This is a genomic window from Nocardia sichangensis, assembly GCF_047200615.1.
Classification (GTDB): domain Bacteria; phylum Actinomycetota; class Actinomycetes; order Mycobacteriales; family Mycobacteriaceae; genus Nocardia; species Nocardia sichangensis.
Window position 1 is genome coordinate 388,305 of the sequence record NZ_JBJZOK010000001.1, and the last position, 57,671, is coordinate 445,975.

48 protein-coding genes (2 of these 48 cut by a window edge) are annotated in these 57,671 nt (G+C 69.2%); 26 read left to right on the plus strand and 22 right to left on the minus strand.

The window, feature by feature from the left end; genetic code table 11:
• The 3 genes from ACL03I_RS02110 to ACL03I_RS02120 form a co-directional block, all read right to left on the minus strand.
• On the minus strand, positions 1-97 hold the beginning of the coding sequence (locus ACL03I_RS02110) for a hypothetical protein (RefSeq protein ID WP_063016531.1). Its footprint begins 128 nt before the window's first position; only the first 97 of its 225 coding nucleotides appear in the window; the start codon lies at positions 95-97; its stop codon lies beyond the left edge, outside the window.
• Positions 98-250: 153 nt separating this feature from the next.
• The gene (locus ACL03I_RS02115; protein WP_412805037.1) at positions 251-1,135 is read right to left on the minus strand and encodes an RNA polymerase sigma-70 factor; all 885 of its coding nucleotides are present in this window, start codon (positions 1,133-1,135) and stop codon (positions 251-253) included.
• A 47-nt stretch (positions 1,136-1,182) separates the two neighbouring features.
• Positions 1,183-1,566, minus strand: coding sequence for a DoxX family protein (locus ACL03I_RS02120; protein WP_355071393.1), 384 nt, complete (start codon positions 1,564-1,566; stop codon positions 1,183-1,185).
• Positions 1,567-1,769: 203 nt separating this feature from the next.
• On the opposite strand from ACL03I_RS02120, the gene ACL03I_RS02125 reads away from it, so the two are divergent.
• The gene (locus ACL03I_RS02125; protein WP_412805038.1) at positions 1,770-2,561 is read left to right on the plus strand and encodes an alpha/beta fold hydrolase; all 792 of its coding nucleotides are present in this window, start codon (positions 1,770-1,772) and stop codon (positions 2,559-2,561) included.
• Positions 2,562-2,573: 12 nt separating this feature from the next.
• Here the strand turns inward: ACL03I_RS02125 and ACL03I_RS02130 are convergent, their stop codons facing one another.
• From ACL03I_RS02130 to ACL03I_RS02140, 3 genes are read right to left on the minus strand one after another with little or no spacing between them, the layout of a single operon-like run.
• Entirely contained in the window at positions 2,574-3,236 is a 663-nt protein-coding gene (locus ACL03I_RS02130) for a TetR/AcrR family transcriptional regulator (RefSeq protein ID WP_412805039.1), read from the minus strand.
• On the minus strand, positions 3,221-3,985 hold the full coding sequence (locus tag ACL03I_RS02135; protein WP_356962945.1) for a crotonase/enoyl-CoA hydratase family protein: 765 nt from the start codon (positions 3,983-3,985) through the stop codon (positions 3,221-3,223). The genes ACL03I_RS02130 and ACL03I_RS02135 overlap by 16 nt, the downstream gene beginning before the upstream one ends.
• Positions 3,982-5,511: a thiolase C-terminal domain-containing protein gene (locus tag ACL03I_RS02140; protein WP_412805040.1), complete on the minus strand. Its 1,530-nt coding sequence runs from the start codon at positions 5,509-5,511 to the stop codon at positions 3,982-3,984. Before ACL03I_RS02140 ends, ACL03I_RS02135 begins: the two co-directional genes overlap by 4 nt.
• 117 nt (positions 5,512-5,628) lie before the next feature.
• Between ACL03I_RS02140 and ACL03I_RS02145 the strand changes: the two genes are divergently transcribed.
• The 4 genes from ACL03I_RS02145 (at position 5,629) to ACL03I_RS02160 (ending at position 9,696) form a co-directional block, all read left to right on the plus strand.
• Positions 5,629-6,384 carry a crotonase/enoyl-CoA hydratase family protein gene (locus tag ACL03I_RS02145; protein ID WP_412805041.1) on the plus strand — a complete coding sequence of 252 codons (756 nt, stop codon included), beginning with the start codon at positions 5,629-5,631 and terminating at the stop codon, positions 6,382-6,384.
• Positions 6,385-6,560: 176 nt separating this feature from the next.
• Positions 6,561-7,667 (plus strand): DUF4185 domain-containing protein, encoded by a 1,107-nt coding sequence (locus ACL03I_RS02150; RefSeq protein ID WP_379249290.1) that lies wholly within the window; start codon positions 6,561-6,563, stop codon positions 7,665-7,667.
• Positions 7,668-7,763: 96 nt separating this feature from the next.
• Positions 7,764-8,972, plus strand: a complete 1,209-nt coding sequence (locus tag ACL03I_RS02155) for an erythromycin esterase family protein (protein ID WP_412805042.1) — start codon at positions 7,764-7,766, stop codon at positions 8,970-8,972.
• Positions 8,973-9,021: 49 nt separating this feature from the next.
• Complete coding sequence (locus ACL03I_RS02160; protein WP_355071379.1) at positions 9,022-9,696, plus strand: class I SAM-dependent methyltransferase; 675 nt, start codon at positions 9,022-9,024, stop codon at positions 9,694-9,696.
• Positions 9,697-9,699: 3 nt separating this feature from the next.
• Here the strand turns inward: ACL03I_RS02160 and ACL03I_RS02165 are convergent, their stop codons facing one another.
• Positions 9,700-10,290 carry an alpha/beta hydrolase family protein gene (locus ACL03I_RS02165; RefSeq protein WP_355071377.1) on the minus strand — a complete coding sequence of 197 codons (591 nt, stop codon included), beginning with the start codon at positions 10,288-10,290 and terminating at the stop codon, positions 9,700-9,702.
• Positions 10,291-10,640: 350 nt separating this feature from the next.
• Between ACL03I_RS02165 and ACL03I_RS02170 the strand changes: the two genes are divergently transcribed.
• From ACL03I_RS02170 to ACL03I_RS02180, 3 genes are all read left to right on the plus strand, one after another.
• Positions 10,641-12,476, plus strand: coding sequence for an acyl-CoA dehydrogenase (locus ACL03I_RS02170; RefSeq protein WP_355071375.1), 1,836 nt, complete (start codon positions 10,641-10,643; stop codon positions 12,474-12,476).
• Positions 12,477-12,669: 193 nt separating this feature from the next.
• On the plus strand, positions 12,670-13,404 hold the full coding sequence (locus ACL03I_RS02175) for a helix-turn-helix domain-containing protein (protein WP_356962954.1): 735 nt from the start codon (positions 12,670-12,672) through the stop codon (positions 13,402-13,404).
• Between the two features lie 86 nt (positions 13,405-13,490).
• On the plus strand, positions 13,491-14,576 hold the full coding sequence (locus ACL03I_RS02180; RefSeq protein WP_412805043.1) for a DUF4185 domain-containing protein: 1,086 nt from the start codon (positions 13,491-13,493) through the stop codon (positions 14,574-14,576).
• A 69-nt stretch (positions 14,577-14,645) separates the two neighbouring features.
• Here the strand turns inward: ACL03I_RS02180 and ACL03I_RS02185 are convergent, their stop codons facing one another.
• On the minus strand, positions 14,646-16,301 hold the full coding sequence (locus tag ACL03I_RS02185) for a VanW family protein (protein ID WP_355071370.1): 1,656 nt from the start codon (positions 16,299-16,301) through the stop codon (positions 14,646-14,648).
• A 554-nt stretch (positions 16,302-16,855) separates the two neighbouring features.
• On the opposite strand from ACL03I_RS02185, the gene gnd reads away from it, so the two are divergent.
• A complete protein-coding gene (gene gnd / locus ACL03I_RS02190; RefSeq protein WP_355071369.1) occupies positions 16,856-17,884 on the plus strand; it encodes a phosphogluconate dehydrogenase (NAD(+)-dependent, decarboxylating) in 1,029 nt (342 codons plus the stop codon).
• Between the two features lie 55 nt (positions 17,885-17,939).
• Here gnd and ACL03I_RS02195 read toward each other — a convergent pair whose 3' ends face one another.
• Positions 17,940-19,262, minus strand: a complete 1,323-nt coding sequence (locus ACL03I_RS02195) for an acetyl-CoA C-acetyltransferase (RefSeq protein WP_355071367.1) — start codon at positions 19,260-19,262, stop codon at positions 17,940-17,942.
• Between the two features lie 212 nt (positions 19,263-19,474).
• Here ACL03I_RS02195 and ACL03I_RS02200 point away from each other — a divergent pair, with 212 nt between their 5' ends.
• Positions 19,475-20,833, plus strand: coding sequence for a 3-oxoacyl-ACP reductase (locus ACL03I_RS02200; protein WP_412805044.1), 1,359 nt, complete (start codon positions 19,475-19,477; stop codon positions 20,831-20,833).
• On the plus strand, positions 20,830-21,720 hold the full coding sequence (locus ACL03I_RS02205) for a MaoC family dehydratase (RefSeq protein WP_355071364.1): 891 nt from the start codon (positions 20,830-20,832) through the stop codon (positions 21,718-21,720). Before ACL03I_RS02200 ends, ACL03I_RS02205 begins: the two co-directional genes overlap by 4 nt.
• 115 nt (positions 21,721-21,835) lie before the next feature.
• Here ACL03I_RS02205 and ACL03I_RS02210 read toward each other — a convergent pair whose 3' ends face one another.
• From ACL03I_RS02210 to ACL03I_RS02220, 3 genes are all read right to left on the minus strand, one after another.
• On the minus strand, positions 21,836-23,077 hold the full coding sequence (locus ACL03I_RS02210; RefSeq protein WP_356962961.1) for a DUF5685 family protein: 1,242 nt from the start codon (positions 23,075-23,077) through the stop codon (positions 21,836-21,838).
• Positions 23,078-23,187: 110 nt separating this feature from the next.
• Complete coding sequence (locus ACL03I_RS02215) at positions 23,188-23,787, minus strand: TetR/AcrR family transcriptional regulator (RefSeq protein ID WP_040870930.1); 600 nt, start codon at positions 23,785-23,787, stop codon at positions 23,188-23,190.
• Positions 23,788-23,886: 99 nt separating this feature from the next.
• Entirely contained in the window at positions 23,887-25,050 is a 1,164-nt protein-coding gene (locus ACL03I_RS02220; protein WP_355071361.1) for a glycoside hydrolase family 3 N-terminal domain-containing protein, read from the minus strand.
• A 174-nt stretch (positions 25,051-25,224) separates the two neighbouring features.
• Here ACL03I_RS02220 and ACL03I_RS02225 point away from each other — a divergent pair, with 174 nt between their 5' ends.
• The 5 genes from ACL03I_RS02225 (at position 25,225) to ACL03I_RS02245 (ending at position 32,161) form a co-directional block, all read left to right on the plus strand.
• Positions 25,225-25,698, plus strand: coding sequence for a universal stress protein (locus tag ACL03I_RS02225; protein ID WP_364424870.1), 474 nt, complete (start codon positions 25,225-25,227; stop codon positions 25,696-25,698).
• Between the two features lie 67 nt (positions 25,699-25,765).
• A complete protein-coding gene (locus ACL03I_RS02230) occupies positions 25,766-26,860 on the plus strand; it encodes an isochorismate synthase (RefSeq protein WP_355071360.1) in 1,095 nt (364 codons plus the stop codon).
• 149 nt (positions 26,861-27,009) lie between these two features.
• The gene (locus tag ACL03I_RS02235; RefSeq protein ID WP_083880942.1) at positions 27,010-27,180 is read left to right on the plus strand and encodes a DUF2613 domain-containing protein; all 171 of its coding nucleotides are present in this window, start codon (positions 27,010-27,012) and stop codon (positions 27,178-27,180) included.
• Positions 27,161-31,543: an alpha-(1->3)-arabinofuranosyltransferase gene (locus ACL03I_RS02240; protein WP_412805045.1), complete on the plus strand. Its 4,383-nt coding sequence runs from the start codon at positions 27,161-27,163 to the stop codon at positions 31,541-31,543. Before ACL03I_RS02235 ends, ACL03I_RS02240 begins: the two co-directional genes overlap by 20 nt.
• A 117-nt stretch (positions 31,544-31,660) precedes the next feature.
• Positions 31,661-32,161 (plus strand): DinB family protein, encoded by a 501-nt coding sequence (locus ACL03I_RS02245; RefSeq protein ID WP_412805046.1) that lies wholly within the window; start codon positions 31,661-31,663, stop codon positions 32,159-32,161.
• A gap of 19 nt (positions 32,162-32,180) precedes the next feature.
• Here ACL03I_RS02245 and ACL03I_RS02250 read toward each other — a convergent pair whose 3' ends face one another.
• Complete coding sequence (locus ACL03I_RS02250; protein WP_356962966.1) at positions 32,181-33,365, minus strand: acyltransferase family protein; 1,185 nt, start codon at positions 33,363-33,365, stop codon at positions 32,181-32,183.
• 204 nt (positions 33,366-33,569) lie between these two features.
• Here ACL03I_RS02250 and ACL03I_RS02255 point away from each other — a divergent pair, with 204 nt between their 5' ends.
• Complete coding sequence (locus tag ACL03I_RS02255) at positions 33,570-34,730, plus strand: PorA family protein (protein WP_355071356.1); 1,161 nt, start codon at positions 33,570-33,572, stop codon at positions 34,728-34,730.
• A gap of 63 nt (positions 34,731-34,793) precedes the next feature.
• Here ACL03I_RS02255 and ACL03I_RS02260 read toward each other — a convergent pair whose 3' ends face one another.
• Positions 34,794-36,029, minus strand: a complete 1,236-nt coding sequence (locus tag ACL03I_RS02260) for a polysaccharide biosynthesis protein (RefSeq protein ID WP_412805047.1) — start codon at positions 36,027-36,029, stop codon at positions 34,794-34,796.
• 316 nt (positions 36,030-36,345) lie between these two features.
• Here ACL03I_RS02260 and ACL03I_RS02265 point away from each other — a divergent pair, with 316 nt between their 5' ends.
• Positions 36,346-38,583, plus strand: a complete 2,238-nt coding sequence (locus ACL03I_RS02265) for a hypothetical protein (protein ID WP_412805048.1) — start codon at positions 36,346-36,348, stop codon at positions 38,581-38,583.
• 9 nt (positions 38,584-38,592) lie between these two features.
• Here the strand turns inward: ACL03I_RS02265 and ACL03I_RS02270 are convergent, their stop codons facing one another.
• Positions 38,593-39,765 (minus strand): glycosyltransferase family 4 protein, encoded by a 1,173-nt coding sequence (locus ACL03I_RS02270; RefSeq protein WP_412805049.1) that lies wholly within the window; start codon positions 39,763-39,765, stop codon positions 38,593-38,595.
• 115 nt (positions 39,766-39,880) lie between these two features.
• Here ACL03I_RS02270 and ACL03I_RS02275 point away from each other — a divergent pair, with 115 nt between their 5' ends.
• Positions 39,881-40,666 (plus strand): class I SAM-dependent methyltransferase, encoded by a 786-nt coding sequence (locus ACL03I_RS02275; protein ID WP_412805050.1) that lies wholly within the window; start codon positions 39,881-39,883, stop codon positions 40,664-40,666.
• On the opposite strand, the gene ACL03I_RS02280 is transcribed toward ACL03I_RS02275, so the two are convergent.
• Positions 40,663-40,974, minus strand: coding sequence for a hypothetical protein (locus ACL03I_RS02280; RefSeq protein WP_355071348.1), 312 nt, complete (start codon positions 40,972-40,974; stop codon positions 40,663-40,665). The genes ACL03I_RS02275 and ACL03I_RS02280 overlap by 4 nt on opposite strands.
• A 209-nt stretch (positions 40,975-41,183) precedes the next feature.
• Between ACL03I_RS02280 and ACL03I_RS02285 the strand changes: the two genes are divergently transcribed.
• On the plus strand, positions 41,184-42,629 hold the full coding sequence (locus tag ACL03I_RS02285; RefSeq protein WP_412805051.1) for an aldehyde dehydrogenase: 1,446 nt from the start codon (positions 41,184-41,186) through the stop codon (positions 42,627-42,629).
• Here the strand turns inward: ACL03I_RS02285 and ACL03I_RS02290 are convergent, their stop codons facing one another.
• Positions 42,630-42,833, minus strand: a complete 204-nt coding sequence (locus ACL03I_RS02290) for a hypothetical protein (protein WP_356962979.1) — start codon at positions 42,831-42,833, stop codon at positions 42,630-42,632.
• A 344-nt stretch (positions 42,834-43,177) separates the two neighbouring features.
• Positions 43,178-44,134: a GlxA family transcriptional regulator gene (locus ACL03I_RS02295; protein ID WP_397276355.1), complete on the minus strand. Its 957-nt coding sequence runs from the start codon at positions 44,132-44,134 to the stop codon at positions 43,178-43,180.
• A gap of 103 nt (positions 44,135-44,237) precedes the next feature.
• Here ACL03I_RS02295 and ACL03I_RS02300 point away from each other — a divergent pair, with 103 nt between their 5' ends.
• Together ACL03I_RS02300 and ACL03I_RS02305 are read left to right on the plus strand one after the other, a co-directional pair.
• On the plus strand, positions 44,238-44,990 hold the full coding sequence (locus ACL03I_RS02300; RefSeq protein WP_356962981.1) for an HD domain-containing protein: 753 nt from the start codon (positions 44,238-44,240) through the stop codon (positions 44,988-44,990).
• A 39-nt stretch (positions 44,991-45,029) separates the two neighbouring features.
• Positions 45,030-45,794 (plus strand): hypothetical protein, encoded by a 765-nt coding sequence (locus ACL03I_RS02305; protein WP_355071340.1) that lies wholly within the window; start codon positions 45,030-45,032, stop codon positions 45,792-45,794.
• A gap of 252 nt (positions 45,795-46,046) precedes the next feature.
• Here the strand turns inward: ACL03I_RS02305 and ACL03I_RS02310 are convergent, their stop codons facing one another.
• The 4 genes from ACL03I_RS02310 to ACL03I_RS02325 form a co-directional block, all read right to left on the minus strand.
• The gene (locus ACL03I_RS02310; protein ID WP_355071338.1) at positions 46,047-47,879 is read right to left on the minus strand and encodes a phosphoenolpyruvate carboxykinase (GTP); all 1,833 of its coding nucleotides are present in this window, start codon (positions 47,877-47,879) and stop codon (positions 46,047-46,049) included.
• Between the two features lie 218 nt (positions 47,880-48,097).
• Positions 48,098-49,627, minus strand: a complete 1,530-nt coding sequence (locus tag ACL03I_RS02315) for a hypothetical protein (RefSeq protein ID WP_412805052.1) — start codon at positions 49,625-49,627, stop codon at positions 48,098-48,100.
• A gap of 37 nt (positions 49,628-49,664) precedes the next feature.
• A complete protein-coding gene (locus tag ACL03I_RS02320; protein ID WP_412805053.1) occupies positions 49,665-50,798 on the minus strand; it encodes a hypothetical protein in 1,134 nt (377 codons plus the stop codon).
• Positions 50,799-50,867: 69 nt separating this feature from the next.
• Positions 50,868-51,650 (minus strand): SDR family oxidoreductase, encoded by a 783-nt coding sequence (locus tag ACL03I_RS02325; RefSeq protein WP_355071333.1) that lies wholly within the window; start codon positions 51,648-51,650, stop codon positions 50,868-50,870.
• 151 nt (positions 51,651-51,801) lie between these two features.
• Here ACL03I_RS02325 and ACL03I_RS02330 point away from each other — a divergent pair, with 151 nt between their 5' ends.
• The 4 genes in view from ACL03I_RS02330 to ACL03I_RS02345 are tightly spaced (at most 59 nt apart) and all read left to right on the plus strand, a layout consistent with a single transcriptional unit that may run on beyond the window.
• Positions 51,802-53,148 (plus strand): lipase family protein, encoded by a 1,347-nt coding sequence (locus ACL03I_RS02330; RefSeq protein WP_355071331.1) that lies wholly within the window; start codon positions 51,802-51,804, stop codon positions 53,146-53,148.
• 59 nt (positions 53,149-53,207) lie between these two features.
• Positions 53,208-54,020, plus strand: a complete 813-nt coding sequence (gene trmB / locus ACL03I_RS02335; protein ID WP_355071330.1) for a tRNA (guanosine(46)-N7)-methyltransferase TrmB — start codon at positions 53,208-53,210, stop codon at positions 54,018-54,020.
• On the plus strand, positions 54,017-54,745 hold the full coding sequence (locus tag ACL03I_RS02340; RefSeq protein WP_195044044.1) for an NYN domain-containing protein: 729 nt from the start codon (positions 54,017-54,019) through the stop codon (positions 54,743-54,745). The genes trmB and ACL03I_RS02340 overlap by 4 nt, the downstream gene beginning before the upstream one ends.
• A protein-coding gene (locus tag ACL03I_RS02345) for an MMPL family transporter (RefSeq protein WP_412805054.1) crosses the window boundary here: on the plus strand, positions 54,745-57,671 show its 5' portion. 88 nt of this gene lie beyond the right edge of the window; 2,927 of the gene's 3,015 nt are visible here — the first part of the coding sequence; its start codon is at positions 54,745-54,747; its stop codon lies off the right edge, out of view. The genes ACL03I_RS02340 and ACL03I_RS02345 overlap by 1 nt, the downstream gene beginning before the upstream one ends.

Sequence of the window (57,671 nt, forward strand, 5' to 3'; positions counted from 1 at the left end):
TCCAAGCCGACGGCGACATTCCCGCGCGGGCGGCCGCCTGCTCGGCATACGACCAAGCGGCTTCGTCCAGCGAAAGGGTGACCTTACGCGTTGCCATACCAATTATCCTACCGATATTGCCGGGTCCGGCACCAGCCCTCGGCGACGACCGCGTCAGCGCGATCTGGGCGATTCCCAGCGCGCCACCGGAAGCGACCCGCACTGCTCGCTGCCGGTGAGCGTGTGGCGGCCGCCACGGCGCTGCTGATATTCAGCGCAACGCGAGCGGCGTCTCGGACTCGACGCGGGTCAGCTTTTCCGGGTTGCCGACGAAGTAGAGGCCGGTGATGTGGTCGTCCTCGACGTGGAAGGCCATGATGCCGTCGAGCACGCCGTCCAGGCGCAGCGCCAGTGCCGGGTGTCCGTTGATCAGAATGGTTTCGCAGCTGAGCTCGGCCTGGACCTTGCCGGTGCCGCCGGTGATGTAGCGGGCGACCTTCTCCGCACCGATGATGGGGTGCAGCGCGGCTCGCTTGATACCGCCGCCGTCGCTCATGAGGACGACATGCGGCGCGAGGACGTCGAGCAGGCCTTGTGGATCCCCTGATTCGAGCGCGCGCCCGAACGCCTCCACCGACGCGCGGGTCTGGCTGGGCGATACCACCGAACGCGGGCGGCGGGCCTCGACGTGGCGGCGGGCGCGGTGCGCGATCTGGCGGACGGTCGGCGGGTTCTTGCCGACCGCGGCCGCGATCTCCTCGTAGCCGAGGTCGAAGACCTCGCGCAACACGAAGACAGCACGTTCGGTGGGCGAGAGCGTCTCGAGGACGAGCATCATCGCCATCGAGATGTTCTCGGCGAGTTCGACATGCTCGGCGACGTCGGGTGCGGTGAGCATCGGCTCGGGCAGCCAGGGGCCGACGTATGCCTCTCTGCGGCGCTTCATCGTGCGTAGCCGGTTGAGCGACTGCCGGGTAGTGATCCGGACCAAATAGGCACGTTCGTCGTCCACCTGTTCGGTGTCGGCTTTCACCCAGCGCAGCCAGGTCTCCTGCAGCACGTCCTCGGCGTCGGCGGACGAGCCGAGCATCTCGTAGGCGACGGTGAACAACAGGTCGCGGTGGGCGACGAAAGCCTCGGTCGCGTGGTCGCTCATCTTCTCGACCCTTCTCCTCGGTGGTTGGCTGCGTTCGATCCGGGCCGTCAGCTCGTGAAAGGTTCGAGGGCGAACCGGCCCCACGCGATGAACACCGCGACCGCGAGATATACCGAGTTCAGCACGACGAACTTGGACTGCCCGAGCCGGCCGTGGGTGATCATCGCGCCGACCATGAGCCCGACCCAGCAGACCGCCGTGACCGGCACCAGCACCGGCGCGATGTCGAGCACGGCGGGCAGGATCAGACCGGCCGCCGCCAGGATCTGCAGGAGGCCCAGACCTTTGACGAAGCCGTCGCCGGCCGTCGCGGTCCATTCCCCGCCGGGTGACGCGGCGAGCTTCTCTCGCGGAACGAACGCCTTGGTGATGCCGCCGAAGAGGGCGAGCGCGGCCAACAGTGCCGTCGCGATCCACAGTGCGATGTTCATCGGGAACTCCTTCGTATCCAGCGTGTCGGCATCCAGACACCGCGCGAGCAAGCACTGTGACAGCCAGTGAGCTAGATCACTCCCCGGACGGGGACGGGCCGCGTCGATCCCGCACTGTCGGAAATAGCTGCGCCCCGCCACTCCAGTCGGCGGCTGCTGCGCGATACCAACTGATGACAGGTGACTGCTGTTAGGGTTGGCGCATGACGACGTTGCACCATCACCGCGTCGGCGCGGGCGAGCCGCTCGTGCTGGTACACGGGGTCGGGAGCCGGTGGCAGGTGTGGGAGCCGATCATCGACACACTGGCCGCGTCGTACGAAGTGATCGCCGTCGACCTGCCCGGCTTCGGCGGTTCGACGCACCCGCTCGCGCACAACACGGTGCCCAACCTCACCGACGCGCTCGCCGAATTCCTCGCCGCGCAGGGGATCGAACAACCGCATCTCGCGGGGAACTCGATGGGCGGGCTGATCACGCTGGAATTGGGCGCTCGCGGGCTGGCTCGCTCGGTGACCGCCTACTCCCCGATCGGCTTCTGGGACACCGCCGGTCGCGTGTGGTGTCAGCAGTCGCTGGGCAAGTCACGGGCGTTGGCGCGCAAACTGCGGCCCGCCCTGCCGTCCGTCCTCGGCACCGCCGCGTGCCGGACCGTCTTCCTCTCCCTGGTCTTCGGCAAACCCTGGGCGCTGGATGCGAAGGTGGCGCTGGACACGGCCATCGGCGCTGCGGACGCGGCCGGATTCGACGAGGCGATCGCCTCGTTCACCGATGTCCGGCTGCCCGAAATCGACTCCCTCGCCGACATTCCGGTGACCATCGCATGGGGCAGCCGCGACATCCTGCTCACCTACGCGACCCAGAGCCGCAAGGCGCGCAGCGTGCTGCCGGACGCCGAGCACGTCACGCTGCACGGCAGCGGGCACACGCCGTTCTTCGACGACCCGGCCGGATGCGCCCAGGTGCTGCTCGAGACGATCACCCGCCAGCGCTAGACGCCCGTCCGTTCAGCCCGCGGGCGGGTCGAGCAACGTATCAGCGGATGCCGTGCCGAGCAAGACGCGCACGGCATTACCCCACCGGTGCTGAAGAATCCGGTTGCGGGACACGTCCCCGGTGAGCAGCACCCGCAGGGCCGATCCGGTCATGATCTCGATGGTGAATTCGGTGATCGTAGGCACGCGGGGATCGTCGGGGAACTCGCGCCGGAAGCTGTCGCGAATGCTGGTGTGCATCAGTTCGAACAAGCGGACCTCGAGCGGCAGGAAGGCCGCCCGCAGTTCCGGGTCGGTCCGCGCGCCCACCCACATCTCCAGCGCCGCCCAGAACGACGGGCCGCTGAGCATCCGCGTGGTCAGTTCGACGGCCGTCTCCAGCCGGTCCGCGTCGTCCGGGATCGCTTCGAACTCGCTTGTCAGCTGGTCGAAACGGCGTCGCGCCACATGCTCGACGGCGCCGGCGAGCAGATCGGACCTGGTGGGGAAATAGTGCTGCAACGTTCCCCGCGGCACACCCGCCCGCTTCTGCACCTCGAGCGTGGTCGTGCCCGCGTAACCGACCTCGACCAGGCTCTCCACCGCCGCGTCCAGCAGCCGCGTGCGCATGCGCTCCCTGCGCTGCGCCTGCGGCTGCCGGACGTGTCCCGGCCCGCCCGTCAGCGACCCTGCCACTGGGGCTCGCGCTTCTGCGCGAACGCCAGCGCGCCTTCGGCGGCGTCCTTGGAAATCAACGCGGGCAGCGCGATTTCGCCCTGCTTCGCGAATCCCTCCGCGACCGGCCAATCCGGCGACTCGTCGATGATGCGCTTGCTCGCGGCCACCGCGAGTGGTGCGGCGGCGACGATCTCGGCCGCGAGTTCGAGCGCCACCGACAGCGCCGCACCCGGCTCGGTGACCCGGTTGACCAGGCCGAGCTGGTAGAGCCGCTCGGCGCCGATCCGGCCTCCGGTGAGCGCGAGTTCGGCGGCGGTGCTGCGCGGCAGCCGCTGGGTCAGGCGCAGCACGCCACCGCCCGCCGCCACCAGACCGCGCTTGACTTCGGGAATGCCGAACTGCGCGTCGCGCGCGGCGACGATGAGGTCGCCCGCGAGCGCCAGCTCGAAACCACCGGCCAGCGCGAAACCCTCGACGGCGGAGATCATCGGTTTCGCCGGGGGTTTCGCCGTGATGCCGAGCGGGCCACGGCGCTGCGTCATCGGCATCTCGCCTTTCGACGCGGCCACGAGATCCATTCCGGCGCTGAAGGTTCCGCCCGCACCGGTGAGCACGAGCACGCGCGCGGCGGAATCGGCTTCGAACTCGTCGACAGCGGCCTCGATGGCCTGCGCGGTGGCCAGGTTGATCGCGTTGCGCGCCTCGGGACGGTTGACCGTGAGCACGGTGATCGCGTCGCGCCGCTCGATCAGGACCGAGTCGTTCATCGGGCGCTCCTCTCGGTGAGCAGGGTGAACGTGTCCGCGGCGATCTCGGCGTCCGCGCCGAGCGGGTCGCCCGCGGTGAACGCCGCGAGGGTGTCGGCATCCGACGCCCGGACCAGTATGCGGGTCCCCGCCGGTGTCAGTGCGCTCACCACAACGGCTTCCGGCTCGTCGGCACGGTCGGGCGCCGGACCCTTGCGGTAGGCGACGGTGTACGCCTCGACCGTGGCCGGACCGGTGTACCCGGGCGCGGGTTCCCGCCGCGCCGCCGGCACATCCGCCTCGATGGCACGGAACAGCCGCTCGGGCGGCTTCGCCGAGTACACCCCGACGCCGTGCTTGGTGCTGTACCAACCGAGCGCCGTCGCCAGGCCGTATGCGCCGGGGTCCGCGCGGAGGACGCCGGACAGCGTCGCGATCGAATGCGTCGTGTAGTTGTTGCCAGGGCCGCCCGCGAAGGTGAGACCACCGGTGACCGACAGTGGCCGGGCCGGATCGTCGATCGGCAGGCCGAGTTCCTCGGCCGCGATCTGCACCGCCACCGGGAAGCAGGAGTACAGGTCGACGTGGGCGACATCGTCTATCGCGATTCCCGCGGCGCCGAGCGCCGCCTTCCCCGCCGCGGCGATCGCGGGCGATCGAGACATGTCCGCTCGTTCGGAGACGAACCATTCGTCGGTCGCGGTGGCGCCTGCATGCGGGAACACCCATCGGTCTCGCGGCACACCGGCGGCCTCGGCCGCCGCCGCGCTGCACAGGATGAGCCCGGCGCCCAGGTCCACGGTCAGGTTGGCGATCAGCAGCTTCGGATACGGCGTCGACACCATCCGGTTGGCGGGCGCCGGCGTCGCCAGGTCGGCGGCAGCCTGCGCGGCGGGCTGCCACGCGTACGGATTGCGTGCCGCGATCTCCGACAGCCGCGACCACAGTCCGCCGATCCGCTCGCGGTGCGCGGCTTCGCTCGACCCCAGCCTGCGGCGCAGGGCCGTCTCCATGAGCGCGTAGAAGTACACCGGTCCCCACAGCCCCGCGGCGGTTTCCATGTCCGAGTTCGGTCCACGATCGGAGCCGACGATCTCGTCCGGTGTTACGCCGTCCGGCTGTTCCGGCCAGTCCACCGCCGCGCCGGAGCGGGCGGCCGTGTTCCCGGAGTACACCGCTTCGGCTCCGGTGAGCAGGGCGACCTCCGAGCGTCCGTCGGCGATGGCCTGCGCGACGGCGTTGAGCAGCCGCTGCGGCGCGTCACCGCCGAAACGCACCGACTGCACGGTCCTCCTCGGGCTGACGCCCAGTTCAGCCGCGACGAGCGCGCCCAGGTCGCCGTAGGGGCGGCTGACCGGGGCGACGGCGGCGATCACATCGGCCGCACGCAGCAATCGGTCGCCGACGCCGCTATCGGCGCCCGCGCGGCGCAAGGATTCGGCGGCGAGTTCGACCGGGCCGGGCAGGCCAGGCGCACCCGGTCGGTGTACGACCTGCCCGGCGCCGACGAGCACCGGCGTCCTCGGGTCCATTCCGGCTGGCAGCATGCGACCTCCGCTCCATAACCGTCAACGTTGACGGTAACTCGAGTCCGATTAGAACAGAGCCCTGACGCCGCGGCAACAGTGCGCGCCAGACAACTGACTCACAAGTAAGATCCGAGCATGGGCACCAACATCGCAGTGCGGTTCGACGACCACCGGGCGTACGTAACGCTGGACCGGCCGGACAAGCACAACGGCCTGACCATCGACATGCTCCGCGAGCTGGTTGCCAGCGCGAAGCTGGTGGCCCACCGCAGCGATGTGCGTGCGGTCATTCTGTCCGGAAACGGACCCAGCTTCAGCAGCGGGCTGGATATCTCCGCGGCAATCAGCGATCCATTGGCAATCGTTCGGAATTTCGTGCCGCTACCCTGGCGCGGCACCAATGCCTTCCAGGAGGCGTGCTGGGCTTGGCGCCGCCTGCCGGTGCCGGTGATAGCCGCCGTGCACGGGCGCTGCTACGGCGGCGGGCTCCAGCTCGCGCTCGCCGCCGACGTCCGTTTCGCCACCCACGACGCGGAGTTCTCCGTCATGGAAGCCAAACACGGGCTGATCCCGGATATGACCGGCGCTGCAACACTATCCAGGCTGATCGGCATCGACAAAGCCCTCTTGCTCACGATGACCGCGGACGTAGTGGACGCGGACTACGCCGCGCGGATCGGCTTGGTCACCGAGCTGACGCCGGACCCCGTGGCGGAGGCGGAGAAACTCGCGGACCGCCTTGCGACGCGGTCGCCGCACGCGGTCGCCGCCGCCAAACGACTCTTCGAGAAGTCGTGGCAAGCATCCACCCGGCGAACCTTGGCCGTCGAGCGCGCGACCCAACTTCCTTTGATTCTCCGCAAGGCGCGCAGCCGTCCTACCGAGGATTAGCTACAAATTCGCTAGTCTGCTGGAGAACCCTCCCCGCGACTGGTTCCGCTGCTACCATTTGCACGATTTGCCAGCCAGTCGACTAGTGGTGCGCGGCACACTGCGAAGGGTCTGTGTATCGCGGGACGTCCGTGTTTCGCACCGCTCTCGGGAAGAAACCGGAGGGCTCACAGATCGTGATCAAGACCGCATCCTTCCTGCTCTCGGCGCTGGCGGGCGCCTCGGCCCTGCTCTTCACGGCGACCACACCCGCCATCGCGAACCCGAACGCCATCAATCCGATCCCGGTGCTCAACGGCACGACCGGATTGCCGAATCTGCTCGGCCGCACCAAGGCGGTCTTCCAGGTGACCGGTATGGCCAGCCCGAACAACACCCAGACCTACAACGTCCTCGGCACCGATCTCGGCATCATGTGGGACAACGGGCACGGCGAAATGCTCACGGCGTTCGGCGACACCGCAGGCGTCGGTTTTCCGAATCTGCTCGCGGGCAGCATGTGGGCCTGGCGCAGCAATATCCTGCTGCGCAGCCACACCACCGATCCGGCCGAGGGCGTCTATTTCGACAGCGTGGTGCGCGACGTGTTCGGGCAGGCGCGCGATCTGATCGCCAGCCCGAAGATCCCGTTCCTGGAGATCAGCCGCATCCCGACCGCAGGCATCGCCGTCGACGGCGTGCAGTACATGAGCCTGATGTCCGTGCGGACCTGGGACGACGTCGGCCAGTGGAGCACCAACTTCTCCGGTCTCGCCGTCTCCGGGGACAACGGCGAGACCTGGGCCGAACTGCCGGAAACACGACGGAACAACGAGGGCGGCGACGCCAACTTCCAGATGAACGCCTTCCTCGCCGACGGCGGGTACATCTACGAATACGGCACGCGGTCCGGACGCAATCACACCGCGCACGTCGCCCGCGTGCGCGCGCACGACATCGGAAATCTCGCCGAATACGAATACTGGGACGGCCACGCTTGGCGGAAGAACGACGTGAACGCCGCCGCGCCCATCATGTTCGGCGTCGGCGAACTGTCGGTGATGTACAACGCCTATCTGGGCCAATACATTTCGCTGACCACCGATCGATTCAATTCCGTGGTGATGCGGCGCGCCCCCGATCCGGTCGGACCGTGGAGCGATCCCGAAGTACTGATCGACACCCGCGAATTGCCCACCGCCTACGCGCCTTCCATCTTTCCGTACCAGACCGGGCGCGATCTGTACTTCCTCACGACCGTGCACAGCCAGTACAACGTCCTGCTGATGCGCACGACGCTGTGACCGGAAACCCGGCGATCCGACGCGGCGCTTGACCTCAACAAAGGTTTATGTACGAGGCTGCACCGCGTTGGATCGTTCACGTTTCCGGGAGGCACCATGCTCAGCACCACCGTCGACATCCGCGCCTGGTTGCGCGACAACGCCATCGCGATCGACAGCACCGATCCGGACTCGCCCGGTACGGAACTCGACGGCCTGATCGCGCGGCTCGCCACCGCCACGGTGGTCGGGCTCGGCGAGTCGACGCGGTTCTCCCGCCAGACTTTCGGTGTGCGCGAGCGGCTGCTGCGCGGGCTCGTCGAACGACACGGCTTCCGCGCACTGGCCATCCAGGACAGCGCGCGTTCCGGCGAACGGTGGGACCGGTTCGTCACCGCGGGCGCGGGCGACCCCGAATCGGTGCTCGCCGGCGCCTGGCGTCCGTGGCGTACCGAGGAATCGGTGGCCACGCTGCGCTGGATCCGCGCGTACAACCTGGCGCACCCGGACGACCCGGTGCGGATCTTCGGCGTCGAACCGCCCCGTGCCGAACCGAGCGACTACGACGCGGTACTCGACTACGTGCGCCGCGCGGCTCCCGACCGGCTCGCCGCGATCGAGGCGCATCTCGCGCCGATCCGCACCGCGCATCAAGTCGACGAACATGTCCAGCGCCATCAAGGCACCCACCCCGGCCGCCCGTTCGCCGAGCACGCCGAAGACGCCCTCGAGCTGCTCACGACATTGCCGGATACCGGCGAGCGCGCCTCGGCGCTCACCCACGCCCGCCTGATCCGCGACTTCCACCGGCAGAGCGTCGCGAGCCAAGGGTTCGCCAGGGACGAACGGCCGTCGGCCGAGACGGTGCTGGAATGGCAGCGCTCGACCGGCGCGAAGATCGTCTACTGGGACGGCCTCGCGCACACCACCAGCCTTCCGATCGTCTTCGGTACGGCCGAATTCCGCGGCACCGGAAGTCATTTGCGCACTGAGCTGGGCGAACGATACGTGTCCGTCGGCATCGGCTTCCATCACGGCGACCTCGGCGCGGCCGTGGCGCCCAATCCGCAACCGGACCTGGTGGACGCCGCGCTGGGCGAAGTCGAGCTGCCCGCCTACTACGTCGACCTGCACGCCGCCGCGCCGGAACCGGTCCATGATTGGCTGACCGGCCCGGCGAAGCTGCGCACCATCAGCGGCGTCTACGACCCGGCCGCCGACGCCACGGCCAACATCCGGCTTTCGTCGCTCGCCGATGCGTTCGACGTGCTGATCCACGTACGCGAGACCACGCCGGTGCACTGGCTCTCGCAGGTATCGGACTGACTCGGGCAACCCCACGAAGCGCGGGTGGCCCGATCAATAGACTCGAAATATGGATGCGGCCGACTGGGACGAGCGCTACGCGCAAACGGAATTGGTCTGGGGCGCACCGCCGAACAACACCGTGGTGGAGCACGTCTACGGGTTGGAACGCCGTGCGCCCCTCCAAGCCGCCACACCCGAGGGCGATGCGCCGGAGTTCCCGCGCGCTCTCGATCTGGCGTGCGGCGAGGGCCGCAACGCCCTGTGGCTCGCCACGCACGGCTGGCAGGTGCACGCCGTCGACTACTCACAAGTCGGCATCGACAAAGGCCGCACGGTGGCGTCGCGGCTGTCCCGCTCGGTCCGCAATCGCATCACCTGGCAGTGCGCCGACGTCACCGATTTGGACGAAGCGGGGATCACCGGACCGTTCGAGCTGGTCTTGATGGTCTTCCTGCACCTGCCCGCCGAGCAGCGCCGCGCTTTGGTGCGCACGGCGGCCGGGCTGCTGGCTCCGGAAGGCACCCTGCTCGTACTCGGCCACGACACCACCAACATCACCGACGGCTGCGGCGGGCCGCAGGACCCGGCCATCCTGTTCACCCCTGACGACATCGTCGCCGACCTCGGCCCGCTCGCGGCGGCGAGCGAGGTGCGCGTCCGCATCGCCGACCGCGTCTACCGGCCCACCGAAACGGGCGACGCCATCGACGCGCTGGTCATCGCCACCCGACCGGCCGAATAGGACTCAGGACCAGCGCTCCAGCCACGGAGTCACGGTCTCGGCGATCAGGTCGAAGCCCGCACGGAAGGCGTGCGGCTGTCCTGGGATGACGCGCACTTCGGCGGCGTCGGCGGGGTCGGGAATGCCGAACGGGTCGTTCGCCCCGTTGACGACGACCACCTCGATGTCTCCCGGCGCGAGCAGTTCATCCCGGCGCGAGTTCTCCGGCTTGCCCGGCGGATGCAGCGGGAACGAGAGCGCGAGAACGCCACGGACCCGTGCCGCGACGGCGGTACGACAAGCCACCCGCGCCCCGTTGCTGCGCCCACCCTGGATCACCGGGATGCGCTTGCGCCCGCGCAGCCGCGCGACGATCTCCAGCCAGGCCTCGTCCTGCTTGACCGCCGAACCCGGCGCCCGCCGCCCAGCCACCCGATACGGCTGCACCACCCGCGCGACCCCACCCCCCAGCCGCAACGCGACGTCACGCACCGCGAGCAGGTCCTTCGCCTCCACCCCTCCCCCCGCACCATGCGTGAGCAGCAGCAGAAACGCGGGCCTGCGCGGCTGTTCGAGCTCGACCTCAGCCGGCCCCGCACTCGTCTCGATCAGCATTGTGCTCATTCTGCCGCGCCGGCCCCCCGAAGCCGCACCGTCGCTCCCCGCGTGATCGACCTGCGACTATCGGAGCAAGCGGCGGCCGTCGCCCACCCCGACCACGTCTTTCGAGCGAAGCGAGACCGAGCATCCGCCGTTCGCGCGAAGGCGCGGCAAATCAAACACTGTAAAACGCGTCACATTGCCTGCTCAGCTCTTTGCGCAATCATTACCGGCCGGTAATATGTTTCATAAGTTACCCGCGAGTAGCATGCGGAAAACCGGCACGACTACCCGGTGGAGCGAACAACGGGCGGGAACGGCAACCATACCGACCGCACCAACTCAACGGAGAGTGAGTACTGACAATGGGTCACTACAAGAGCAACGTCCGCGACCTGGAGTTCAACCTCTTCGAGGTTCTCGGCCTCGGGTCGATCCTGGACAGCGGCGCCTACGGCGATCTCGACACCGACACGGTGAAGGAGATGCTCAACGAGGTGCGCCGCCTGGCCGAGGGTCCGCTCGGTGAGTCGTTCGCCGACGCCGACCGTAACCCCCCGGTCTTCGACCCCGAGAACCACACGGTCACGCTGCCGGAGTCGTTCAAGAAGAGCTACCGCACCCTGCAGGACGGCGGCTGGGACAAGCTCGGCATCGCCGAGGAGCTCGGCGGCCTGCCGATCCCGCGCGCCGCGTACTGGGCGATCGCCGAACTGATCCTGGGCGCGCAGCCCGCCGCCTTCATGTACGCCGCGGGCCCCGGCTTCGCGAACATCTTCTACAACAACGCCACCGACGAGCAGAAGAAGTGGGCGGAGATCGCCGCCGAGCAGGGTTGGGGCGCCACGATGGTGCTGACCGAGCCCGACGCCGGTTCCGACGTCGGCGCCGGTCGCACCAAGGCGATCAAGCAGGAAGACGGCACCTGGCACATCGAGGGCGTGAAGCGGTTCATCACCTCCGCCGACTCCGACGACCTGTTCCCGAACATCATGCACCTGGTGCTGGCCCGCCCCGAGGGCGCGGGACCGGGCACCAAGGGCCTGTCGCTGTTCTTCGTACCGAAGTTCCACTTCGACCACGAAACCGGTGAGCTGGGCGAGCGCAACGGTGTGTTCGTCACCAACGTCGAGCACAAGATGGGCCTGAAGGTCTCGGCCACCTGTGAGGTCACCTTCGGCGGTCACGGCATCCCGGCCAAGGGCTGGCTGGTCGGCGAGGTGCACAACGGCATCGCGCAGATGTTCGACGTCATCGAGCACGCTCGCATGATGGTGGGCACCAAGGCCATCGCGACCCTGTCGACCGGTTACCTGAACGCGCGGGACTACGCCAAGGAGCGGGTCCAGGGCGCCGACCTGACCAAGATGACCGACAAGGCCGCGCCGCGCGTGACCATCACCCACCACCCGGATGTCCGTCGCTCGCTGGCCACCCAGAAGGCGTACGCCGAGGGCCTGCGCGCGGTGTACCTGTACACCGCCGCTCACCAGAACGCCGATGTCGCCCAGCACGTTTCCGGTGCGGACGCCGACCTGGCCGCGCGGGTCAACGACCTGCTGCTGCCGATCGTCAAGGGCGTCGGCTCGGAGCGGGCCTACCAGTACCTGACCGAGTCGCTGCAGACCCTGGGCGGTTCGGGCTTCCTGCAGGACTACCCGATCGAGCAGTACATCCGCGACGCGAAGATCGACTCGCTCTACGAGGGCACCACCGCGATCCAGGCGCAGGACTTCTTCTTCCGCAAGATCGCTCGTGACCGCGGCGTCGCGCTGGCCCACGTGGCCGGTCAGGTGCAGAAGTTCATCGACGCCGAGGCGGGCAACGGCCGCCTGAAGGGCGAGCGCAAGCTGCTGGCCACCGCGCTGGAGGACGTGCAGGCCATGGCCGCCACGCTCACCGGCCACCTGATGGGCGCCCAGGAGCAGCCGAGCGAGCTGTACAAGGTCGGCCTCGGTTCGGTGCGCTTCCTGCTCTCGGTCGGTGACCTGCTCATCGGCTGGCAGCTGCTGCGTCAGGCCGAGGTCGCCATCGCGGCCCTCGACAACGGCGCGACCGGCGCCGACGCGGCGTTCTACAACGGCAAGATCGCGGTCGCGCAGTTCTTCGCCCGCAACGTCCTGCCGGAGCTGACCGCCACCCGCGCGGTGCTGTCCAACCTGGACAACGACATCATGGAGCTGGACGAAGCCGCGTTCTGACCTTCGTTCCACCGCAACGGCACAACGGCCCGGAGATCCTCTCCGGGCCGTTGTCGTCTACATTTGTCGATTCGTGACGTTCGATCACCGCTCGACGCCGATTCTCTCCGGTAGATTGCGTGCTCCCGGGGAGCGACAAGAGCCTCCCGCTTCCCACAGTTCGGCACGAGAATTGTCGGCAGAGGTGCCCGAGGTGACGCGCAACGCAACTGGCATCGGCGCCTATCTGCGCGAACGACGCCTCGCCGCGGGGCTGACGCCCGCCCATCTCGCCGAGCGGGCCGAGCTCACCGAAGCGGTGCTCGATCAGATCGAGACAGGCGCGGTGGCGCCGAATCAGCCACTGCTGCAACAGTTGTTCGACGCGCTGGAGGTGCCGATCTGGTACCGCAAACACATCGTCGTACTGTCGCTGCCGAATTTTTTCACGGCCGCCTACGGACCCGGCCCCGACGTGCCCACTCCGGACGACCAGGCCGACCTGCACAGCCTCCCCGACCCGGCCTGCTACCAGCGGATGCCGACGCAGGACCTGGTGGCAGCCAATTCCGCCTACGAACGCGCCTTTCCAGGTGCCCTCCCCCGAGGAAACGTGCTGGAGTGGATGTTCCTCGACGCGGCGGCCCGCCGGGTGATGGTGGACTGGGCCGTGGAAGCGCACCTGCTCGTCGACGCCTTCCGTATCCTGTCTCCGCTCGCGCCGCGCGAGCGCGTCGAGGAGATCGCCGAACGTTGCCGCCGCTCCCCTGATTGGGATCGCATGTGGACCACCGAAGTGCGTCCCGCCGACCTCCCCCGCCGCCGATTGCAGGTGCGCGATCCAGCCTCGAGACGGGTCCGATCGATGAGCATGCGGGTCTACAGCCCAGAACTACCCGAGCGCCCGTGGTGGCTTTACCGGCTGGTGACGATCGGCCGAACGCGCTGAGTCCACCCACCGATGTAGGCGACATCGCGGCGGCGAACGGGCAGAATGACCGAGCAGACTGCGTCCCAGAGGAAGGGAATTGCCGGATGACTCGATCGCTGTCCGCGCTCACCGGGGCCGGCGTGCTAGCCGCGGTCTTGGCGCTGGTCGCCGCCACGCCCGCCGGAGCCGACCCGAACAACGTCATTCCGATTCCGGCGATCAACGGCATTCACGGCCTGCCGGACCTGCCCGGGCCTGCCAGAGCGGTGTTCCAGGTGACCGGCATGGACAGCCCGAATCGGACCCAGAACGTCAACGTGCTCGGCACGGATCTCGGCATCATGTGGGACGACGGCAACGGCCGCATGATCACCGCCTTCGGCGACAGCGCGGGCATCGGGATCCCGAATCTCCTCGCGGGCAGCATCTGGGCCTGGACCAGCAATGTACTGTTCCGCAGCTCCAGGCACGATCCGGCCGACGGCATCATCTTCGACGACGTGGTGCCGAATCCCATACCCAGCCCCAAGATTCCCGGCATCGAGATCAGCCTGATTCCCACCGCGGGCATCTCGGTGGGCGGCGTGCAGTACATGAGCTTGATGTCGGTGCGCGAATGGGGTGACCACGGGAAGTGGAACACCAACTTCTCCACCCTCGCCGCCTCCGGTGACGGCGGCACCACGTGGGCCCAGCTCACCCACACGCGGCGCGCGAACGTCGACGGCCACGAGAACTTCCAGCAGAACGCCTTCTTGAAGGCGAATGGCTACGTCTACCGCTACGGCACCCCAGCAGGGCGCAACAATCCCGGATTCGTCTCTCGCGCCAAGGAAAGCGATATCGCGAATATCGACGCCTACGAATACTGGGACGGCAGAGAGTGGAAGCCCACCGACGCCAAGACGGCGGCTCCGATCGTCGGCGGCGTCGCGGAACTCTCGGTGATGTGGAACGACTATCTGGGCCAGTACGTCATGTTGACCACCGATCCGGCCAACAGCGTCGTCCTGCGCACCGCACCGGCTCCGGAAGGGCCGTGGAGCGAACCGCGCGTCCTCATCGACGCCCGCGCGCTTCCCACCGCGTACGCGCCGATGATCTATCCGTATCAAACCGGCCGCGACCTCTACTTCGTGGTCACCCAGCACACCCAGTACAACGTGTTGCTGATGCGAACTCCGTTGTGAAGACGACGAATCCGCCCCTCCGGTGCGTGGCGGGGCGGATTCGGGAACCGCGTGCTCGGGGCTATTCCCTCACTCGCACTTGACGATCGGAATCGGGTCGTACTTCACCGTGCGGGTCTTTCGAGACACTTCGCGGCCGGTTTTGTGGTCGGTGATGACGCGGGTGTCGGAGATGGTGAAACCGGGGCCACCTTCGGAGGCGATGCAGTCCTTGCCCTTGGGCAAGGTGACCGTGTTGGGTTCGGTCGGTTTGGTCTTCTCGCCGGTGATGGACTCGACGTCGACCGTCTTCGTGCCCCACAGTCGCACGGTGATCTCGGTGGCGGTCGCCGAGGTTTCGATGTAGATGCCGGTCTGGGTGTTGTTGCGGAATTTCAGGTCGATCACGCCGTCGAAGACGGTGGCCTCGCGGGCGGCGGGGTAGCGGGAGATGTAGTAGCTGTGCTCGGTGTGACCCGCGTCCTCGAGACCCGCGAAATACGCCGCGTTGTAGAGCGTGGTGGCGAACTGGCTGATGCCGCCGCCGACGGCGGTGCTGGGACGACCGTGGTCGATGATGCCGGACTCGACGTATCCCTCCGCCGTGCCGCGTGGACCGGTGAAGTCGTTGAGCGAGAACGTGTCTCCCGGCTTCACGATCGCGCCGTCGACCTTCTTGGCCACGGTGCGGATGTTGACCCCGGAGGGGCCGCTGAAACCACCGGTAGTGAACGATCCGACGGGTTCGACCACGCCGAGCCCCTGTGCGGCCTCGGTGGTCAGCTTCGGTTCGACCCGTTCGTAGACCACCTGCGCGGTCCGCTCGCCCGGCGCGGTCAGCAACGCGGTGAGCTGTTCGAAGGTCTTGGGCCAGTTGATCTTGTCGCCGATCACGGCGGGGACGACGGACGCCTTGCCACCCGCCACCGCGAACGTCGCGTCTTTCGGTTCGACCTCCGTGGTGGCCAGTTGCGGCCCGAGTAGACCGGTCGCGGCGTCCTGATTCACCGACGCGGCGAGACCGCCTTGCCCGTCCGGCGCGAAGGCCAGCACGGACGCGATCTGCTCCGGATCGAGCCTGCCCGAGGCGCCCTTGCCCGCGAACGCGATCGGCGAGCGCACCGCGGGCTGGGCGATCTCGCGCAGGGCCTTGTCCACGGCCTCCGGACGCACCTGCAGCGGCGCGGGGACGACAGGAAGGTCCACTGTGGCGCCGGCGACCCACTGCTCGGCCAATTCCGTACGCGCGGCGGCGACATCGAGCACCCGGCCCGGAACCGGAGGCACCGCGACGGGTTCGGCATTGCGGAAGGTGATGGTGCCCTCCACCGACGGCCGGTCGTGCACCCGCAGTTCGGTGAGTTGGCGATCCAGGGCCGGTTCGTCGATCGCACTGACGATCGACACTTCGCGGGTGGTGAAGAAGGAGGCGAGCCGGGTGAACGGGTTGAGCGGCTGGGACCCGATCCGCGACCAGGTGGCGTCCCAGTCGACGGCCAGTCCGGCGGCGCTCGGCACGATGCGGGTCTGCACGTCGCCGATGCGCAGCGGCAGTTCGCGGCCCGCCCTGGGATCCAGTTCGGCGCGCAGCTTCGCATCGGCCGCGGCTTTGTCCATGCCGCCGATGTCGACACCGGCGACGACGGTGCCACGCGCGACCTCGCCCGAGGACATCACCCAGTCCACCACGTAGCCGAGACCGGCGACCGCCAGCACCGCGCCCACCGCGATACCCACCCGGCGCACGACGGCGCTGTCCAGGCGTTTCGACGGCGGGGGCGAGATCGGGCGACGCGCGGGCGCACGGCGAGGTGCGGGTGGCGGGGGCCGTCTCCGGGTAGTTTGCAGAGGCTGGGTGAGCTGTTCGTCGCCGGTCCAAGCGACCGACCGGTCCGCCGCCTGGGGCCGCTCCGCCCCGAGAAGCTGGCGCCATCCGACTTCGCCACCAGCCTGTGGGCCGCGTCCTCCGGTGCTCGGCTGGCTCGTCACGAACCGTCCTCCCCGTTCGATTGAATTGTGGACCCGCACCGCTGCGCGTCCCTGCCAACGATAGTGGTCCACACCGACAGTGCTCGCCACAGCTCGGGCATAGCGCACATTCCGCGCGAAGAACCGGGTACACCACACAAAGAGGCCCGCGCAGTTGCCGGGTCGGGGGTCAGGCAACTGCGCGGTGCCGATCTGTTTATCGGGCTGTAGCGGGCGGCGTTACACCCGCGAACCGAACCGTGATCGATCCCACGCGGAAGAATCGAGACGACCCCGCCGCAAGACTTGGCTACACGAGGGAGATGGATGGCATGCAGCTGGGAATGATCGGCCTCGGCCGGATGGGCGCCAACATCGTGCGCCGCATCGTCGGGGACGGACACACCGCCGTCGGATACGAACGTCGCTCCGCGCACATCGACGAACTGCGCGCCGAGCTCGGGGACGGCTTCCGGGGCAGCACCGACCTCACCGAGTTCGTCGGCATGCTGGAGACGCCGCGCGTGGTGTGGGTGATGATCCCCGCCGGGGCCACCGGTGCGGTGATCGAGCAGGTCGCCGAGCTGCTCGAACCGGGCGACATCGTCATCGACGGCGGCAACAGCCGCTACCACGAGGACCTCGTGCGCGCCGAGCGCTTGCGGCCCAAGGGCATCCACTACGTGGACATCGGCACTTCGGGCGGGGTTTTCGGGCGGACTCGCGGCTTCTGCCTGATGATCGGCGGCGAATCCGAGCCGGTGAAGCACCTGGACCCACTGCTGAAATCCATCGCGCCTGGCCTCGGAGCGGCGGAGCGGACGCCGGGACGCGGCGGCGAGCCGTCCACGGCCGAGCTGGGTTATCTGCACTGCGGACCGGTAGGGGCGGGCCACTTCGTGAAAATGGTGCACAACGGCATCGAGTACGGGGCGATGGCCGCCTACGCCGAAGGGCTGAACGTCCTGCGCCGGGCCAACTACGGCGCCGAGCACACGGGCGAGTTCTCCGCGGAGGAGACGCCCCTGGAACATCCCGAGTACTACCGGTACGACCTGGACATCCCCGAGATCACCGAGGTGTGGCGGCGGGGGTCGGTGGTCGCGTCCTGGCTGCTGGACCTCACCGCGGCCGCGCTGCACGCGGACCCGAGCCTGGATTCCTACAGCGGCCGGGTATCCGATTCCGGCGAGGGTCGCTGGACGGTCGATGCCGCCATCGACACCGGCGTGCCCGTCCCTGTGCTGGCTTCGGCTTTGTTCGCGCGATTCTCCTCGCGGGGCGAAGCGGTGTACGCGGACAAAGTGCTCTCGGCGATGCGCAAAGCGTTCGGCGGGCACCTCGAGCTGCCCGGCGAGTAGGGCGCAGGTGGTCCGACCGGAATTCCGGTCGGACCACCTCGCGGTGTGCGATCGGTCAGCGCTCGAGGATCGCCACGACGCCCTGGCCACCCGCGGCGCAGATGGAGATCAGCGCGCGGCCGGAGCCCTTCTCGGCCAGCTGCTTCGCGGTGGCGGCGACGATACGGCCGCCGGTCGCGGCGAACGGGTGACCCGCGGCCAGCGACGATCCGTTGACGTTCAGCTTGCTGCGATCGATCGAGCCCAGCGCGCCGTCGAGGCCGAGGCGCTCCTTGCAGTAGGCGTCGGACTCCCACGCGGTCAGGGTGGCCAGCACCACCGAGGCGAACGCCTCGTGGATCTCGTAGTAGTCGAAGTCCTGCAAGGTCAGGCCGTTGCGGGCGAGCAGGCGCGGCACCGCGTAGGTCGGGGCCATCAGCAGGCCGTCGGGGCCGTGGATGTAGTCGACCGCGGCGACCTCGCTGTCCACCAGGTGCGCCAGTACGGGCAGCTTGCGCTCGGCGGCCCACTCCTCGCTGGACAGCAGCACCGCGGAGGCGCCGTCGGTGAGCGGGGTGGAGTTGCCCGCGGTCATGGTCGCGTCACCGGCTTTGACGCCGAAGACCGGCTTCAGCGTCGCCAGCTTCTCGATCGAGGAATTCGGCCGCAGGTTGTCGTCGCGGGTCAGGCCGAGGAACGGCGTGATCAGGTCATCGAAGAAACCGCGGTCGTAGGCGGCCGCCATGTTCTTGTGCGACAGATAGGCCAGCTCGTCCTGCGCCTCGCGCGGGATGCCGAATTCCTTGGCGGTGATGGCGGCGTGCTCGCCCATGGACAGCCCGGTGCGCGGCTCGGCGTTGCGCGGGATCTCGATGCCGAGCATGCTCGGGCGCAGCTGGCCGACCAGCTTGAGGCGGTCTTTGTTGGTCTTGGCGCGGTTGGCGTCGAGCATCCACTCGCGCATGCCCTCGCTGACGCCGATCGGGGCGTCGGAGGTGGTATCGGTACCGCCGCCGACGCCTGCTTCGATCCGGCCCGCGGCGATCGCGTCGCCGACGGTGACGATCGCCTGCAGTCCGGTGCCGCAGGCCAGCTGCAGGTCGTGCGCCGGGGTGTAGGGGCTGAGCTTGCTGCCGAGCACGCTCTCCCGGATCAGGCCGTGCTCGCCGACTCGCTTGAGCACGGCGCCGCCGACGACCATGCCGAGCCGCTCGCCCTGCAGGCCGAAACGGCTGACCAGCCCGTCCAGCGCGGCGGTGAACATGTCCTGGTTGGAGGCGTGCGCGTACGCCTTGTCGGAGCGAGCGAACGGAATCCGGTTGCCACCGACGATCGCGACCGGGCGGGTGGTCCTACCGGTCTTGGCGGCACTCTTCGCCGAACGGGCTTTGCTAGTCACTCGAGTCTCCAAGGTCTCGTGGATGGGTGTCCCGGCGGCCCGGTGGAGCACGGATATCTCCGCGCTGCTCGGCGCCCCGTCGCGGTTGTTTACATTAAACTTACTCTGGAGTAAGTTTAATGTCGACACATACCCCCGCAAAAGTGCGCCAGCAGACCACGCCGGGGCGATACCCCAGACCCGAGAGCCAGAACTCAGAAAAGGTAGGAATAGTGGCAGCCAGCAAGAGCAAGGGTGCTCCCAACCTCTATGGATCGTTCGTACACTCCGCGCCTGGCGCGTTCCTGGCCGGCAAGCTCGGCCTTCCGAAGCCGGAGAAGCTGCGCCGCTACGTCAAAGGCGAGCCGCCGCTGTCCGGGCCGGTGCTGATCGGCGGCAAGGGCCGCGTCGCCGAGCCGGTGCGCGCCCTGCTGTCGGACTACACCTTCGCCGACGCGCTGAGCCAGGGCACCAAGTACGGCGCCCTGGTATTCGACGCCACCGGCGTCGGCGCCATCGAGGACCTCTCGCAACTGTTCGAGTTCTTCCAGCCCGCCCTGCGCAGCCTCACCTCCTCCGGACGCATCGTGGTCATCGGCACCACTCCCGAGCTGGCTTCCGGCATCGACGAGCAGATCGCGCAGCGCGCACTGGAGGGCTTCACCCGCTCGGTGGCCAAGGAACTGCTGCGCGGCTCGACCGCCCAGCTGGTCTATTTGCACCCGGAGGCGTCCGCGGCGGCGACCGGCCTGGAGTCGACCCTGCGCTTCCTGCTCTCGGCCAAGTCGGCGTTCGTCGACGGCCAGGTCATCCGGGTCGGCAAGGACGACGCGAGCGCGCCCGCCGACTGGGACCGCCCGCTGGACGGCAAGGTCGCGGTGGTGACCGGCGCCGCGCGCGGCATCGGCGCCACCATCGCCGAGGTGTTCGCCCGCGACGGGGCCCAGGTGATCGTGGCCGACATCCCGGCGGCGGGCGAGGCGCTGTCGCAGACCGCGAACAAGGTGGGCGGCACCGCGCTCGCGCTCGACGTCACCGCGCCCGACGCGGCGGAGAAGCTGGCCGAGTTCGCCACCGAACGTTTCGGCGGCATCGATATCGTCGTGCACAACGCGGGCATCACCCGGGACAAGCTGCTGGCGAACATGGACGAGGGCCGCTGGAACGCGGTCATCAACGTCAACCTGGCCGCTCCGCACCGGATCACCGAGGGGCTGGTGGCCAAGGGCGCGCTGAAGGAGGGCGGTCGCGTGATCGACGTGTCCTCGATCGCGGGCATCGCGGGTAACCGCGGGCAGACCAACTACGGCGCGTCCAAGGCGGGCGTCATCGGCATGGTGAACGCGGAGGCGCCGAAGCTGGCGGAGAAGAACATCACCATCAACGCCGTCGCGCCGGGTTTCATCGAGACCGCGATGACCGCCGCCATCCCGCTGGCCACCAGGGAAGCGGGCCGGCTGATGAGTTCGCTGCTGCAGGGCGGCCAGACCGTCGACGTCGCCGAGACCATCGCCTACTTCGCGAGCCCGGCGTCGAGCGCGGTGACCGGCAACGTCGTGCGGGTCTGCGGACAGAGCCTGATCGGAGCATGATGGCCCAGGCTCCGGCAGGCAAGGAGAAGACCCAGGTGATCGCCCTCACCGAACCGCCGAAGAACAACCGCCTGTTCGTCAAGGCGGCGCTCGGCGCGGTGCCGCTGCTGTCGGCGCGCAAGCCGACGCTGCCGGACCGGGCCGTCCGGCTCGACGGGCTGCGGGTGGACCCGGATCATCTGGCCGCCTACTGCCGCGCGACGGGGCTGCGGTTCGGCGACGCGCTGCCGCTGACCTACCCGTTCATCCTCACCTTCCCGCTGGCGATGCAACTGGTGGTGGCGCGGGACTTCCCGTTCGTGGCGGTGGGCGCGGTGCACGCGCAGAACGTCATCGAGCGCACCCGCGAGATCTCGGTGAGCGAGCCGCTGGACATCCGCACCCACATCGAGAACCTGCGCGAGCACCCGAAGGGCCTGCTCGTGGACGCGATTAGCGATGTGAAGGTGGGCCGGGAGCAGGTGTGGCACCAGGTCACCACGTTCCTGCACCAGCAGCGCACCTCGCTGTCGGGCGGGCCGAAACCGGAGCCCAAACCGGAGGAGGTTCCGCCGCCGCCGCTGCGCACCCTGCGGGTGGATCAGAAGACGATCACCCGGTACGCGGCCGCGTCCGGTGACCACAATCCGATCCACACTTCGGCATTGGGCGCCAAGGCGTTCGGCTTCTCGCGATCGATCGCCCACGGCATGTGGTCGGCGGCGACGATTCTAGGGGCGGTCGAGGGACGCATTCCGGAGCAGACCACGTACTCGGTCAAGTTCGGCAAGCCGATCCTGCTGCCCTCCGCCGTCAACCTGTATGCCGATCAGGTCGAAGGCGGTTGGGATCTGGCGCTGCTCCACCCGAAGAAGGGGTACCCGCACCTGACGGCGACCCTGCGCTGAACGTTCCGCGAAGCCGCATCCCGATTCCCACGAATCAGGATGCGGCTTCGCGCTTTTCAGCGAGATCGGCCGTGCCTTTCGCACGGGAGCGGCCGGCTCGCCGCTCCAGCACGGATCAGCAGTCGCAACCGCAGTCGCAGCAATTGCAATCCCCGCAATCGCAACAACTGCAATCACACCCGCCGCAATCTCCGCAATCTCCGCAGTCGCAGTTCTTGATCCACGCGTCCTTGCGTTCGCCCGTACACGGTTGCGTGTGGTCGGCGCAGCACGCGTAGCCGGTGCAGTAAGCGCCCAGGATGAGCGCGAGAGATTCACCGATGCCAGGGCGGCGGGTCGGCGGGCGGTGGCGGGTTCCGTGCGCGTGGGCGCGGATGTCGGCCCCTTCGGGCGACACCGAGCAAGTGTGGGCGGCGAACGCGCCGAGCCCGCCGCCGAGCCGCCGCAGCACCGCGGTCAGCGGGTCGAGCAGCATCCAGCGTACGGTGGGAACCCGGCTGAGTTCGGCCGCCGCGACGGCCGCGCGCAGGCGCGAATTCGACTGCCGCATCAGGTCGTAGGCCTCGGGCAGGCTGGTTCCAGTAGCCGCGAGAGGGTTGAAGCGGTCGTGGGCGGCGTCATCGTCATAGTCGGTTACGGCGTCGGCTAGATGCGCGATCCGGCCGAACTGCCATCCCGCCTCCCGCAGCGCGTCGACGTTGTCCGTGCGGTCGGCCAAGACGGCTGTGTGGGCGAAGAACTCCGACGCGCACAGCTGAGTGGGTGCGGTCAACCGGTCGATCGGGTCGGCCGACGGCGACATCGCGGAACGCCAATGCGAGGAATGGGCAAGGGATTCCGGCGCGAAACCAGCCCCGCCCACGGCGACCAGCTCCTTCGCCTCCTGCTCCAAACGCACCTGCGCGGCGAGCGCCGCGACGAGCGGTTCGACGTCCAGACCGATCCGGTCCGCGCCCGCGCGAGCCTCGCGGTGCCATCGCGTCGCGGCTTTCGCCAGCGGCCCGCGCGCGAGCGCGACCACCTCACCGTCGTCCACGTGATCGCGAATCTTGGCCGCAGCCAACAACAACGACGCGGTGGTGGCGAGCTGGACGCCGGGCGCGCCTGCGGCGACCACCGACGCGCGGCGCATTCCGCGCAGCGGGCACGGCGCCGCGGTGGTGCGTGCCGCCGGTCCGGACTGGGCCTCGGTGAGCATGCTCAGCACCAGCGCGTCCTTGTTGGTGGTGGCGCGGGCGAGCTGACCGTGCCCGTCGCGCAAGCCGAGACACAAACCGCACAGATGCGCCCGCCATTCGGCCGCATCGATTCCATACTTCTGAGCGCCGTGCGCACACGGCCTGAGCAACCCGAACAATTCCGCCCCGTTTCTCCCCGGCTCTTCGGACGAGCCGGTCCGCGCTGTGCGAACTCACGCACTTTGGCAGGGGGGCGGCGCGGAAGCAACCGATCCGGGCGATGGGCGGGCTACTCGGTTTTCTTCCGGCCGGCGAGACCGCGCCAGGCCAGATCGTCGAGCAGGTCGACGGCCTCGGCGACCTCGATCCGGCCGCTGGCCAGCCGGTCGGCGATGGCCTCGCCCGCGCCGATCACGGCGACCGCGACGACGTCGAAGTTCGTCCCCGGCTCGGCGTGCTTGGCGCTGGACTCCAGCAGTTTTGCGGTCAGCTCGATGACGCGTTCGCGCGCGTTCTCGATCTCCGAGGCGAACGCCTGCTGGCCGATGGCCTGCCGGTAGAGCACTTGCCAGGAGCGCCGGTTGCGGTCGACGAAGCCGAGGAAGCCCTCCAGCGCGGTGCGCACCTGCTCGTGCGGCGTGAGCAGCGGGTTGCCCGCGGGCGCGACGGATTCGATGAACCGCAGCCCCTCGCGCTGGATGCAGGCGCGGAACAGTTCGTCCTTGGAGCCGTAGTACAGATACAGCATCGGCTTCGAGATCTTCGCCTCGGCGGCGATCGCGTCCATCGACGTGTCGTGGAAGCCTTTACGCGAGAAGACCTCCACGGCGGCGTCGAGCATCTGCTGCTCGCGTACCGCCCGCGGAAGCCGCTTCGTACCGCCCGCCATCCACACTCCTACCACAGGTGAATCTCATATATTACTCCAAGGTAAGTTCCGGCGGTCCGATTTGCTCACCAGTCGCCCGACCCGACCGTGCGGCGCGCCTCAGCAGCGCGGCAACGCACCTTTGTACGCGGCCAACCGCAACACCGAAGCATCCACCTGGGCCATCGGCAGCCGCCCACTCGAAACCGCCTGCTCCAGCCGGTCGAGCACCTGGGGCACCGCGTCGGTGGTGATCCACAAGGCGCTGTCCGCGCCGGCGACCAATGCGGCCTCGACGGCGTCCTCGATCGACATCCGGCTGGTGATCGCGGCCATGCCACCGAGATCGTCGGTGAAGATCGGTCCCTGGAACGGCGCGGCTCCGTAGCCGGTGCCCTCGCGCAGCAAACGCATCGCTTCCGGGCTGATGCTGGCCGGGACGTTGGGTGTGGTCAATCCGGGCACGTCGAGGTGACCGACCATGACGGCCGCGCCCGAGCCGATCAGGTTGCGGAACGGCACCAGGTCCGTGTTCTGCATCTGGTCCAGCGGCGGGGTGCGCACCGCGCCGGTGTGCGAGTCGCCCGAACCGGATCCGTGACCGGGGAAGTGCTTCATCACCGTGCCGACGCCGACCTCGCGCATGGCGCGGATGTAGGCGTCCGCGTAGCGGGTGACCACGTCCGGGTCGTCGGAGAAGGAGCGGTCGCCGATGACGGAGTCGTCCGGCTGGGAACTGACGTCGACGTCGGGAGCGAAATCCACCGTCACACCGAGATTCTTCAGCGCGCGACCCCTGGTCAGCGTCGCACTATAAAACTCATCGGGGCTCATGGTCTGCGCCGTCTGCCGCGCCGAGGGCGCCGCGCCGATCAGGTCGCGCACCCGCGAGACCCGGCCGCCCTCCTCATCGATGGTCACTATCAGCGGCACCTTGGCAGCCTGCTTCACCTGCTCGATCTGGCCGGAGGCGAGCAGCGCCTGGTCGGTCCAGCCGCCCACGAAGATGCCGCCGATCTGCTCGTTGCGCACCACGTTCGTGGCGTCGGCCGCACCGGTGACGCCGACCGTCAGCAACTGGGCGAGCTTCTGGCGGGTGGTGAACTGCGCGAGGTATCCCGCGTTGCAGTCCGGCGGCGCCGAGCTGGTGACGGGGACCGCGGCGGTGGTCGCGTCCGTGGTGGTGGTTGTGCTCGATGGGGCCGACTCGGTGGAGCCACCGTTCGAGCAGGCGGTCGCGACCGCGGCGAGTACGGCGAGGACGAGCAGAGGCGTCTTCCGCATAGAGGTCAACCGTACTCGCCGCGACGTGCGCGACCGCAGTCGCTACGTCCCTACCGAGCAGGCAACTCGGGTGCGGCCGCGAACCCGCAGGTAGACCCCCGAAAACAAGCGCTCGACGCGGGCCTCCAGGGGTAATCTCGAGGTGTCGCCGTGCGTCCTTTCCAGGAGGTCATCGTGCCCTGCGATCTGATGCTCATCGCCTACGACGGCTCCGAGAACGCCAAGCGCGCTGTCGAATACGCCGGGCGATTCCTCACCGCCGACCGGGCCATCGTGCTCACCGCCTGGGAGCCCATGGTGCGGCAAGCGGCTCGCCTGTCCGGGCTGTCGGGAGTGATGCAACCGGAATGGGTGCCGGACGACGAGATCGAGGACATCGCCTACGTCGACGCGCGCGCCATCAACGCCGAGGGCGTGCGGCTGGCCGAACTGGTGGGTCTCAACGCCGAGGCGCGCACCGCCGAATGCGCCACCACCATCTGGAACGCCATCGTCGACTGCGCCGACGAACTGGACGTCGACATCATCGTGGCAGGCACCCGTGGCGCCACCGGCATCCGCGCGCTGCTGCACAGCAGCGTCGCGGACGCCGTCCTCAAGCATTGTCACCGCCCGGTCCTGCTCGTCCCGCCCGGCAAGAACTCGTGATCGCACTCGCGTGAGATATGGATCGCTCCACCGCTGTGGGGCGCGGCGACGGGGTTACGTTGGGGGCATGGATGGGTTCCTGCTTGCCCGGGCCGACGGGGTTGTTCGTGGTCACGGGACCCGGGTCTGCTTCGACGACGCGCGACGAGCGCGGGCGGCGCTGCTGGACGGCAGTGCGCGGCTGGTCGTCGGCGCGCTGCCCTTCGATCCACGGGAGCCTGCCGCGCTGAGCGTGCCGGAGCGCGCCGTGCACACCGCTGGTCCATGGCGGCCCGCCGCGTTGCCCGAGCTGCCGCCGGTGCGCGTGGTGACCGAGGTCCCGAGCCCGGCCGAACATGTGGCGCGGGTGACCAAGTTGGTCGAGCAGCTCAACGATCCCGCACAACCGCTGCGCAAAGTGGTCGCGGCGCGGTCGGTGCTGGCCGAGGCGCAGTCCGCGCTCGACCCGGAAGTCGTCGCGGGACACCTGCTGACCCGGCATCCGCACGCGAACGTCTTCGCGGTCGATCTCACCCCCGCCGGACGCCCCGGTGCGACGCTGGTCGGCGCGACGCCCGAAGTGCTGATCGCCCGGCAGGGCGACACGGTGACGCTGCGCCCACTGGCGGGCACCGCGCCACGGCGAGCCGATCCGGAAGCCGACGCCGCTCAGGCCGGGGAACTGCTGGCGAGCACCAAGAATCGGGACGAGCACGCCTTCGTGATCGACTGGATCCGCGAGCGGCTCGCGCCGGTCTGCGCCGAGCTGTCGATTCCGGAGAGCCCGGAACTGATCAGCACCCATGAGGTGTGGCATCTGGCGACACCCGTCACCGGGCGGCTGCGCGACAGCACGATCACGGCATTGGACCTGGCGCTGCTGCTGCACCCAACGCCCGCGGTCTGCGGCACCCCCACCGGCCTGGCGCTGGACACCATCACGCACCTCGAGGACGACCGCGGCTTCTACGGCGGCGCCGTCGGCTGGTGCGACGCCGACGGCGACGGCGTCTGGGTGGTCGCGATCCGCTGCGCGGAACTCTCGGCCGACGGTCGCGCGGTGCGGGCGTACGCGGGCGGCGGCATCGTCGCGGCCTCCGACCCGCAGGCGGAACTCGACGAGACCACCGCGAAACTGCGCACCCTGCTCGGCGCGCTGCACTGCGCTCTCCCCGCCCGCTGACGCGGCCGCTTTCCGGGCAGTCCGTCGGGCGCTCCAGCGTCGGCCGGGGCGCGTTCAGCGGAGATTCGGCGGCCTGAACGCATACAAATACCGGACGCCCTGCTAGGTTGGCCGGGAACGTGCCTGCATCGACGTATTGGAGTACCGCGATGAAGTTTGCTGTCCCGGGTGTTGCGAGTGCCGTCGCGGGCGCCGTGCTGGGCGTGCTCAGCGTCTTCCTCATCACCATGGCGGTCCAGCAGAACTCGCGGCCGGAGATCGATCGCAGCGGAGACAAGGACTCCTCGCTGCTGAACAACGTTGAGTACGGCAGCCGCTGACCCGCTGACCTCCGCTTCACCCGCCGACTCGCTCGGATCGTCCGGGGCGCCGGGGCAGCACAGCACCGCGCCGCTGGGCAGACGTTGGTTCGCCGCGACCGTCGTCGTGGCGTTCCTGCTGACCTTCGTGCAGGCTCCCGGACTCACGGTCGCCGACACGAAATACGACCTGGCGCAGAATCCGCTCGGCTTCCTGGAACGCGCGAGCCATCTGTGGAGCAGCCAGGCGCCGATGGGTCAGGTGCAGAACCAGGCCTATGGCTACTTCTTCCCGCACGGCGCGTTCTTCTCGCTCGGCCATCTGCTGGGCGTGCCCGCCTGGGTGACGCAGCGGATCTGGTGGGCGCTGCTGCTGCTCGCCGGATTCTGGGGGATCGTGCGCCTGTGCGAGGCGCTCGGCATCGGCACGCGCGGCTCACGCGTCGTCGCCGCGCTCGCCTTCGCGTTGTCGCCGCGAGTGCTGACCACCGTCGGGTCGATCTCCTCGGAGACGCTGCCGATGATGCTGGCGCCGTGGGTGCTGCTCGCGCCCGCCGCGCTCGGCGTCGCCGGGCGCGAGCGGCGGCGGGGCGGGGCCGAGTCCGCCGCGGGCAGTGCGCTGGCGCTGGCTCTGATGGGCTCGGTCAACGCGGTCGCGACCGTGGCCGCCTTTTTGCCTGCGCTGCTGTGGTGGGCGGCTGCTTCGCCTGTGACCGGCCGTGGACGGACTGCGTCCGACGGCGCCCGAGCGGGCTTCTCTCGCTACAACCAGCGTTGGTGGCGCTTCACCGCCGCCTGGATCCCGCTGCTGGTGCTGGCCACCTTCTGGTGGGCGGTGCCGTTGCTGCTGCTCGGCAAGGTGAGTCCGCCGTTCCTGGACTACATCGAGTCCTCGGGCGTGACCACGCAGTGGGCCTCGCTCGGCGAGGTGCTGCGCGGCACCGACAGCTGGACGCCGTTCGTCTCGCCGGAACGCATCGCGGGCGCGGTGCTGGTCACCCAGCCCGCGGCGGTGCTGGCCACCGGGCTGGTCGCGGCGGCGGGCATGGCGGGGCTGGCCCTGCGGTCCATGCCGTATCGCGGCAGGCTCGTCCTGATCCTGTGTGTCGGGCTGGTCGGCATCAGCGCCGGGTTCGTCGGTGAACTGAGCGGACCGTTCGCGGAGTCGGTGCGCGTCTTCCTGGACTCCGGCGGCGCCCCGCTGCGCAACGTGCACAAGCTGGAGCCGTTGATCCGCATCCCGCTCGTGCTGGGGCTGGCGCAGCTGCTCGCCCGGGTTCCGCTGCCCGCCTCGGTACCGCTGAAGTCTTGGCGGAGCGCTTTCGCGCACCCGGAGCGGGACCGCGCGGTCGCGATCGCGGCGCTGATCCTCACCGCGCTGGCCCTGTCCACCTCGCTGGCCTGGACCGGCAAACTCGCCCCGCGCGGCGCCTACGACCGGGTACCCGCGTACTGGCAGCAGACCGCGGACTGGCTCGAGCACAACGCCGCCGATACGCGCGCCCTGGTGGTGCCCGGCGCGCCCTTCGGCAGTCAGGTCTGGGGACTCACGCGCGACGAACCACTGCAAGCGCTGGCCCGAACGCCGTGGGCGATCCGCGACGCGGTGCCGCTGAACCCGCCCGGCACCATCCGCGCGATGGATTCGGTGCAGCGGCTCATCGCCGACGGCAGGCCATCGGCCGGACTGGCCGCGACGCTGAGCGCCCAAGGGATCGGCGTCGTCGTCCTGCGCAACGACCTCGATCCGGAGACCTCCCGCTCGACCCGGCCGATGCTGGCCCATCAGGCGCTCGACGGGTCGCCCGGGCTGCACAAGGTGGCCGAGTTCGGCAACCCCATCGAATCGGTGGTGATCGCCGACGACCTGGTGGCCGACGGTGACCTGCGCCCGCCGTACCCGGCGATCGAGATCTACCGGGTGGACGCGCCGGGCCACGGGACACCCGCGGAAGTGCGTAGCGGCACCGGCGCGCCCGAGGCTTTCCCCGGCGCGTACACCGTCCCGCTCGGAGACGTCCCGGTCATCCAGGGCGGCCCCGAAGTGCTCGAGCGGATGCGCCGCGATCCCGGCCTCGCCCGGACACCCGCCTTGCTCGCCGCCGACGCGACCGAGGCCGGGTTGCCGCTCGGCCCGGTGACGGTCACGGATACGCCGATGGATCGCGAAGCCGATTTCGGCCGGGTGGACAACCACAACTCCGCGTTGCGCGCACCCGACGACGCGCGCCGCACCTTCAACCTGGTCCCCGACTATCCGGTGCCAGGCACCGAATTGGTGCGCGGCGAGTGGTCGGGCGCCACTGTCACCGCGTCGAGCTCGGCCGCCGACGCCACCCAGCTCGGCGGCGCGGCCCCGGGAAGTTCCACCGCGGCCGTCGTCGACGGCGATCCGTCCACCGCATGGATCAGCAACGGCACCGAGCACGCCCTCGGCCAATGGCTCCGGCTCGATCTCGACCACCCGATCAAGGCCGGGCAACTGAACCTGACCACCAGTTCGGCCGCCATCGGCGACCCGGTCAAATGGATCGAGGTGCGCACCGCGAACGGCACCGTTTCGGTGCGGGTGCCCGAACCCGGTGCGCCGGTCTCGGTTTCGCTCCCCGCAGGCCGCACCGAGTGGCTGAAGATCACCGCGATTCGCACCGAGAACGGTTCCTCGGGAGGGCAATTCGGGATCAGCGAACTCACGCTGGACGATTACTCGACGCGCAACGCGCCCGTCCGCGTCGACATCAGGCATCGCACCGTGGTGCCGTCGGCTCCCGCGGGCGCACCGGTGCGGGGATGGGATCTCGGTCAGGAATTCCCCGGCCGCAGTGCCTGTTTCGACGCGCCCGACCGGGTGCGTTGCAGTAAAGGTCTCGCCTTGGCCCCGGAGGAACCGGGGGCGTTTCAGCGCACGCTGACCGTCCCGGAACCGATGTCGGTCGCCCCGGAACTGACCGTCCGAACCCGGCAAGGTCCGGCACTGGAGGCGCTGCTCACCGACCACGCCAGGCCGGTGGCCCGGGGCAAGGCCGACGTCGGCGACCTGCGCGGGGCCGCATTCGCCGCGACCGACGGCGATCCGCGCACGAGCTGGACCGCACCGGAGGACTCGGTCCGCGAGCCGACCGCAGGCAGGCCGACGCTCACCCTCGAGTTGCCCGAGCCCACGCTGGTGACCGGCCTCGAACTGACTCCCTCGCTCGGCGGTCTGCCCGCCGCGCCCACCTCGGTGACGGTCAACCTCGGCGACGGCCCGCAGGTGCGCGAGCTGGACGACGACGGCCGGGGCGCGCCGACGCGGATCTCCCTGCATCCCACGGTGACCGACCGCATCGAGTTGAGCATGCGGACCTGGCAGCCGGTGCTGGACAAGACCGCGCTGGGTTTCGTCCAGACCCAGCCGCCCGGACTGGCCGAGGTGACGGTCATCGGACCGGACTACCCGGAGGCCGCCGCGCTGGACCGCGAGATCACCGTCCCGTGCGCACTCGGCCCGACGATCGACACGGGCGGCCGGACGCTGCGCACCACGGTCACCGCCACCGTCGGCGAATTGCGGTCCGGGGCGCCGGTTCCCGCCCGGGTGTGTACGGACGAAGCGGACACACCGGAACTCACGCTGCCGCAAGGCCGGGCCGACGTGGCGGTCGGTCCGACCGACCTCTTCTTCGTGGATCGCCTGCGCCTGAACCGAACCGGGGCGGAAGCCGCCGCCGCACCGCCGACGAACGCGGGCGACCGCCTGCTCGTGCTGCCGCTGAGCACCAATGTCGGATGGCGCGCGACCAGCGCGGACGGGCGCGTGCTCGAACCCGTGGTGGTCGACGGCTGGCAGCAAGCCTGGCTGCTGCCTGCCGATGCCACCGGCCCGGTGACGATCACCTTCCCGGTCGACCGGTGGTATCGCCTCGCCATCTTCGGCGGATTGCTGCTGCTCCTTCCGCTCGCGGTGCTGGCCGTTCCCCGCCGCGCGCGGCCTGCCGCGGGTATGCCTACCGACCAGGCGAATTCGAGCACCGAAGTGCCCGGCACCTGGGGCCGTCGCTGGATGGGCGCGATCGGGCTCACCGGCGCGGCCACCGTGATCGCAGGTCCGGTGGGTGGTGCCGCCACGGTGATCGCCTTGGCCGCAACGCGTTTCACGCGATTTGTCACACCGCGCGCGCTCGTCGTCGTCGCGGGCATGGGCACCATGCTGTCCGCTGCCGCGCTGTCCACGGGCCCGTGGCGTTCGCCCGATCGTTATATGGGCGGCTCCGTGCTGGTGCAGCTGCCCGCGGTGCTCGCGATCATCGCGGTGGGCATCGCGGCGCTGCCTCGGCCGAAACACGCCGATCGGCCCGGCGCGATCCGGCCGGACGAAACCGATCCGCCGACCGGAGAGCACTGACCCGCGGCCCGCGCGCCGGCCGGCGACCTCGGCCCGCGCGAACGCGCGGCGGCGCCGCTGGACAAGACGCCCATTCGCCGTGCGCCGCAACGGCACCCGTTGCTAACGTGACCACGCGTGAACACCTGTGCCGAATGCGGTTTCGTCTACGACTTGGCTTCGGCGGCCGACGTGCCGTCGCTGGCGCGGGAGCACGCCGTGGAATACGCCGACCTGCTCGGCGCCGACAGCGTCAAGTTGCGCGATCGCGGCAAGCCCGATGTGTGGTCGCCGCTGGAGTACGCCTGCCATGTCCGGGATGTGCTGCTGGCCCAGCGCGAACGCGTGCTGGCCGCTCGCCGTTCGGACAACCCGCCCATCACCGCGATGGGCCGGGACGAACGAGTCGAGCACGACGGCTACGCCCAGCAGAACCCCGCCGACGTGGCCCGCCAGATCCGTGACGCCGCCCTGCTGTTCGCCAACGTGCTGGAGCGACTGGGCGACGACGATTGGGAACGCACCCTCGGCTTCCCCTACCCCGAACCCGCGGATCGCTCCCTGCGCTGGCTGGCGGTGCACACCCTGCACGAGCTGCGCCACCACCTGATGGACATCCACCGGCAACTCGACGGCTGACTTCGAGCGGGACCGCCGATCAGGGCGCGGGCTCGGGTTCGGAGCTCCGTCGCACCCGGTCCCGGCGGCGAGCCCAGCGCCGCACCGGCTCCTCCACCAGCGCATAGCTGGCCGCGGCGACCGGAAGGGTGATGGCGACCGTGAGAACAAGGACGTAACCGAAGTCGCCCTGGAAGGGCAGGATGCCGAACACCGGGAAGACGATCGACAGCACCGCGAGGTGCCAGATGAAGATGCCGTAGGACCAGCGTCCGAGCGTCGCGGCCACCGGCGACTCCAGCCAGCGATGCCCGCGCGCGTCCGGGTCCCGCAGCACCAGCGGCGCGAGCAGCGCGAAGCCGATGATCGCGCCCAGCCCCATCTTCACCGCGTACTGCCATGGTTCGGCCCGGGTCAGACCCGCCGGACCGGCCAGATCGGTAGCCGCGAGCAGGAAGGCCACCGCCGCGACGGCCCACATCAGGGGCTGATTCCCGCCGAATTTCCACCAGCGTGATAGCCGAACGCTATGTTCGGCGAGCTCCGCGAGGAGCATGCCCGCGGCGAACCACGGCAGATATCCGGGCAGCCAGTTGTCCGCGTGGATCGCGTCGGGCGTCGGGACCGGAATGAAATTCCAGCCGAGACTGATGAGGGCGACGGCGACCAGCACCGGCACCCGCCACCGCGCCGCCGGTCCGCGCAGGCGCACCAGCGCGAACGCCAGCAACGGCAGCACCAGATAGAAGGCCACCTCCACCGAGAGGCTCCACATCTGCGTGAGGCCGTCGGTGAGCGTCAGCGGCACGAACACCTGCAACAGCGCCAGGTTCGACACCCAGACCCGAAGGCCCGCGGTTCCGGCGGCGCTTGGCAGCAGCACCAGGACCGCGCACACCACCACCCAGTACGCGGGCAGGATGCGGGCGGCACGATGCCGCAGGTAGTAGCCCACGGGCGGAGCGCTGTCGAGTCCGCGCGCCGCCGCCGCGTGCGGACGCCAGAGCAGGAAGCCGGACAGTGCGAAGAACACCGCCACCGCCATGTCGAACCGGCCCCACACCCGTCCGACGACCGGCGTGCCCGCTGCGCCGGTCTGGAAGGCGACATGGGTCAGCAGCACACCGAGCGCGGCCATACCGCGCATGCCTTCCAAGGCAGGCACGAACGCGCGGGGGCGCACCCGTTCGGTCGCGGGCGCGGTGCTGGGCAGGGTTGCGGTCATCGGGCTCCAGTCTGCCTCGGCGGGTCCACAGTTGATAACCCGACGTTTCAGATTTCGCGCTAGACTCGGGCGATTTCTCGGCCGTTTCCGGCCTCGACGCCGCATGGTACGACATCGGACTGTTAGTGTCGGGGCTCACGAGTGCCGCGGCGTGCCCGCAGTACTCGCCGGAGCGACCTGTGTTCTACGACGAGGAGAGTTTGCATGGCACTGAGTGCCGGTACCAGAAGGACGGTGGCCTGCCTGCTCGTGGGTCTCGGCGCGTTGCTGATCGTCGCCGCAATCATGATCCCGACCTACACCGTCGACAAACTGGCGAAAACTCCCCTCGACTTGGAGATCACCACTATCGCGACGAACCAGCAGAATGAGGACAGCCTGGTACTCGACTCCAAGTCGCTGACCGCTCCGGAAGGCTCGGCGAAGGTCGACACCAACGTCCCGCTGGTCTCGCAGCGCTTCCTCACCGTCGAGGACCCGGCCGACGCCCACCAGATGACGGTGCAGGCGGGCCAGACGCTGCGGCGCATCGACAAGCAGGGCGACACCGGCCTGCTCACCGCGACCGTCGACCGGGTGACCATCGACCGGGTGACCGGTGAGCCCGTCAGCACCCAGCCGAACGGTTCGATCGCGGTGACCGCGAACCTGGAGGGCCAGAGCATCGCGGAGCCGGTGCAGCACACCGGTCTGCAGTACCGATTCCCGATCGGCACCGAGAAGAAGACCTACCCGTACTTCGATCTCAACGTTCGCAAGACCTTCGACGCGAACTTCATCGAAGAGACCGAGATCAACAACACGAAGGTCTACCACTTCCAGATGTCGGTGCCCGCCACCAGCCTCTGGGACGTCGTGCAGGCGCCGACAAACCGGCTGAGCCTGCCCGCCGCCAAGTGGGGCGTCGAGGGCGGCGATGCCCCGGTGACCATGACCCGCTACTACACCAACACCCGTGACCTGTGGGTGGAGCCGCAGACCGGCACGGTCGTCAAGGGCGGCGAGGCGCTGCACCTCTACTACTCGCGCACCGCGGACAAGCCGGAGGTCACCGCGCTGAAGTCGCACCTGGTGTTCGACGAGAACACGATCGAGTCGCAGCTGTCGGTGGCCAAGGAGAACATCGACAAGCTGTCGCTGTACGGCCGGATCCTGCCGATCATCCTGGGCGTCCTCGGTGTGATCGCGCTGATCGTCGGTGTGGTTCTCGGCATTCGCGGCGGCTCGGCTCCGACGCCCGCGCGGGCGGGCGGGGCCCCGTTCCAGCGTCCGGGCGGTTCGGCTCCGACCAGCCCGGCCCCGCGCGTCAACCGCGGCGCCGACGACGCGCCGACCGAACAGATTCGGATCGATAAGCAGCCCTGACCGGCTGAGCGTTCCTGAATTCGGCTCCCCCGCCCTCCGGCGGGGGAGCCGAATTCGTTTCGGTCAGCCGACCGGGCGCAGCGGTTCGGGGCGCGCCGTGTGGTCGGCCGCGCGCAGGACCATGACGGCGACCACGACGGTGGTGGTGGCCGCGACCGATACCGCCGTGGTGATCAGCGCCGGAATCGAGCGGGCCAGCGCCAGCATCAGGGTGACTTCGACGACCAGGCCCAGCCAGGTGACCAGTGCGAGGGAAGTGCGGTCGACGGCGATGGCCGAGAGCACCGCGCCTTGCAGCACGGCCAGCAGCGCGCCGTGCAACGCGAACAACCACAGCAGGCCCTGGATCGGGGCGTAGTCCTCGCCCGCGAGCAGCGGGGCGAGCGGCGCGGCCAGCGCGGCCCCGAGCACGGCGACGAGACCGATGCCGCTGAGCACCGCCAGCGCGGCCCGGATCGCGCTCGCCGAGTGCGTCGGCTGCGCCATTCGCGGATAGAGCACGACACCGACCGCCTGCGGCAGCCAGAAGGCGATCTTCGTGGCGATGGTGCCGAGGGCGTAACGGCTGGCGTCCACGTCGTCGAGCACGATCCGGACCACGATCAGGTCCGCCGACGAGAGAGCCATCATCGCCGCCTGCACTTGGGCGGCCCGCAGCACCGGCAGCACTCCGGGCGCGGAGACCTCGCCGGGTTCGTTTCGGGCGCGCTCGGACGGCGCACCTGCGACGATCCTGGCCAGCACTGCCGCCGTCGCGATGCCGCATGCGGCGGCCCACAGCGCGATCGTCGCGCCGCCGCCCAGCGCGAGGATTATCAGCGCGGGCGCGACCCGGGCGACCCCGGCGGCGCCGAGCACGACTCCCAGCGCTCGAAACCGCTTGCTGCCCTGCAGCACGCCCTGCTCGCCGGACAACAGCACCAGCGCGGGCGCCGCGCCCAGTGCCGCCGCGGTGGCGGCCACTCCGGCGTGCAACGTGACGGCGACCAGCGGCACCAGCACCGCGGCCACCAGGGCGACGATCACCGCGCAGCGCCACTGCAGCCCGCGCAGCGCCGCCGTTCCCGCGCCGCGAACGAGTTCCCTGGCCACCACGTTCTGCAACGCCAGCGCGGGCACCGCGCACAGCAGCTGGACGGCGAGCAGACTCGCGAACTCGCTGTACCCGGTGACGCCCAGCCACCGCCCGGCCAGCAGTTGCAGCAGATACCCGGCGACGTTCGCGGTCATCGCACCGGCCGTCACCCACGTCAGATCCGCCACCACAGGAAACCGACGGACAGCAGACACGCCGCCCATCGTCCCACTCGCACGGACCACCGCCCGTCGCGCCCCGCCGGACCATGGGACAGGCAATGCGCTCGCCGGCGTCCCGACAGTTTTCGGCCTCGACAGACTCGCGACCACACAGCACCCACCCTGGTCCTCGTCATCCTCGCGGCAGCACATCACCCCAGATCAGACGGTGCGCCCGCCAGCTGATACCGGAGTACGGCCGGCTGCGACGGCGCTGGTACACAGCACCCCCGCGGTCCCCCCGGATTCAGCCGTGACATTTCCGCGCCGACGCCGCTGGATCGGCGGCGGTGGTGGCCGGGACGTACAGTGCTCAGGCGTGAGCGGGAGCAGTCGGACTCGAGCGGTGGTCGCGGCATACAGCGCGGCCGGTGCGCTGCTCGTCGCCGGGCCGTTGCTCGCGCCGGGGTATCTGTTGTTGCGGGACGCGGTGAGCACGCCGCGCAACTATCCGACCGACGCGGCGCTCGGCCTCGGCGACGCCGCGCCACGGGCGGTGCCACAGGACGCTCTGCTCGCGGCGCTGACGTCGTTCGCGGACGGCGGGCTGGTGGTCAAGGCGATTCTGCTCGTCGCACTGTGGGCCGCGGCGTACGGAGCGGCGACGCTCGCGCGTGAATTGCTGCGCGCGTCGCTCGGCCCGCAACTGGTCGCCGCGACGGTCGCGTTGTGGAATCCGTACGTGGCCGAGCGGCTGCTCCAGGGACACTGGAGCCTGCTCGCGGGCTATGCGGCGTTGCCGTGGACAGGGCTGGCCGCTTACCGCCTTCGAGGTACGGCCACTGCGAAGCGACGCCGACGGATCCCTTCGAACACACCCGCCTCGGCCGACACCACCGAGTCCACCCCGCACGGCGAACCGCTGGGCACCCCGGACACAATCGAGCACCCCAGCGAAGCGCCTGCTGACATCACCGGTAACGGCCCGCGTTCCGAAACAGCTGTCCCAGGGGAAGCGCCGGCGACTACGCACCACGTGTCCGATCGTGCGAGCGGAGTCGCACCGACCGAGGCCCGTGAGCACACCGGGTCGACCGGCCGAGCCGAACCACCACTGGCTACGCGCCACTCACCCGGACACCCCGGCGGGGTAGCCGCAGCCGAGCCCCACTGGCAACCAGCCGCGCCCGGCTCCTCCCATCGTTCCGACGACACCGCTCCGGCCGATTCAGCCGAACATCCGCGCAACTCCGTACCAACCGGCACGGCGGGCGAAGGCGGGCCGAATCGGCTCAGCGTCACAGCGGCGCCGCGCGCGACCGTCCGAGCGGCATCCACCTGGGCGGCCCTGGCCGGATCGCTCGCAGCGGCCGGACTCACTCCGACCGGAGCGCTGCTGGCGGGCGTGACCGCTTTCGCCCTGGTCCATCGACGTCAACTCGCCGCGACGTTCGTCCTCTGGCTGGCCGCCTCCGCGCCATGGCTGGCCGCGACCGCGCTGTCCGGCGCGGGCGCGGAGCCATCCGATCCCGCGGGTATCGCGGCCTTCGCCGCGCGGGCCGAACCCGGTCTGGGCACGCTCGGGAGCCTGGCCGGTCTCGGCGGGATCTGGAACGCCGAGGCGGTACCGGGCTCGCGCACCACACCGCTGGCGGCGATCGGCACGCTGGTACTGCTGGCGATAGTCGTGCTGGGCGTGCGCTCCGTCGCCACCGGCGGCCCCGATCCCGACAACCGCCACGTCCGCCGGGCATTGCTGCTGCTCGCCGTGATCGCGATCCTATTCCCCGCGCTCGGCGCGACCGCGTGGGGCATGCACGCACTGGAATGGCTGGTCGCCCACGTTCCCGGCGCGGGTCTGCTGCGCGACACCCAGAAGTACGCGGCCTTGGCCATGCCCGCTTTCGCGTTGTGCGCGGCGGCGGGGTGCGTGGTGACGGCTCGGCGTCTTTCCCGCGCGGACGCGACGACCGCCCGGCCCGCGACGGCGTCTCCGGCCACGACGGCAACGGTCACAGCGGTATTCGTGGCGCTTCTGGTGTTGCCGCTCTACGACCTCGCCTGGGGCGTCGGTGGAGCCGTCCGTCCCGTGCACTATCCCGCCGGCTGGCAGCAGGTCGCCGCAAGGATGGACGGTCCGGGCGACGTCGCGGTGCTGCCGGGCGGAATGTTCCGCAAGTTCCGCTACAGCGGCGCGGCTCCCGTGCTCGACCCCGCCCCGCGCATGCTGCCCAACGACGTCTTGCAGACGGGCGAACTCCCGGTGCGCGGACGCACCGTCTCCGGTGAAGGCGCCCGCGCACGAGAAGTGGAGAACCTGCTGCTCCACGGCGGCGCGCCCGCGGACCTCGCCCGCCTCGGCGTTGGCTGGATCCTCGTCGAACGGACCACCCCTGGACCGGTCGGCGCATCGGCGTCGACTCTCGCCCAGGTCGAACAGGTCTACGAGGACGCGGACCTGGCGCTGTATCGCGTGCCCGGTGTCGTCGAGCGCGGTACCTCGACGACCACACAACGCTCCGTCGCCGCCGCGGCCCACCTGCTCTGGGTCGCGGTGCTCGTCGCAGGCACACTAACCGCTCTCGGCGCACGATTCCGCTCGCGATCACGGAACTGACGCACGATTTCAGTCCACCGTCCGCGGCGCGATCAACCCGCTCGTGTGCTCGCCGCGGGCGGCCGCCGCCAATACTTCGTCGACTCCGTTTCCGGTTTGCTCCCAAGAGAATTCGCGCGCGCGGGCGCGGGCCTTCTCCCCCATGACCGTGCGCGCGCCGGGATCGTCCAGCAGGTCGCCGACGGCGTCGGCCAACTGGGCGACGTCGTCGACCAGGATTCCGGTGGCGCCGTCCACAATGGAATCGGTGAGCCCGCGCGAGCTGCGATAGCCGACCGTCGGAACACCGTGCTGTGCCGCCTCGATCACCGCGAGCCCCCACCCCTCCTTCCGGGAAGGCAGCACATGCACCCAGGCGCGCGCGAGGAGTTCGTGCTTGCGGCGCTCGTCCACGTGCCCATGGAAGGTGACGGCGTCGGCGATACCGAGTTCGCGGGCGTTGTCCCGCAAGTTGTCCGCCCACCAGCCGCCGCCGATCACGTCGAGGCGCAGACCTGGGATGCGGTCGCGCAGCCGGGCCACGGCCGCGAGCGCGTCCTCGATCTGCTTGTGCGGCACCAGCCGGGACAGCACCACGACAGTTGGTGTGGGAGTGCGGGTTTCCGCGGCGCCGGTGGGTGCGTCCACTGGAACAGGTTCGGCCCCGTTGCGAACCACCGCGATTCGGGAGCGGTCCACACCGAGGGTGGCCAGCTCTTCCGCCGACGGCAGGGAAACGGTCAGATATTGATTGCGGCGGTGTACGCGGGGCGACAGCCACGACTCGATCCACCAGCCGACGCGGCCGACCAGCCGGCCCGCGACCGGCCACTGCTCCCGGTGACCGTGGTGCACCAGCACCACCGACGGGGCCGCGGTGACGGCGGTGGCGAAGAACGGTATGCCGTTCTGGGTGTCGATCACCGCGTCCGGCCGCACGCCGCGCAACGGGCCGAGACCGATCCTGCCCAGCAGGAGCGCGGCCAGCGCTCGCGGGTACACCGTGTAGCGTCCGCCCGCCCTGCTGATGGTGATGCCGTCGACGTGTTCGCGCCGCGGCGCCCCCGGATAGCGGGCGGTACGGAGGGTGACTCGAACCCCGCGTGCCGCGAGCTGCGCGCCGACCTGCTCGAGGTACCGCTCGCTGCCGCCGCCCTGTGGGTGCCCGGTGTCGCGCCAGCAGAGCAGGAGGACTTCGCGCACGGTGGAGCTTCTCTCGGTCAGTAGGTCCCGGTGGGAATGTCGGACGTCGCGCTACACCCTATCCCGAGCACCCGCCCGAGCAGGCCGGCATCCGGGTTGTGCGAGACTCGGCGCCGTGCTCAAAGCCGCGAAGACGCCGACACGCAGGAGTTCGCCTCGGTTCGCCCGCCGGGCGACCCTGCGCCGGTCGCTGCGACTGCTCGGCAGTTTCCGGTTCGAGCAGACCGACCCGGCCCTGTTCTACGGAGGTCTGGCCGCCGACAGCGCGGCGCTGATCGCCGACTTCTACGCCGATCTCACCGGCCGGTCGCTGGACGGGGCGACGATACTCGACGTCGGCGGCGGTCCGGGCTACTTCGCGGACGAGTTCGCCCGTACGGGGGCTCGCTACATTCCGGTGGAGCCCGACCCGACGGAGATGCACGCCGCGGGCCTTTCCGTGGCGGGCGCGGTCCGCGGGTCCGGGATGGCGCTGCCGTTCCGCGACGACGCTGTCGACATCTGTTTCTCGTCGAACGTCGCCGAACATGTCTCGAAGCCGTGGGTGATGGCCGACGAGATGGTGCGGGTGACCAGGCCGGGCGGGCTGATGGTGCTCTCCTACACGGTGTGGCACGGCCCGTTCGGCGGCCACGAGACCGGGCCGTGGCACTACCTCGGTGGCGAGTACGCCGCCCGGCGGTATCGGCGCAAGCACGGGCGCGAACCCAAGAACAGGTTCGGCACGTCGCTGTTCGCGGTGCGGGCCGCTGACGGATTGCGCTGGACGGCACGTACTCCGGCGGAGGTGCACACGGTCTTCCCTCGCTACCACCCCCGCTGGGCGTGGTGGTTGATCCGGGTGCCGATGGTGCGTGAGTTACTTGTGAGCAATCTGGTCGTGGTGGCAACCAAAAGTTAGCCGAAGTACGGCTCCAGCCATCCGCGACGCCAGTGCCGCTTCCCACAGGGAGCGTGCACGGGCTCGCTCCACGGCGATTCGCGCATCGCCAACCCGACGGTCTCGAGCGTGGTGAGCCCGACCAGGTCGGCCAGCATCCCTACGGCGGCGACCGCCTCCGCGGCCTGCATAGCCGCCGTCGCCTGCTCGATTGTCAGGGTGCGTCCGGGTAGGAACGAGACCACCCACCCGCCGCTGCCGACACTCTTAGCCTGATGCTCGGTTTGATCACTGGTCATCAGCGACCGGCCGATCACTTGCACCGCCATGACTCGGACTCCCCAGTTTGCGGTAACGATTCGGTAATGGAGCGAGCTGATATGTCGATACAGCATCCCCCTTCCAGCAACAGAACGCAATAGTGCGTTCTGCGAAAAGCGAACCGAGAGGTCGGGATTCACACTGGCCAGGGCGTCGCCGCGCCGCAAAACTGGAACAGGTTACAGACAATGCGGAGGCAAAACTGTAACGTGTTCTCATGCACTACGACAGCTTGTTCATCGGCGGCCGCTGGACCGCGCCAGCCACCGCCGAGCGCATCCAGGTCATCTCGCCGGCCACGGTCGAGCCGGTGGGCAGCGTCCCCGCGGTGAGCCGGGCGGATGTCGACGCCGCGGTCGCCGCGGCCAGGCACGCCTTCGATCACGGACCGTGGCCCGCCACGCCCCCGAAGGAGCGAGCCGAGGTACTCACCCGCGCCGCCCGGCTGATCGAACAGCGTTCCGCCGATCTGCTCGCCGCGCTGACCGCCGAGGTCGGCGCGCCGCAAATGATCGCGATGACGCTGAACCAGCTGCCCGCGGTCGCCGCACTGGACGCCTACGCGGCCCTGGCGGAGTCCTTCCCGTGGTCGGAGACCCGGGTGGGCGGGTTCGGCACCACTCGGGTCACCCGCGAGCCGCGCGGTGTCGTCGCGGCGGTGACCGCGTGGAACGTCCCACTGTTCCTCGCGGTCAACAAGCTCGCGCCCGCCCTGCTGGCCGGTTGCACCATCGTGCTCAAGCCCGCCCCGCTGACTCCGCTCACGGCGAACCTGGTCGCCGACATCTTCACCGAGGCGGGCCTGCCCGAAGGCGTGCTCTCGGTGCTGCCCGCCGAGCCCGACGCGGCCGAGTACCTCGTCTCACACCCCGGCGTGGACAAGGTGACCTTCACCGGAAGCACCGCGGTCGGCCGCAAGATCGGCGCCATCGCCACCGGTCAGCTCAAGAGCGTCTCGCTCGAACTCGGCGGCAAGTCGGCGGCGATCCTGCTGCCCGACATGGACGTCGCGGCCAATATCCCGGTGCTCGCGTTCTCCGGCCTGATGAACAGCGGGCAGGGCTGTGTCGCGCAGACCCGCATCCTCGCCCCGCGCAGCCGGTACGACGAGATTCTCGACGCGCTGGTCGAACACGTGAAGACGATGAAGGTGGGCGACCCGAACGACCCGAGCGTGCAGCTGGGTCCGCTGATCTCCGAACGCCAGCGCGATCGGGTCGAGGGCTACATCGCCAAGGGCAAGGCCGAGGGAGCGCGACTCGTGCTCGGCGGCGGTCGCCCGGAGGGGCTGGACCGGGGCTGGTTCGTCGAGCCGACAATCTTCGCCGACGTGGACAACAAGTCGACCATCGCCCAAGAGGAGATCTTCGGACCGGCGCTTTCGGTCATCCCGTACGAGACCGAGGACGAGGCCGTGGCCATCGCCAACGACTCGGTCTACGGTCTCGCGGGCTCGGTGTGGACGACCGATATCGAACACGGCGCCGAGATCGCGGCGCGGGTGCGCACCGGCACCTACGCGATCAATTGGTACGCGTTCGATCCGAGTTCGCCGTTCGGCGGTTACAAAGCCTCCGGACTCGGCCGCGAGAACGGCCCGGAGGGTCTCGATTCGTTCTGCGAGCAGAAGTCGCTGCTCATGCCGCTCGGCTGGACCGGCTGATCACTCCGGTGGCATGACCACACGCAGCAGCGGAGCACGGTTGCCGTAACGCCGGGGTGGTGCGTCGACGATCTCGACGCGCCACCCGGGCGGCAGCACCGCGCGCAGCCGTCCCGCGGCCCGGCGCAGCGGGGTACTCACGGTCTCGAACTCGAATTCGGCCACCATCGGGGCAACCGACATCGTCATCTCCGGATCGGCCATGCTCCATCCACCTCTCGCGTCGATCTCGCCGTGCGCCGCGGCATCGCGGGTCCGATATCGGTAGGGAAGTCGTTCAGTCGATCAGTTAACCGCCAGTAATCCGACTGGGTGATGCGGAAGGAAGAACACGCCAAGCATAGGTTACGAATACACGAAATCTCTCGACAAGATCATTACCCCCTTTCCCATCCGGCTAAACCGATCGGTCCGTGGGAATTTCGCGAACTAGAGTGTGACGCGGGACACCGATCCGACCGCCCGACTCCCGAGCGCCGAGGTCGGCACAACCGAATCATCTCCCCCGCAAGGTTATTCGCCGCACCAGGCACTTCACCCCGGTGCGTTCACCGGCCCAGCGACCGGCGATACGCGGCCGGTGTCGCGCCCGTCGCCGCACGCAGGTGCGCCCGGAGCGCGGTGACGCTGCCGAACCCGGCCTTTACCGCGACGACTTCCACTGGCAAACGCGTGGTTTCCAGAAGCTCGCGCGCCCGTGCGGTGCGCTGGGCATCCAGCCACCGCCGCGGCGTGGTGCCGACTTGCGCCTTGAAACGGCGGATGAAGGTCCGCTCGCTCATCAGCGCGTGCGCGGCCAGCGCCGAAACATCCACCGCCGCAGCTGGTTCCGCCACCGCCCAGGCCATCGTCGCGGCGAGACCGCCATCGGTACGCGCGGCGGGCGCGTCCGGAATGTATTGCGCCTGACCGCCTTCCCGGTGCGGCGCGGTGACGTTCCACCTGGCCAGCTCCGCCGCCGCGTGCGCGCCCAGCTCGCGGCGGACGATGTGCAGGCACAGATCGAGACCCGCCGACAGCCCGGCCGACGTCAGCACGTCACCGTCATCGACGTAGAGGGCCGTCGGGTCCAAACGCACCGCCGGATACAGTTCGGCGAACTCGTCGCAATAGGCCCAGTGCGTAGTCACGCGTCGTCCGTCCAGCAGCCCGGCCTCGGCCAGGACGAACGCGCCGACGCAGATGCTCACCATGGTCGCGCCCCGCGCGGCCGCGCCGCGCAATGCGACGAGCGCCTCCCGTGGGGTGGGCAGGGTCGGGATACCGATGCCGGGCACGACGACGACATCGGCTTCCGCCAACGCCTCCAGCCCGTGCTCCACGCGCAATTCGAAGCCGTTGGGTGTCCACACCGGACCGGGACGCACCCCACAGGTCCGCATCTCGAACCCGGACGGCTCGCCGGTCTTGCCCGGCCCGTGCCGGAACGCCTGAACAGCACAGGCCAGGTCGAAGGCCATCACCCCGTCCAGCGCGAGCGCCACGACTTGCTTCATCGTCCCCAGTTTGGCACGAATCCGAGCAATACTGTCATTTCCGCCACTCGCCGCGGATCCGGACACACGCTTGACTTCAGTGCACACCGAGTTCCGACCAGAAGGAGGAATCGTGGCCGCACCGACGGGCCTCGACTGGGCATGGGCCACCCGCACCGGGGGCGCTCTGTCGAAAGAGCAACGCCGCGCGTTGGCCGTCGCGACCGCACGCACGCTGCCCGCCATGGCGCCCAACCGGCTCCGGCTGGCACTGGGCAGGCGGGGACGCGGGCGGCTGGAGTTCGCCGGCCTGCGGTTACCCGACTCCCAGCTCGCCGTCGCGGCGGAGACCGAGGCGCGGGAGTCGCTGTCGCCGCACGTGCTGAACCATTCGCTGCGGACCTACTACTTCGGACGGGTCCTGGCGGATCTCGACGGCGCCGCCTACGACGACGAGCTCGTCTACGTCTCCTGTCTACTGCACGACCTGCAACTCGAACATCCCACGCCCGGACGGTGTTTCGCCGTGGTCGGCGGCGAACGGGCGGCCGCCGTCGCACTGGGCGCGGGCGCGCCGCCGGAACGGGCCGAAGCGATCGGCGCGGCCATCGCCGCCCACATCACGCCCGGGGTCGCCGACGATCTCGGCGACCCCGGCGGCTTCGTCTCCGCGGGAGCCTCGGTGGACGTACTCGGGACGCGACTGGCGGAACTGGACCGCGAGTGGGTCGCCGAACTGCTGCGGCGGCACCCGCGACTGGAGTTCGCACGGCATGTCGTCGCCGCCTTCCGAGCGGAAGCGAAGGCGATGCCGAAAGGCCGGATTCATTGGCTCAACAGGGCGGGTTTCCTGGCCATGATCCGGATGTCCCCGTTCGCCGAATAACCAAGCCGCCCCGTCAGACCGATCGGTATGCTCAACGTTATGAACGGTGTCACCGGCATCGCAAGCGCACGGCACAAGCTTGCTCGCGCGGGACACCACATCAATGACCTCGAACGCATGATCTCGGAATACCAGAACGCGAACCAGGTCGAAGTCCGAGTCGACCTTTCCCCGAGCCTGGAATACGAGAACGAGATCGATTGCCAGGTAGCCGCGGTGAGCGTATCCGAGGTGCCCGACGAGTGGGGACTGATCACCGGTGACGCGCTCACCAACTCGAGGGCCGCACTCGACCACGCCGTCTACCCGCACGCGGAGCATTTCCCGATCTTGCTGAGCAGCACGGACAGCAGGGGTGAGGAGATATGCGTTCAGGAGATATTCGACGCCACGACCACAGCGATAATTCTCCGCCATCAGCCATATAACGATCCGCAGCCGACACATCACCCACTCGGACTTCTCCGCGAACTCGTCGACCGTGACGCGCACCGCCGAGTGCTCGTCACCAACTCGTTCAGGACCGAGCTGATTTTCGCACCATCGGATGACTACGAAGTCGTGGATATTCCAGGACTGGCAGTCCACGAACTCGTGCCGGGAGCTGTTTTCAAGCATTTCCGTTTGAAGCTTCGCCCTGGGTTCACACAATCTCAGCTCACATACAACAACCGACTCGTGGCGACTGTCGTCGTCAATGTTCCCGATACCGATGACGATGTGCCCCTCGTCGCGTGTATGAGATCGATTCACACACGAGTGTCGGAAATTTTGGATCAGCTCGAAGCCCTCGGGATTCTATAACCGCCACGGTGTCGCCGTTTCCGGCAGCCATGATCCGCGATCTCCGCGCGGTAGAGCGACGACCGCGCTGGACGACAAGCCATGGTTCGTAGAGTGCGGACCGCGCGGAGTGGTCCGGCGAGCTCCACGGCCGACCGCGATGCTCGAAGGGCGCTTCCGGACCGCGCTGAACACGGAAACGTTTGTCTCGCAGAACAAATCGCCCGCACCATCTGCCGGATGGTGCGGGCGAATGCTACTTTGGGTGGAGTGTCAGCCCAGACGCTGCTTGAGCGCCTCGAACTCGTCACGCACGCCGGAAGGCAGCTTGTCGCCGACGAACTCGAACCACTCTTCGATCAGCGGGATCTCCTTGCGCCACTCGTCGGCGTTCACGACGAGCGCCTCGTCGACGTCCTTGGGGTCGACATCCAGTCCCTCCAGGTCGAGCTGCGCGGCGGTCGGCACGTTGCCGATCGCGGTCGCCTCGGCGTGGGCGGAACCCTCGATACGGCCGATGATCCACTCCAGCACGCGGGAGTTCTCACCGAAGCCCGGCCACAGGAAGCGGCCGTCGCCGCCGCGGCGGAACCAGTTCACGTAGAAGATCTTCGGCAGCTTGCCCGCGTCGGCGTTCTTGCCGACGTTGATCCAATGGCCCAGGTAGTCCCCGACGTGGTAGCCGAGGAACGGCAACATGGCCATCGGGTCGCGGCGGACGGTGCCGACCTTGCCCTCGGCGGCCGCGGTCTGCTCGGAGGACAGCGTCGCGCCCATGAACACACCGTGCTGCCAGTCGAAGGACTCGGTGACCAGCGGGACGGTGGTCTTGCGGCGGCCGCCGAACAGGATCGCCGAGATCGGCACGCCCTGCGGGTCGTCCCACTCGGGCGCCAGGATCGGGCACTGCGCCATCGGCGTGCAGTAGCGGGAGTTCGGGTGCGCGGCCAGCGTCTCGGTCTCGCGCTGGTACCAGTCGTTGCCCTTCCAGTCGATCAGGTGATCGGGCTCGCCTTCCAGGCCCTCCCACCACACATCGCCGTCATCGGTCAGGGCGACGTTGGTGTAGACGGTGTTGCCCGCCTCCACGGTCGCCATGGCGTTCGGGTTGGAGCTGCGGTTGGTGCCCGGCGCGACGCCGAAGAAGCCGAACTCGGGGTTCACCGCGTAGAGACGGCCGTCCTTGCCGAAGCGCATCCAGGCGATGTCGTCGCCCAAGGTCTCCGCGCGCCAGCCCGGCACCGTCGGCTGGATCATCGCGAGGTTGGTCTTGCCACAGGCGCTGGGGAACGCGGCGGCGATGTAGTAGGCCTTGTTCTCCGGGGAGATCAGCTTCAGGATCAGCATGTGCTCGGCCAGCCAGCCCTCGTCGTGGGCCATCGCCGAGGCGATCCGCAGCGAGTAGCACTTCTTGCCGAGCAGCGCGTTGCCGCCGTAGCCGGAGCCGTAGCTCCAGATCTCCCGATCCTCGGGGAAGTGGGTGATGTACTTGGTGTCGTTGCACGGCCACGGCACGTCGGCCTGGCCGTCGGCCAGCGGCGCGCCCACGGAGTGCAGCGCCTTCACGAACGGGCGGTCGGCGCCCAGCTTCTCCAGGGCGGCGGCGCCCATGCGGGTCATCACGCGCATCGACACGACGACGTACTCGGAGTCGGTGATCTCGACGCCCAGCTTCGGGTCCTCGGCGCCCAGCGGGCCCATGCAGAACGGCACCACGTACATGGTGCGGCCCTTCATCGACCCGCGGTACAGCTCGGTCATCGTGGCGCGCATCTCGGTCGGGTCGACCCAGTTGTTGGTCGGGCCCGCGTCGGCCTCGGTCTTCGAACAGATGTAGGTGCGCGACTCCACCCGGGCCACGTCGGAGGGATCGGAGAGGGCGAGGAAGGAGTTCGGCTTCTTCTTCTCGTCCAGCCGCTTGAACGTCCCCGCCGCGACGAGCTGCTCGGTGAGCCGCTCCCATTCCTCGTCGGAGCCGTCTGCCCACACCACTCGATCCGGCTGGGTGAGTTCGGCGACTTCTTGTACCCAGGCGAGTAGTTCGCTGTGCTCGGTCGGCGCCTTGCCGTCGGATCCACGAAGACCAGGAATGGTCGCTGACGTCATGAAAACTCTCCTGAGATGGGCGGCTGTTCGATGCTCCGCCGCCTGGCCCTAGGCCCATGACCAGCGCGAATGCACCGAGCGCCACCGTTGGCGGGAAGGCGCCCGCTCCGACCGGTCGAACGCGCACCCCAGGAGGGCGGCAGATCAGGACTTAGCGGACGCCCAAGTTCCTGAATAGAGGTTAACGCGATGTGACGGCCGGTACGGTATCGGGTTCCTCACTGTGTACCCAATTGGTCGTTCGTTTCAACAGGCGCGATCCAGCGATCGAGGATCCGGACGTCGCGCTCGCATGCGGCGAGCTGCCCCGGCTGCTCGGCCGCCATCCGGCGCAATTCGGCCTCCAGCCGGGCCACCCTGCGATCCGTCTCGACCATTCGCGCGGTGCTTGCCTGGACCACGTGATCGGCCAAAGTGGTCTCCGCTTCCACGAGTGCGGTCACCACGCGCTGCTCGAGCTGCGCTTTTACGTTGACCAACGCGTCGGCGACCCATTGCCGGATGTGCGCTCGATCGGCCAGCTGGCGGCGTGCTCGGACCACCCACGCCGCCGCACCGCCGCCGAGCAGCAACGTTACCGGCACGCTCGCGACGTCGAGGGCCGATACCAGGGAAAACGGAGCAACCAGCAAGCGACCCAGACCGACACCGGCCGACGCGCCGAGCGCGATCATAAGGTGATCTTCGACACCCCGATGGCGTGGCTCGGGATCCGGGCCGACCCGAGGGGCCTGGTCGCGGCGCCGCGTAGGCGAACCCCGATCCGTGCTCTCGATCCGGGCGCTCAGTTCGGCGATGCGCTGGTCGATGTCGTGGTCGAGGGCGCCGGTCAGTTCGGTGACGGCCTGCTGCAGCCGAGTGGGGTAGCCGCCGAGCTCGGCGGGCCGCAGCCGGTCCAGCTCGGCGCGCACGGCGGTGTGCAGCGCCCGGATGCTCGCGCCGATCTCGGTCATCAGGTCCACCCGGGCCAGGTGCAGCTGCCCGCGCAGGGTGGACATCGCGGTGGCGCGCCCCCCGTCGCGACCGGCCAACAGAAGGGCGCGCTCCTCGCGCAGCCGGGCCGCTTCGGCGCCGGAGCGCAGCACCGCCACCTGTTCGGCCACCCGTCGACGCGTGTCGGCGAGGACCCGGCCGGTCACCGCACCCGGCCGGTCACCGCCTGCGGCGGCTGCCGCGGTGAGCCGCGCGTGCAATGCGCCGACACCGGAGCGATCGAGCAGTCCGGCGTCGCCCGCGGCGCGTGCGGCGGCCGCGAGCCGCGCCGAGACCGGCACGATGTCCAGATCGCCCGCGCCCGACGCGGCGAGCAACTCCAGGTCGCGCTCCCGCACGGCGTGCCAGTCCCGGTGGGCGTGGACGCCGTTCATCGCGAGCAGCAGGCGGGCGCCGTCCGCGCGCAACCGATCGACCACCCCGAGCGTGTCCGCGCCGATGATGGTGCCCGCGTCGAGCAGGATCAACGCCACCGCGGGCGGGGCGGACTCCGATACGGCGTCGGCGCGGGGTTCCGACAGCGTGAGGCGCGGTTCGAACCGGGCCAACTCGGTGCGCAACAAGGTCGTGTTGACGTCGGCGGGGCCGATCACCGTGACCGCACGAGCGCCACCGGAGTCGTGCACCGCGCGCAGCAGCGCCATACCTTGCGGATTCCATCGCTCCACCACGGCCGCGAGCTCGGGGACGAGCGCGGCGGGGCGCTCGGCTTCGCCGTCGGCGGAGTCGCCCGCCGGGTGAGAAGGCGGATCCACCGCGGCAGCCGCACCAGGCGACGCCGATTCCGGCGGCTCAGAGACCGGCACTGCTCATCCGTTCCCATAGTCGGACGTACCCGTTGTGCACCCGCAACGCGGCGCGGCGGGCGGCCGGGGGCATATCGCTGGTGACGACCGCGTGCCAGCGCGTGGCGCGGGCAAGCGCATCGTCGGCGTCGGAAGGAGCGGGCGCGGAATACCCTGCGGCGAGATGGGCCACTTCGGGCCCCGCCAGGCCCGCGCAGAGTCCGAGCCAGACGGCGTCGTCGCTGTACAGATAGGACTCCAGGAGGTCGCGCGCCCGGCCGCCCTCCTCCGGGACCGCGCGGGCGGCGAGCCGGGCCAGCTCGTCGAGCAGCTCGCCGCCGCGCAGCGCGGACACTTGTTCGTAGCGGCGGTGCAGCAACTGGTGGAGCGCGTCGATGCCGCTGGCCGCGTGCAAGATCTGCAGCAGCGCCTGCGGAGCGAGATCCGGCTCGTGCCGTAGGGCCGTGCACGCGCAGGCCACGCCGTACAGATCCCAGCGGCGCAGCAGTTCCTCGCGCTCGGCGGCATCCGGCCCCGGTGCGACGAACAGGTCCGGCGCGAGGAGCAACGCGGGGTCGGCTTCGGTGGCGAGTTTGCGCAGCAGGTCCAGCTCCGCGCCGGTCAGCGCGCCCGCCCTGGTGCGCATCGCGAGCGAGGCGACCACCGGAACCACCGGAAGCCGCAGCTGGCTGCCGTACTGCTGGGCCGAGGCCACGGCATCGCCCCAGCGAGAGCCGATCGCGTCGGCTTTGTTCAGCACCGCGATCGTGCGCTGCGGCGGCAGCGTGGCCAGCACCCTCCGATCGGCCGGCGTCGGCGCGGCCGACAGCACGTAGACGACGATGTCGGCGTCGAGGTCGGGGTCGGGCGCATCCGGCCGGTCCACCGGATCGGTCTCCACCGCAGACATGAGCGCGAGCGCGTGCAGCACCGTTGTCCGCCCCGCGTGCGCGCGCCCGGTCACCTGGATGCGCGGCGGCTTGCGCCACGCGCTGACGGCCGCCGCCGCGGCGTACCCGATCTGCGGATCCCGCCCGGTGCCGAAGCGCAGCTCGGCGAGCAGCTTGTCGAGCTGATCGTGCGCGGACGTCGGCACGCCACGCTCCCGCAGCGGCCCATCGGAATCAGTGGCTGTCGGCATGCTGCACACACCCCCTTTTATGGTGCGCAATTGTGTCAGAAGTCGGCTCGCCGGGCAGGTTCGACGGGCTCAGCTGCCACTGAAGTATTTGTTGGCGGTGCGCACCATCCAGTTCGGCGCGTATTTCCCCACCGTCGCGAGCACCTTCGCCTGCGCGCCGATCTCATAGTGCACTTTCGGCAGCCGGGCGCGCTTGCGGGTGGCCTCCCAGATCCCGGCCGCGACGTCGTCGGCGGTCAGTCGTACGCCCAGCGATTTCGTCGTCCCGGTCGTCACGCCGTCCACCATGGCCGTGGCCACGAACAGCGGCCAGATCGCGAGCACGCGGATGTCGTGGCGCTCCCATTCCAGGTCGAGCGCCTCGGTGAAGCTCTTGACGGCGGACTTGGTCGCACCATAGCTCGCGAGTTCGGCCTGGCCGTAGATCGCCGAAGCCGAGCACAGGTTGACCACCTGCGCGCCCGGCGTGTCGCGCAGGTAGCGGAACGCACTGTGTGTCCCCGTGAGCACGCCCACCACGTTGACCTCCACGATCGCCCGATGGGCGGCGATGTCGATCTCCTCGAACGGCCCCGCGCGCAGGATCCCGGCGTTGTTGACCAGGATGTCCAGTCGTCCCGTCGCGGCGTGGAACTCCGCGAGCCGCTCCGCCCACTGCGTGGCGTTCGTCACATCGAGCACTCCTGTGTTAACTACGCCACCCTTGGCTGTGATATCACCGGAAAGCCTGGTCAGCCCGACTTCATCGATGTCGTAAGCCCCGACTTGGTATCCCTGCGCAGCGAAAAGCAAGGCCGTGGCCCGCCCGATGCCCGCCGCCGCGCCGGTGATGAATACTGTCGGTCTGCTCATGCCGGGGAGTCTAGTGCCGGGAATGCCGTGTATCGCGGGGTTCCCAGACGCCCGGTCGGTCACTTACCCTGCAGAAGTGGTCGGCACCATAACCGGTGCGCAGCTTGAACTTTCGCATGCGGCAACCGACCTCGAAGATGAGGAGGTTGCGATGACCGCGAATGTCATCGGCGCTGTCGACCGGGAGCCCGCCTGTCCCGCGGACCGCAAGCCCTTGCTGCCCAGCACGGACCCGTTCCATCGACCGCCGAAAGGGTTCGCGGCCAAGGCGCCGGGCACCATTCTGCGCAGCAGGAAGATCGAAGTGGCGCTGTTCGGAATTGTCCCGCAACAGGTCTCGGCCTGGCAGTTACTCTACCGCAGCTGTGATCTGCACGGGGCACCGGAAGCGGCGATCACCACCGTACTGCTTCCGATCGGCGCGGAACCGGACGAGGATCGCCCGCTGCTGGCCTTCCAGACCGCGATGGACGCGGTGACCGAGAAATGCTCGCCGTCCTACGCGCTGCGTCACGGCTCGCGGGCGCTCGGTTCGATCACCCAGTTCGAATGGCTCCTGGTCGCGAACGCGCTGCGGCGCGGCTGGGCCGTGAGCATCGCCGACCACGAGGGACCGCACGGGAACTTCGGCGCGCCGCGCGAGCCCGGCTACCGCGCGCTCGACGGCATCCGCGCCGCCCTGCGCTTCGACCCCCTCGGGCTCGGCCCGGAAACCCGCGTCGCCGTGTGGGGCTACTCCGGCGGCGGCATGGCCAGCTCGTGGACGGTCGAGATGGCGCCGACCTACGCCCCCGAACTCGACATCGTCGGCGCGGTGCTCGGCGCCCCGGTCGGCGACCCGCGCCAGGTCTTCGACCGGCTCAACGGCACGCCCTTCGCGGGTCTGCCCGCCATCGTCATCGCCGCCCTGCGCAGGCTGTATCCCGCGCTGAGCTCGCTGATCGACAACGAGCTCAGCCCGGACGGCCACCGGTTCGTCGTCCGCGCCGAGAACGCGACGCCGGTCGGCGCGATCCTCGGGCTGGCGGGCAAGAAGGTGGACGACTTCCTCGACCGCCCGCTCGCCGAGGTGCTCGACACCCCGGAGCTGCGGGCGATGTTCGACGATCTGCGGCTCGGCAATACGACGCCGGCCTGCCCGCTGCTGGTGGTGCAACCCATCCACGACCAGGTCATCCACATCGAGGGCATCGACGGCCAGGTGGCGCGCTACCGTCGCGGCGGCGCCGCGGTGACCTACGTTCGCGACCGGCTCAGCGAGCACTTCTCGCTGCTGCCGCTGTCCACGCCGATCAGCCTGGACTGGCTGGCAGACCGGTTCGCCGGGCAACCGGTGAGCGACGCGGGCGACAGCACTGTCTGGTCGGTCGCCGCCTCACCCTCGGGTGTGCGCGGACTGCTGGAGATGGCTGTGACCGCGGCCAAGGTCGCGCTCGGAAGACCGCTGCGTCAGCAACGGCCGACCGAGCCGAGGATCGCGCCCGCGCGCGCCGCCTGACCTCCTGCTCAGCGGCCCGTGCACAACCGCTTGCCGCACTGATCGCCGGATGCTGGACAATGGACGCCGTGAACGACGCCGCGAACCATACTGCCGAGTCAGTTCCGGGCCCGCCGTCCACAGCTTCGGCTCCGGCCGAGGGCGGGCCCAGGCACAAGACCGGCTCCCGCCTGTACCCACGAGTCACCAGCTTCCGGTCGCGCAGGGGCGCGCTGACCGCCACCCAGCAGCAATCCTGGGACCGGATGTGGCCCTCGATCGGCCGCGAGGTCGCCGACGAGCCGCTGGACGCCGCCGCCTGGTTCGGTCGCGACGCTCCGCTGGTCATCGAGATCGGCTGTGGCACGGGCACCGCGACGGCCGTCATGGCGCAGGCCGAACCGCACCTGAACCTGATCGGCATCGAGGTGTATCAGCCCGGCCTGGCGCAGTTGGTGCAGCGCGTCGAGCGCGAAGGGATCGAGAACATCCGCCTGCTGCGCGGCGACGCGGTCGACGTACTGGAAAACATGATTGCCGAGGAGTCGCTGACCGGCGTCCGGGTGTTCTTCCCCGACCCGTGGCCGAAGGCGCGCCATCACAAGCGGCGGCTGCTGCAACCCGCGACGGTCGCGCTGATCGCCAACCGCCTGAAGCCGGGCGGTGTGCTGCACGTCGCCACCGACCACGCGGGCTACGCAGAGCACATCCACGCGGTCGGCATGGCGGAGCCCCTGCTCTCGGGTCTCAACGAGGCGACGGGCGGTGTCAGCGCGGAGCATCGCGCCACCGCGCCGATCGGTTTCGAGCGGCCCGTCACGAAATTCGAGGGCAAGGCACATCGCGCCGGTAGCGCCATCACGGAGCTCATATGGGGGAAGATCGACCGATGAGCGTCAGTGAAATGGCCCACGAAGTGGTCGATGTTGCCGGGGAGGTGCACGGCGGCGGAGCGGAAGGTCTGGGCAGCTCGGGGCCGGACGTGCGCCGCGTCCTGTTGGTGTGGGACGCCCCGAACCTCGACATGGGCCTCGGCGCCATTCTTGGCGGTCGTCCGACCGCCGCCTACCGCCCGCGGTTCGACGCGCTCGGCCGCTGGCTGCTGGCCCGGACCGCGGAACTGTCGGTGGGCGCGGTGCATCGGGTGGAACCCGAGGCCACCGTTTTCACCAACATCGCGCCCGGCACCGCCGACGTCGTGCGGCCCTGGGTGGAGGCGCTGCGCAACGTCGGCTACGCGGTCTTCGCCAAACCGAAGATCGACGAGGACTCCGACGTCGACGCCGACATGCTGGCGCACATCGCCTTACGCAGCCGCGGCGCGGGCTTGGCGGGCATCATGGTCGCCTCCGCCGACGGCCAGGCGTTCCGCGAACCGCTGGAGGCGCTCGCCGCCAAAGGAGTGCCGGTTCAGGTGCTCGGCTTCCGCGAGCACGCGAGTTGGGCCGTCACATCCGATACTCTCGAATTCATCGACCTCGAGGACATTCCGGGCGTGTTCCGTGAACCGCTGCCCCGGGTGAGCCTCGACTCGCTGCCCGACGAGGGTGCCTGGCTGCAGCCGTTCCGGCCGCTGTCGGCACTGCTCACCTCTCGCCCCGCCCAAGGAGTCGCTTAGTGTTCACACGCTGGGGCGATCTGGTATACCGGCTGCGATTCGCCGTCATCGGCGTGGTCGTGGCCGGTCTTCTGGCTCTCGGTGGCTACGGCCTCGGGTTGGAGGACCACCTCAGCTCCAGCGGGTGGGATGATCCGACCTCGGAGTCGGCGCGCGCGGCGCGAATCAAAGACGGTGCCTTCGAACGGGATCACAAATCCGACGTCATCGTGTTGTACACGGCGCCGGACGGCAAGACCATCGACGATCCGGAATTCAGCGGCAAGATCCTCGAGAATCTGGGAAGTCTCCCCCGGGAGCATCCCGACGAGATCACCCAGATCAACGGTGTCTACTGGCGGAACAGCGCGAACATTCCGGTCCAGGCCTCCGTTTTCGGCTCCAAGGACAAGAAGTACGCCTTCGCCTCCATCGCCATCAAGGGCGACAACGACACCGAGATGGTGCGCAACTACCGGAAGGTGAAGAACGTTTTCTTCATCCCCGGGGTGGATGTGCAGGTGACGGGTCTGCAGGCCGTGGCGGGCACGCTGAACGACACCATGGCCGACGACCAGAAGCGCATGGAGATCCTCGCCATCCCGGCGGTGGCCGTCCTGCTGTTCTTCGTCTTCGGCGGCATCGTCGCCGCCGGATTGCCGCTGATCGTCGGTGGTCTCACCGTGATCGGCGCATGGGGCATCGTGCGGTTCATCACCGAGTTCACCGAGGTGAATTCGTTCGTCTCGCCGGTCGTCTCGATGATCGGCTTGGGCCTGGCCATCGACTACGGCTTGTTCATAGTGAGTCGTTTCCGCGAGGAACTCGCCGAGGGATACGACACCAGGACCGCCGTCCGCCGAACGGTGATGACCTCGGGTCGCACCGTGGTGTTCTCCGCCACGATGATCGTCGCCAGCCTCGGCGGCATGCTGCTGTTTCCGCAGGGCTTCCTGAAATCGGTGGCCTACGGCGCCATCGCGACGGTCACCCTCGCGGCGCTGACCTCGATCACCGTGTTGCCCGCCATGCTGTCGGTGCTGGGCAAGCGGGTCGACCTGCTCGGCCTCAAGCGGTTCCGCCAGACCAAGACCGCCGATGAGGTGGAGAACGGTATCTGGGGGCGCTCCACCCGCTGGGTGATGAAGCATCCGCTCAAGATCGCGATCCCGCTCTGCATCCTCTTGCTGCTGCTGATCATCCCGGTCAAGAATCTGAGCTTCGGTGGTATCAACGAGCGGTATCTGCCGCCGGACAATCCGACCCGCTTGGCGCAGAAAGAGTTCGACACGATCTTTCCGCTGCGCAAATCGGATCCGATCGAACTGGTTTTCGTAGTCGACGATCCCAGCCTCGCTCCCCAGGTAGCCAAGGTGGTGAAGGAGGCGAGCAAAGCGCCCGGGCTGGCCGGCGAATTCGCTTATCCGCCCAGCACGGCTCCCAACGACAAGACCATCTACAACACGTCCGTCACGCTGACCAATTCGCAGGACGCCGATCCGACCATCGATTACCTCCGCTCGCTGCCGTTGCCCGACGGCGTCACCATGCTCGTGGGCGGTCAGCCGACGATCCAGAAGGACAGCATCAACGCGCTGCTGGGCCGGATGCCTTTGATGATCGCGCTCGTCTTGTTCGTGACGACGCTGCTGATGTTCCTGACCTTCGGCTCGCTGGTGCTGCCGATCAAGGCCGCGCTGATGAGCGCCCTCGGTCTCGGATCCACGCTCGGCATCCTCACCTGGATCTTCATCGACGGCCACGGCGCGGGACTGTTGAATTTCACTCCGCAGCCGATCATGTCGCCCGTGCTGGTGCTCATCATCGCAATCATCTACGGCCTGTCGACCGACTACGAAGTCTTCCTGATGTCGCGCATGGTCGAGGCGCGCGCCCAAGGCGCGAGCACCACCGAGGCGGTGCGGATCGGTACCGCGCAGACCGGCCGGATCATCACCGCGGCCGCGCTGATCCTGCTCGTCGTCACCGGTGCGTTCGCCTTCTCCGACCTGGTGATGATGCAGTACATCGCCTACGGCATGATCGCCGCGCTGTTCATCGACGCGACCGTGCTGCGCATGCTGCTGGTCCCGGCCACCATGAAGCTCCTTGGCGACGACTGCTGGTGGGCGCCTGCCTGGATGAAGAAGGTGCAGGAGAAGGTCGGGCTCGGTGAGCCGATCCTCGATGACGAGCGCGTCGGCGGTAGCGATGTCGTCGACCTGGTGAAGACCACGCCGATCACCGATCCGGTGACCATGCAGATCCCCGCCGTCACCGCCGCCAACAAGGTGCCGCGCAGGCGCAAGCCGCGCACGGTCGCCGAGATCGAGGCCGAGGCGCCGACCAGGCGGCTGGACCGGGTACCGCCGTCGCCCGCACCGCACCCGACCCCCGCGCCGCCGCCGCTCGATCCGGCCAGGCCACGCACGGAACCACCACGGAATCCCACACCCCCGCAGGGCGAACCGATTCGCCCGCGGCGGATTTCGCAGGTTCCGAACGATCCTCGCTCGCCCGGCCAGGCGGAGCAACGGCCGCCGGCACCGCCCATGCACCCGCCGCGACCGGCGCCGCCCACCGGCCTGTCGCAGGACCCGAACGCATCGCACGCCGGTGTGCCGTCGGTGACCCTGCCCGAGCACAGCCCGCGACCCGCCGTCTCACCGATCACGCCACCCGCCCCGCGCCCGACCCACGCACCGGAACCACGCCCGCTGTCGGGCATCTCGCAGGAACACACCGTCGATCTCGCACAACAGCGCCCCGACGCGCCCGGTCCGCCGCACCACCTGCCGCCCGATGCTCCGGCCGCTTCCGACGTCCCCGCGCACCGCGCACCCGAACCCGAGGCCCCCGCGGAGCCGTACAACGGACCGGACACCACCAACCGCAGCAGCATCGAGAGCTGGATGGCCGAACTGCGCTCCTCCCGCCGCCACATCGG

Coding starts and splice junctions, on each gene's coding strand:
- ACL03I_RS02215 (WP_040870930.1), bottom strand. CDS start 23,787: ATGGCGGGCGGTACGAAGCGGCTTCCGCGGGCGGTACGCGAGCAGCAG.
- ACL03I_RS02340 (WP_195044044.1), top strand. CDS start 54,017: ATGAGCGTCAGTGAAATGGCCCACGAAGTGGTCGATGTTGCCGGGGAG.
- trmB (WP_355071330.1), top strand. CDS start 53,208: ATGGACGCCGTGAACGACGCCGCGAACCATACTGCCGAGTCAGTTCCG.
- ACL03I_RS02235 (WP_083880942.1), top strand. CDS start 27,010: ATGAAGTTTGCTGTCCCGGGTGTTGCGAGTGCCGTCGCGGGCGCCGTG.
- ACL03I_RS02260 (WP_412805047.1), bottom strand. CDS start 36,029: ATGGGCGGCGTGTCTGCTGTCCGTCGGTTTCCTGTGGTGGCGGATCTG.
- ACL03I_RS02155 (WP_412805042.1), top strand. CDS start 7,764: ATGCTCAGCACCACCGTCGACATCCGCGCCTGGTTGCGCGACAACGCC.
- ACL03I_RS02160 (WP_355071379.1), top strand. CDS start 9,022: ATGGATGCGGCCGACTGGGACGAGCGCTACGCGCAAACGGAATTGGTC.
- ACL03I_RS02115 (WP_412805037.1), bottom strand. CDS start 1,135: ATGAGCGACCACGCGACCGAGGCTTTCGTCGCCCACCGCGACCTGTTG.
- ACL03I_RS02230 (WP_355071360.1), top strand. CDS start 25,766: ATGGATGGGTTCCTGCTTGCCCGGGCCGACGGGGTTGTTCGTGGTCAC.
- ACL03I_RS02220 (WP_355071361.1), bottom strand. CDS start 25,050: ATGCGGAAGACGCCTCTGCTCGTCCTCGCCGTACTCGCCGCGGTCGCG.
- ACL03I_RS02325 (WP_355071333.1), bottom strand. CDS start 51,650: ATGAGCAGACCGACAGTATTCATCACCGGCGCGGCGGCGGGCATCGGG.
- gnd (WP_355071369.1), top strand. CDS start 16,856: ATGCAGCTGGGAATGATCGGCCTCGGCCGGATGGGCGCCAACATCGTG.
- ACL03I_RS02330 (WP_355071331.1), top strand. CDS start 51,802: ATGACCGCGAATGTCATCGGCGCTGTCGACCGGGAGCCCGCCTGTCCC.
- ACL03I_RS02170 (WP_355071375.1), top strand. CDS start 10,641: ATGGGTCACTACAAGAGCAACGTCCGCGACCTGGAGTTCAACCTCTTC.
- ACL03I_RS02320 (WP_412805053.1), bottom strand. CDS start 50,798: ATGCCGACAGCCACTGATTCCGATGGGCCGCTGCGGGAGCGTGGCGTG.
- ACL03I_RS02180 (WP_412805043.1), top strand. CDS start 13,491: ATGACTCGATCGCTGTCCGCGCTCACCGGGGCCGGCGTGCTAGCCGCG.
- ACL03I_RS02135 (WP_356962945.1), bottom strand. CDS start 3,985: ATGAACGACTCGGTCCTGATCGAGCGGCGCGACGCGATCACCGTGCTC.
- ACL03I_RS02290 (WP_356962979.1), bottom strand. CDS start 42,833: ATGGCCGATCCGGAGATGACGATGTCGGTTGCCCCGATGGTGGCCGAA.
- ACL03I_RS02255 (WP_355071356.1), top strand. CDS start 33,570: ATGGCACTGAGTGCCGGTACCAGAAGGACGGTGGCCTGCCTGCTCGTG.
- ACL03I_RS02305 (WP_355071340.1), top strand. CDS start 45,030: ATGAACGGTGTCACCGGCATCGCAAGCGCACGGCACAAGCTTGCTCGC.
- ACL03I_RS02250 (WP_356962966.1), bottom strand. CDS start 33,365: ATGACCGCAACCCTGCCCAGCACCGCGCCCGCGACCGAACGGGTGCGC.
- ACL03I_RS02125 (WP_412805038.1), top strand. CDS start 1,770: ATGACGACGTTGCACCATCACCGCGTCGGCGCGGGCGAGCCGCTCGTG.
- ACL03I_RS02205 (WP_355071364.1), top strand. CDS start 20,830: ATGATGGCCCAGGCTCCGGCAGGCAAGGAGAAGACCCAGGTGATCGCC.
- ACL03I_RS02120 (WP_355071393.1), bottom strand. CDS start 1,566: ATGAACATCGCACTGTGGATCGCGACGGCACTGTTGGCCGCGCTCGCC.
- ACL03I_RS02280 (WP_355071348.1), bottom strand. CDS start 40,974: ATGGCGGTGCAAGTGATCGGCCGGTCGCTGATGACCAGTGATCAAACC.
- ACL03I_RS02310 (WP_355071338.1), bottom strand. CDS start 47,879: ATGACGTCAGCGACCATTCCTGGTCTTCGTGGATCCGACGGCAAGGCG.
- ACL03I_RS02165 (WP_355071377.1), bottom strand. CDS start 10,290: ATGCTGATCGAGACGAGTGCGGGGCCGGCTGAGGTCGAGCTCGAACAG.
- ACL03I_RS02285 (WP_412805051.1), top strand. CDS start 41,184: ATGCACTACGACAGCTTGTTCATCGGCGGCCGCTGGACCGCGCCAGCC.
- ACL03I_RS02145 (WP_412805041.1), top strand. CDS start 5,629: ATGGGCACCAACATCGCAGTGCGGTTCGACGACCACCGGGCGTACGTA.
- ACL03I_RS02140 (WP_412805040.1), bottom strand. CDS start 5,511: ATGCTGCCAGCCGGAATGGACCCGAGGACGCCGGTGCTCGTCGGCGCC.